Source organism: Streptomyces sp. NPDC054786 (assembly GCF_053611685.1).
Genome location: NZ_JBSHAW010000032.1, coordinates 22,535 through 78,541 on the forward strand (window position 1 = coordinate 22,535; position 56,007 = coordinate 78,541).

A 56,007-nucleotide genomic window follows, 5' to 3' on the forward strand; every position below is an offset into this window, starting at 1 on the left:
CGCTAGCGGGGTCGCGTGCGATACTTTTTCTGCGGGCGAGCCTCCGGCGACCGCCTCCCCCTCTCCGCCCCCCCCCCCCGCCAGGCGGCCCCCCACGGCCGTATCGCCGTATCGGGGCCGGCCCCCGCACGGCTATGTACGGACGTACGCAACGCTGTGTACGCTCGTACGCATGGTCTATGTGACGCTCGGCGCCGCGATCCTCTCCGAGATCCTCGCGACCACCGCGATGAAGTACAGCGACGGCTTCAGCAGGCTATGGCCGTCGCTGGCCACCGCGGTGGGCTATCTGCTCGCCTTCGCGCTGCTCGCCCAGACGCTCAAAACGATGAGCGTCGGCACCGCGTACGCGATCTGGTCCGGCGCCGGAACGGCGGTGATCGCGATGATCGGGATGGTGTTCCTGGGGGAGAGCGCCAGTGCGCTGAAGCTCTTCGGGGTGCTGCTGGTCATCGCCGGGGTCGTGGTGCTGAACCTGGACGGGGCGCACTGATGGCCCGTCGCTACGATCCGGACCGGCGGCAACGGATGATCGACGCGGCGATCGCCGTGGTCGGTGAGCGGGGGATCGCCGGGCTCAGCCACCGCGCCGTGGCCGCCGCGGCGGATGTGCCGCTCGGCTCGACCACATACCACTTCGCGTCCCTGGACGAGCTGCTGATCGCCGCGCTGCGGCAGGTCAATGGCGTGTGCCTGGCCGAGTTCGCGCACTGGGCCGACGGGATCGATCCGGCGGTGCCGCTCGCCGAGGAGGTCGCCCGGCTCATCGAGGACACCCTGGCCGGAGACCGCTCGCGGATGGAGCTGGAGTACGAGCTCTATCTGGCGGCGCTGCGGCACGAGGCGGTGCGGCCGATCGCCGCGGAGTGTCTGGAGGAGATGGTGCGGCTGCTCGGACGGCGGATCGGCGATGCCCGGACCGCGCGGGCCGTGGTGGCCTTCACCGACGGGCTGGTGCTGCAGCATCTGCTGACCGGGCAGCCCTTCGACCCCACGACGGTACGGGCCGGGCTGGCCGGGGTGCTGGGCTGAGCCACCCGGCAGCGGGCCGCCGTGCAGGATCTGTGCACGGGATGGTGCAACCGCGCGGCCCGGCCCGGTCGCTGAGACCGGTTCGCCTCGGCGGGCGCCCTCCGGTTAGGTTTCGGACATGACCGATGCTGCTGCTTCCGCTTCCCTCCCCCAGTCCCTGAACGGGCTGGGAGGTGCCCCCATCACCGGCGCCGTCGCCGCCGGGCTCGCCACCGTCACCTCCGACGGCACCGTTCTCGACACCTGGTTCCCGGCGCCCGAGCTGGTCGCTGTGACTGCCGAGGGCCCTGGCCCGGCCGGCACCGAGCACCTCGACGACGAGCGCGCCACCGAACTGCTGGGCGCCGCCGTGCTCAAGGCGATCGGTCCCGACCCGGTCCGTGATGTCGAGGTCGTCGCCGTCCGTACGGTCATCGCCTCCCTCGACGACAAGCCGCTGGATGCGCACGACGCCTACCTGCGCCTCCACCTGCTCAGCCACCGGCTGGTCAAGCCGCACGGGCAGAACCTGGAGGGCCTCTTCGGGCTGCTGGCCAACGTCGCCTGGACCTCGCTGGGCCCGGTGGCCGTCGACCAGGTGGAGACGGTGCGGCTGAACGCCCGCGCCGAGGGGCTGCATCTGATGGTCACCGGCATCGACAAGTTCCCGCGGATGACCGACTATGTCGCGCCCACCGGGGTGCGGATCGCGGACGCCGACCGGGTGCGCCTGGGAGCCCACCTCGCGGCCGGTACCACCGTCATGCACGAGGGCTTCGTCAACTTCAACGCCGGGACGCTGGGCACCTCCATGGTCGAGGGCCGGATCAGCGCGGGCGTCGTGATCGGCGACGGCTCCGACATCGGCGGTGGCGCCTCCACCATGGGCACCCTCTCGGGCGGCGGCAAGCAGATCATCTCGATCGGTGAGCGCTGCCTGCTGGGTGCCGAGTCGGGCATCGGTATCGCGCTCGGCGACGAGTGTGTCGTCGAGGCGGGGCTGTATGTGACCGCCGGTACCCGCGTCACGCTGCCCGACGGCCAGATCGTCAAGGCCCTGGAGCTGTCCGGCGCGGACAACATCCTCTTCCGTCGCAACTCCACCACCGGCACCGTCGAGGCCCGCCCGAACAAGGCGGCCTGGGGCGGCCTCAACGAGGTGCTGCACAGCCACAACTGAGCGCACGGCCACGGCCGGCCGTGCAGCACCGACCTGCGCACGGCTGAGCGTTCACGGCAGCGTCAGCGGCCCGGCGGGAGAACCGCCGGGCCGCCTCCGTTGCCGCTCCCGCACCGCCCTGCCCCCGTCCCGGGCGGACGCCGATAGGCTTTGCGCTATGCGTGATCTTGTAGCGGGGATGCGGTATCTGGGCAAGGGGCAGCGCTGGGTCGCCCGGCACGGCCGATGGTGGGGATTCGGGCTGATTCCGGCGCTGATCGCCCTGGTGCTGTATGCCGCGGTGCTCACCGTGCTCGCCCTCTGGTCCGGCGATATCGCGGCCTGGGCGACGCCGTTCGCCGACGGCTGGGGCGCGCCCTGGCAGGAGCTGCTGCGCGGGGTGTTCGTGGCGCTGCTGTTCGCCGGCGGGCTGATGCTGTCGGTGCTGACGTTCACCGCCGTCACCCTGCTGATCGGCGACCCCTTCTACGAGTCGCTGTCGGAGAAGGTCGAGGAGTCCGAGGGGCGTTGCCCGCCGTCCCCGGACCGGCCGCTGTGGCAGGAGATCTGGATCGCCCTGCGCGACAGCGTCCATGTGCTGCTGCGGGCCGCCGGATTCGGGATCCTGCTGTTCGTCCTCGGGTTCGTGCCCTTCCTAGGGCAGACCGTGATCCCCGCCGTCGGCTTCTGTGTCTCCGGCTTCTTCCTCGCCGTCGAGCTGACCTCGGTGGCCATGCAGCGCCGGGACATTCCGGTGCGTGAGCGGCTGCGGCTGCTGCGGGGCCGCAAGGCCCTCGCGGTCGGCTTCGGCACCCCGGTCGTGCTGCTGTTCCTGGTCCCGTTCGTCGCGGTGGCGCTGATGCCGGGCGCGGTGGCCGGTGCGACGCTGCTGGTACGGGACCTGGTGGCGGACGAGGAGGAGCCGCCCGCCCCGGACCGCGACGAGGGGACGGCCGGGCAGGACCGGGCCGCCGGGGCGCCGTACGGGCAGCCGGGCGCGCCCGGCGGATTCGGGCCGCCCGCACCGTTCCCCGCTAGCCAGGGACAGCCGCAGGCACCGCGGCAGTATCCGCGTCCGCAGTCCGGTCCAGGGTCGTCCGCAGTGCGTCCACCAGCCGGTTGGTGAGCTGGGCATCCGCCGCCAGCAGCGGGGCGCGGACCGGGCCGGCGGGCAGGCCGAGGTGGTTCAGCAGCGCCTTCGCGGTGACCGTGCCGGGGGTCTCGCCGCCGGTCACCGCCTCGATGAGCGGCACCAGCGCCAGCTGACGGCGGGCCGCCCCGGCGGCGTCGCCGGCGTCGAAGGCGTCCAGTACGGCGCGCACCGCGCGCGGCGCGGCATTGGCCGCGGTGCTGACGCAGCCGGAGCCGCCGAGTGCGCGGAGCGGCAGGATCTGTTCGTCGCAGCCCGCGTAGTAGGCCAGGCCCGTCGAGGCCAGCACCTTCGCCGACTTCAGCGGGTCATAGCCGCAGTCCTTGACCGCCGCGATCCGCGGATGGGCGGCCAGCCGCAGCAGCGTCCCGGCGGCCAGCGCGGTGCCGGTGCGGCCGGGGATGTCGTAGAGCATCACCGGCAGTCCGGTGGCGTCCGCGACGGTGCGCAGGTGGTGGGCGACGGCCTCCTGGGTGGGCCGCGAGTAGTAGGGCGTGACCACCAACAGGCCGTGGGCGCCTGCCCGTTCGGCGCTGCGGGCCAGTGCGACGGAGTGCCGGGTGTCGCTGGTGCCGACCCCGGCGGTGATCCGGGCCCGGTTGCCGACGGCCTCGACGACGGCCCGCAGCAGGGCCTCCTTCTCGGCGTCCGAGGTGGTCGGGGACTCCCCGGTGGTGCCGCTCAGCACCAGTGCGTCGCAACCGCCGTCGTCGACGAGATGGGTGGCGAGCCGCTGGGCGCCGTCGGTGTCGAGCTCTCCGTCGGCGGTGAACGGGGTGATCATGGCGGTCGCGGTACGGCCGAAGGGCGGTGCGGCCGCCCGGGGTGCGAAGGGGGCGGACATGGTCTCCATGCCAGGAGTCTGGGGGCGCCTCATATTTCACGTCCACTTAGTTGTGCTGGCTGATTCGTTAAGAAGTGCTACGTTCAGCGCGTGATCGGCATGCGAAGCGGCCGCCGCGCCTTCCGGTGCGACGGCCGCTCGGGCATCACAGGCCCATCACGCGCCAGTCAGGCCATTCCGCGAACGCTTCAGGTCCTGGGTCCGCTCGGCGGCGGACTCCTCCGACGACTTCGGCTTCCGCTGGTCGGTGCGCCGTTCGGCGGCACGGTCCTTGTTGCCCGACTTACGGTTCTGGGACTTCGGCATGATGACTCCCTATGTCTCGCCGAATGTTTCTTACATTCCCAGTACCGCACCCCCCGCGGCAGTTGGCCCCCCGACGTGGGCCGGACGAGTGACGGGAGTGTCACACGGGGTGACGTGAGGCGGGCTACGGCTTGATGCGCAGTACCTGCGGATCGTGGTCGCTGGCCTGGTCGGCGTACTCGGCGTTGATGTGCACGATGTCGTAGTCGGCCCGGGTCAGCGGGCGGCTGGTGAGCATGTGGTCCAGCACCTGCGAGTTGCCGTTGTAGACATAGCCGTAGCGCTCCGCGGCGGGCAGCCGGCCGACCTGGTCGGTGAGCACACCGCCGGCGGTGAGGTCCTTCAGCGCCGGTGAGAACGAGTAGTCGTTGAGGTCGCCGGCCACCACCACACCGGCCTTCGGGTCCTTGGCCAGCAGATCCTTGACGAAGGCGTTGACCAGGCGGGCCTGGCCGGTGCGCTGGGTCTCGGAGCTCCGGGCCGGGGGCTGGAAACGGCTGTCCAGGCCCTGGTCGCCGCCCTTGGAGTTGAAGTGGTTGGCGATCACGAACACCCGGCTGCCCGGTCGGCTCTTGAGCGAGAACTGCCCGACGAGGGGCTTGCGGCTGGCCTTCCATGCCGGGTCGGCGGGCGCGATCCGGCCCGGCGACGCGGACAGGGTGGCCTTGCCGTGGTCGGCGACCACCTGCACCGGAGTGGTGGAGTCGCCGCCCTTGATGTCCGTGAAGGACACCCGGCCCGGGTTGAACAGGAACGCCACGCGGATGTTGCCGCCCGGCTGCCCGCCGTCCTCGTCGTTGACCGGGTCGATCTGCCGCCACTCGTACGCCGGGCCGCCGGCCGCCTTGATGGCGTCGGTGAGCTTGGTGAGGGTCGCCCCGGCGGTGACCACGCCGTTGTCGGTGGCGCCGTTGTCGTCCTGCACCTCCTCCAGCGCGACGACATCGGGGGACGCGAGATTGTGCACCAGCGCCTTCGCCAGCCGGTCGAACTTGGCCTGCGGGGTGGTGGGGGCGAGGTTCTCGACGTTGTAGGTGGCCACCGCCAGCTCGCCGGACTTCTGCTTGCGGGTGGTCTCCGGCGCGGGGCCGTGGTCGGCGAGGGTGCCCAGCTCGGTGGCCTGGAGGGTGTAGCCGCCGAAGCTGTCGTAGTCCAGCGGGCCGGCGGTGGTGCCGGTCAGCTCGTCGCCGACATCGGCCACCGGGAACGGCCGCTCGGAGAACGGGATCAGGGAGGTCACCTTGACCCGGCCGCCGTTGGGGTCCGCGTACGAGCGGTAGAGCGTGCCGCCGCGGGACGTGCGGTGGTGGCGCGGCTCGGCGGTCACCCACAGCTCGTTGTGGGTGTTGGTCGCGCCGACGACCGGGGCGCTCGACACCGAGACGCGCATCCCCTCCAGCGACTCGTAGCGGTCCAGCGCGTACGAGCCGGGGCGCAGGGTGAGGGACTCGATGCTCTTGCCGCCCGCGGCGGGGGCGTAACGGTTCGGCACCGAGGCCGGGTTGAGCTTGAAGGCGGCCGGCAGCGGGGTGCCGGAGGAGCTGGCCTTCCAGGTCGCGCCGGTGATCTCGGTGACGGACTGCAGACCGGCGTCCTTGCCGCCCGGGTAGTACTCGCTGACCGTGCCGGAGAAGGTGAGGGCGTCGCCGACGGCGACCTTCGGCGTCTCCTTTCCGGTGAAGACGAAGACCGCCTCGCTGGTGGCCGGGTTGCGGTCCGGGTGCGGGTCCTGCACCCAGAAGCCGCGCGCCGAGCCGAACGACCGGATCGCGGTGACCGTGCCGGGCACCTCGCTGACCTGCTGTCCGGCCAGCGGGGATATTCGGGTGCTGCCCTGGATGTCGTGGATCCGGGCGCCGGCCGCGGAGGCCGACTGGGTGGCGGTCAGCAGTCCGCCGGCCAGGGCGGCACAGGCCACCGCGCTGACGGCGACCGGTCTGCGGAGCGAACGACGGGACGGCATGCATGCCTCCGAGGGGATATGGGGGGTGGCAGGTGAATGTGCGTGCGGAGCCGGACCGGCGCGCGCTACGCGCGTCGATCTGCGTCAATCTCTTGTGCACGCAGGGGAGTTGTCAAGCTTCTCCCGGTGACCGGGAGGGGGCGCGGGGGTGAACCGTCCGAGTTACGGCGAATTCCGTCTACGCTTGGTCGGCGCACTCCCCCAGCTGTCGCTGGGAGGTACCCCCAGCCGTAGTCCGTCCGAGGAGCTGAGCAGCCGATGTCCGCAGACCGCCCCACCCTGCCGCCGGTGCGGCTGCGCTCCGAAGCGGAGCTGGCCCGCGACGCGCTGAGCGCCCCCCTGCTGGCGCGGGCCGCGCAGCTCGCCCGCTGGGCCGAGCGGGGCGTCCCGGTCGGCGTCGGCGGCCAGATCCTCGACGAGCCGCTGTCCGCCGCCACCGAGCACCTCGGCCTGGCCGGCGACGAGGACGGCCCGGCCTACACCGCCGAGGCCTGGCAGCTCGCGGTGGACACCGGACTCGTGGAGATCGAGGAGGCCGTCGACGGCGAGGACGGTGCCGACCTCCCCGACGATGCCGCCGCCGGCACCGCCACCCCCGGTGAGGAGCTCGGCCTGCTCACCTCCGGCAGCCCGCAGGACATCCTGGACATCTGGCTCGGCGGCATGGAGACCGTGCTCGCCGACGCGGCCGCCCCCGACCTCGCCGACCTCGCCGACCAGCTCACCGAGGGCGGCGAACTCGACCTGGACGCGATCGACTGGAACCCGGAGGAGGAGGCCGAGCTGCTGGACGGCATCCTCGGCAACCTCTATCTGCTCACGGCCCTGAACGAGAGCCCTGACCAGGAGGTTCCGCTGCCCGCGCTGGCCGCCTCCATGATCGTCCCGGACGATATGGAGGAGCCCACCGACGACGTCCTCGAAGAGGTCTCCGAGGCGATGATGCGCCTGGACGACCAGTTCCGGGTGCTGGAGCCGATCGGCCTGGTCGCCTACCAGCCCGTCGACGAGGCCCTCATCGAGGAGTTGGACGAGGACGGCGAGGCGGTCCTGCCCACCGGCTCCGGGCCGGGGGGAACCCCCACCGCCGGGCCGCTGACGGACGAGGACGTCTCCCGCTACGGCCTGGTCCGCCTGACCCCGCTCGGCGTCTACGCCGTACGTGCCCGGATGCTGGACGCGGGCGTGCACGCCCCGGCGGTCGGCGACCTCGCCGACAAGGGCGCCGATGTCCTCCTGGACGCGCTGCCCGACTACCCCGAGGCGCTCGCCCAGGCCGAGTCCGAGCTGTGGCTCGCCGCCCGTACGCCCCTGGACGCCTCCCGGGACCTGCTCGCGGCCGCCCGCGGCGACGACGACCGCGCCCCGCGGCGCCGGCTGGCCGCCCAGCAGACCCTCTCGCTGGTCTCGCCGGACGCCGAGGCCGCGCTGCGCGAGGTGCTCGACGACCGGCAGCTCGGCGGACTGGCCCGGGTCTGGCTCGCCGAGCGCGCGCTGCCCGGCATCCCCGAGCCGTCCCAGGAGATGATCTTCTGGCTGACGGTGGACACCATCGCGGCGCAGCTGGACAGCGCCGACGAGGACGCCACCGGCGAGCTGCGCGACCTGGTGCAGGGCCTGACCGATCAGCACAGCGGGTTCTTCGACACGGCCTGGCGGGTGGACCACCCGGCCACCGCCGATGTCCTGGAGGCCATGGGCCGGCTGCACCCGGACAAGAAGGCCGCCAAGGAGGCCCGCAAGGCCGCGTTCAAGGCGCGCTCGCGGCAGTCGGGCTGAGCGGACACCGGGCAGGGCCGGGGCGGTATCACGCACGCCCGGGGCCGGTCCGGCGGTCAGGACCGGTCCGGCCCTGACCGCCGGACCGGCCCCAACTGCTTCCTGGATGTCGCGCCGCGTTCAACTGGAGTTCGAAGGCGCAGGGGAGCGTGGGCGAGGCAGGCACAGGGGAAGAAACCGGCCATCCAGGAGATGACTATGCCGCTCACCCGCAGAGACTTCGCCAAGCGTTCCGCCCTCGCCGGCGCGGGGGTCACGCTGGCCGGCAGCGTCGGGGTACTGGCCACCGCGCCCGGAGCCATCGGCGCGGAGGCGCCGGCGGCCGGCCCGGACGGCGCGGCGGACGGCCGGGGCATCGGCTACGGCCCGCTGGCCCCGGACCCGGACGGCATCCTCGCACTGCCCGCCGGGTTCTCGTACAAGATCATCACCCGGACCGGTGTCACCCGGCTCGACAGCGGTGAGTCCACCCCCTCCAACCACGACGGCACCGGCACCTTCGAGGGCCACCGCGGCACCACCCTCCTCGTCAACAACCACGAGCTCAAGGGCCCGCGCGCCGACTGGCCGCACCCGGTGCCGCTGGCCGAGGGCCTGGTCTACGACCCGGCGGCGTCCGGCGGCTGCACCGTTGTCGAGGTCGCCAAGGACGGTACGCCGGTCGGCGAGTGGGTCGGCATCGCCGGTACGTCCACCAACTGCGCGGGCGGGACCACCCCTTGGGGCACCTGGCTGACCTGCGAGGAGAACGAGGACAAGGCCGGCCAGCACGGCATGACCAAGGACCACGGCTATGCCTTCGAGGTCGACCCGCACGACCGACGGGCCGGCCGCGACCCCAAGCCCGTCAAGGCGCTGGGGCGCTACGCCCATGAAGCGGTGGTCGTCGACCCCAAGCGCGGCCACCTCTTCCTGACCGAGGACGCCGACACCCCCAACGGCCTGTTCTACCGCTGGACCCCGCCGCACGGCTTCCGGCACGGCCGCGGGCAGCTGCGCACGCTGGCCGATGACGCGGGGGTGCTGGAGGCCTTCAAGTGCTTCGACTCCGGTGGCCGGTTCGTCGACGACCTCTCGCGTGCCACCAAGGCCGGCACCGTCTACGGCGTCGACTGGGTCGAGGTCCCCGACCGCGACGCCCGCAAGGTCTCGGTGCGCAAGCAGTTCAAGGACGGCGAGGTCACCCGCGCCCGCAAGCTGGAGGGCCTGTGGTGGGCCGACGGCGGCGCGTACGTGGTGTCCTCCTTCGCCCGTGACGAGAGCCCGGTCCAGCACGACGGGCAGGTCTGGTTCTACGACCCGCGGCGGCGGACCCTGACGCTGAAGGTGCTGCTGGGCGTCAACCAGGACCCGTCGAAGGACGGTCCGCTGGACGGCCCCGACAACATCACCGTCTCGCCCTACGGCGGGCTGATCATCGCCGAGGACGGCGAGGGCGTACAGCACCTCTTCGGGGCCACCGACGACGGCCGGACCTACCCGATCGCCCGCAACGACCTCAACATCGGCACCACGGACGAGCCGAAGTTCAGCGAGTTCACCGGGCCGGTGTTCTCCCCGGACGGGCGCACGCTGTTCGCCAACATCCAGGAGCCCGGCATCATGCTGGCCATCACCGGCCCGTGGAAGCGGCAGCACCGCCGGCGGTAGCCGTACCGCGGCGGCGGGGCGGTGTCTCAGTCCGCCCCGGCCGTGAGCACGTAGTAGTCCAGCAGTCCGGTCTCGTACGCCGTCAGATAGCGGCGCGGCCACTCGTCGCGGAGGTCCGGCTGCTGGGCCATATAGCGGTCGTAGTACTCCCAGACCCCGTCGCCGACCGACCGGACCCGGACCTCGCGCAGACCCGCCGCACTCAGCGTCTCGGCGACCTCGTCGACCACGTGCGGGACGTCCAGGCCGTCGGCGTACGGGGGCAGCATGGCGGGCAGCACCCGGGCGGCCGCCCGGGTGCGGGCGAAGAAGGTCGTCAGCGCCAGCCGGCCGCCCGGGCGCAGGACCCGCGCCGCCTCCCGGGCGAAACCCGGCAGATCGCGGAAGTGCTGCGCCGCCTCGACGGAGAACAGGCAGTCGACACGGCCGTCGGGGAGCGGGATGCGCTGGGCCGTGCCCTGGAGGAACTCCAGCCGGCCGGCCGCGTCCGCCGAGGGGGCGAGCAGCGCCGCGTTCGCCGTCCGGGCACGGGCGATCTGGTCGGGGTGTGCGTCCATGCCGATGACCGTCCCCAGGCCGAATTCCTGCAGCGCCAGCGCGCACCCCAGCCCGCGCCCGCACCCGACGTCCAGGGCGGTGCGGCCCTGCGGCCGGTCGAAGGTGTCGAGCACCAGGCGGTAGAGGTCCTGCTCGCTGCGCACCCGGTCGGCCTCGGTCAGCGGCCGGTCCGCGGGGCCGGGCAGGCCCGGCCAGTAGCCGAAGTTGATGAAGCCGCCGGCGAAGGCCGGGACGGTGCTGAGGTCGAGCTCGCCGTAGATCCTCGCGACCCGGTCGGGAAGGTCCGGGAGCCCTGGGCCGTCCGGGGGGTCCGCGGGTCCGGCCGGCTGCTGTTGTTGCGTCATCGAACGCTCCTCGTGCGTGCCGTGGGGGACGCGCCGTGACGGGCGGGGCCGTGACGGGGCGGGGCCAAAGGGCGTGGCGGAAAGGGGGAAGGGCCGGGGGCGGGCGGACGGGGAAGCGGGGATGCTGAGCTCGACGGTACGGACGACACAATTTTCGATCCTGGACCGTTCCCGCACCAGGGAAGGCCCCCCGCCGGCGGCGGCGCCGCGGGACACGGCGGGCCTGGCGCGGCGCCGGGAAGCCGGTCCATGCCGCAGCGCGCGGCCCGGCCCCGCCGTCCCTGACGGTGCCGAGGGGCCGTCAGGGACACGGGCGTCAGCGGCTCACAGGGCCTGTGCGGCCGGCTTCACCATGCCGCGCACCGTACGGGCGTCGACGAACTCGCCCAGCGCGGTCATCTCCCACTCGCCGGAGAACTGGCGGATGAGCTTGGCCATCATCACGCCCGTGCGCGGCTCGGCGTGGGTGAGGTCGAAGCGGACCAGCTCCTCGCCGCTCTGGGCGTCCACCAGGCGGCAGTACGCCTTGGCGACATCGGAGAACTTCTGGCCGGAGAAGGAGTTCACGACGAAGACCAGGCCGGTCACCTCCGGGGGCACTCCGCCGAGGTGGACGGTGATCGCCTCGTCGTCGCCGGCGCCCTCCCCGGTGAGGTTGTCGCCGGAGTGCTGGATCGCGCCGCCCAGGATCATCAGCTTGCCGAAGAAGCAGTTGTCGACCTTCTTGCGGTCCGGGCCGTAGGCGATGACCGAGGCGTCCAGGTCGATGCTCTTGCTGCGGAAGGCGGGCTCCCAGCCGAGGCCCATCGTGACCGAGGTGAGCAGCGGGGTGCCGCCCTTGACCAGCGAAACGGTCTGGTTCTTCTGGAGGCTGACGCGGCCCTTGTCGAGGTTGACCTTGCCGGAGCCGGGTGCCGGGGCGGCGGGCGCGGGCGCCGGCGCCGGCGGCGGCGGCGGGGTGACCGGGGCCGGGGCCGGGGCGCCCGCGGGCGGTCCCCACTGGCCGGCGGGGGCCGGGGGAGCGGGGGGTGCCTGCGGGGCGGCGGCGGGTGCGGCGGGCTCCTCCACGCTGACGCCGAAGTCGGTGGCGATCCCCGCCAGGCCGTCGGCGTAGCCCTGGCCGACCGCGCGGACCTTCCAGGCGCCGCCCCGGCGGTAGATCTCGACGACCACCAGCGCGGTCTCGGAGCCCAGCTGCGGCGGGGTGAAGGAGGCGATGACGCTGCCGTCGTCGGCGTTACGGACCGTGCCGGTCGGCTCCGTGCCGGCGAAGGTCGCCCCGGGGGCGTCCGGACTCGCGGTGACCACGATCTTCTCGATGCCCTCGGGGACCGCGGCGGTGTCCACCGTGATGGTGTCGCCGCCGCCGGCCGCCGCGGAGTGCGTCACGCCCGGTCCGCTGGGCTGGTTGTAGAACACGAAGTCGTCGTCGGAGCGCACCTTGCCATTGGCGGCGAGCAGCAGGCCCGACACGTCCAGCCGCACGGGGGCGGTGACGTCCACCGCCACCCGCACGGCGTTGAGCGGGAGGTTCGAGCCAGGAGTCATAGCGGTCATGCCGGGCTCAACGATCGGCTCGCCTTTGCGGTTCCATTACCCGCGGCCGGATGGCCGCCCGGCCGGTCACCGGCGTTCACGGGAGTTGCCGAAGAGCAGCCGGTAGGCGACCAGCAGGACCAGGGCCCCGGCGATCGAGGCGATCCACATGGACGGTTCGCCGAAGTCCTTGGGGATCGGTCGGTGCAGGAATTTGGTGGAGAGCCAGCCGCCGAGGAAGGACCCCACGATGCCGATCAGGGTCGTGCCGACGATGCCGCCCGGGTCCCGTCCCGGCAGCAGGACCTTCGCGATGATGCCCGCGATCAGCCCGAGTACGAGCCAGCTGACGATGCCCATGATGCGTTCCTCGTTCCTGCGCGGTGATGGGGTACACAGACCAGGACGCCGGCCGGGCGACGGGGGTTCCGCGGCGTGGCAGGAGCCACCGTGCGCACGGCCGGGCGGCCCGGCCACCAGGGCACTCCCGTCAGTGCGGCCACCGGGGCGGGTCGGTGCAGAAGGCGCCGCCGAGGTAGGCGTGTTCGGGGTTCTCGGGGTCCAGTGCGCCCTGCGCGGCGATCAGCTGTGCCGCGTACGGCTCGGAGTCGTCCTGCGGTACGTAACCCAGGGCGCGGGCGGTCGACAGGTCCCACCACAGACGGGTGTTGGCGGAGGAGCCGTAGACGACGGTGTGGCCCACGTCCGGCGCGGTGAGCGCGGCGTGCAGCAGCCGCGCGCAGTCGGCCGGGCTCAGCCAGATGGACAGCATCCGCACCGAGGTCGGCTCGGGGTAGCAGGAGCCGATGCGGACCGAGACGGTCTCGATGCCGTGCAGATCCCAGTAGAGCGAGGCCAGATCCTCGCCGAATCCCTTGGACAGCCCGTAGTAGGTGTCGGGGCGGCGGGGCGTGCCGACGGGGATGGCGCCGGAGCCGTCCGCGGGGCGCGGGGTGAATCCGACGGCGTGGTTGGAGGAGGCGAAGACGACACGGCGGACGCCTGCCTCGCGCGCCGCCTCGTACAGGCGGTAGGTGCCCTCGATGTTGGCGCGCAGGATCTGCTCGAAGCCGGCCTCCAGGGAGATGCCGGCGAGATGGATGACCGCGTCGGCCCCGCGCACCGCCTCGCGCAGCGCCCGGGTGTCGGCCAATTCGGCGGTGATCGCGTCCGGTTCGCCGGCTGCGGTGTCGATGGGCCGCTGGTCGAAGAGGCGCAGCCGGTATCCGTAGGGCGGCAGCAGGTCACGCATCAGGGTGCCGAGCCCGCCGGCGGCGCCGGTGAGCAGGACGGTGCGGGGTGCGGTCATGGGCGGGTACTCCTCCGGCTGAACTGCAAGGCTGTATGCGCGGACAGCATTCAGATGTGTGGACACGGTAGGAAGCTGGATCATGGCGGGTCAAGACGCTTGACGAAGCCGGTAAAACCGCTTGCGGCGCGGCAGTTGTGGACCCTTGACCGGTCCGGGACGGCTACTCTAGCGTGGTCACGTTCATAAACATGGACGCTGATCAGAGACATGCACCAGCATGCCTGCCAGGGAGAGCCCGTGACCCCAGACCCTCCCCCAGCCACCGCTGGGAGGTACCCCCCACTCGCCGACCGCCTCGACGGACTGCTGTTCTTCCCCGTGACCGCGTACGCGCCGGACGGCGCCCTGGACCTGGCGGCCTTCCGCGCCCATGTACGCGCCGGCATCGACGCGGGCGCGGCCGCCGTCTTCGCCTGCTGCGGCACCGGCGAATTCCATGCGCTCACCCCCGGGGAGTTCACCGACTGCATCGCGGCCGCGGTCGAGGAGGCCGCGGGCCGGGTCCCGGTGGTCGCCGGTGCGGGCTACGGCACCGCGCTCGCCGCCCAGTTCGCCCGCCTCGCCCACGAGGCGGGCGCCGACGGCCTGCTCGCCATGCCGCCCTACCTCGTCGTCGCGGGCCAGGAGGGGCTGCTGCGGCACTACACCGCACTCGCCGCCGCCACCCCGCTCCCCGTCATCGTCTACCAGCGCGACAACGCCGTCTTCACACCGGCCACCGTCGCCGCCCTGGCCCGGACCGAAGGCATCATCGGCCTCAAGGACGGCGTCGGTGACCTCGATCTGATGCAGCGCATCATCAGCACCGTCCGCACCGAGGCCCCCGACGAGGACTTCCTCTACTTCAACGGCCTGCCCACCGCCGAACTCACCGGCCCCGCCTACCTGGGCCTGGGCGTCCGCCTCTACTCCTCCGCCGTCTTCGCCTTCGCCCCCGAGATCGCCGTCGCCTTCCACCAGGCGCTGAACAGCGGTGACGACTACACCGTCCAGCGTCTGACGGACGGCTTCTACCGGCCGCTGGTCGAACTGCGCAACCGGGGCCGCGGCTACGCCGTCTCGCTGGTCAAGGCGGGCGTACGGCTGCGCGGCCTGGACGTCGGCGAGGTCCGGACGCCGCTCAGCGAACCGGACCCCGCGCACGTCGAGGAGCTGTCCGGGCTGATCGAGCACGGCCTGGCCCTGGTCGCGGACGCGGCAGGGGCCGGCGCCTGATGCGCACCGCCGCGTTCCTCTACCCCTGGGACGTGGTCGGTGACCCGGACGCCGCAGGCCGCCTCGCCGGCCTCGGCATCCAGCAGGTCACCCTGGCCTCCGCCTATCACTCCACCCGCGCCCTCACCCCCCGCCACCCACGCCACCGCATCGTCACCGCCCGGCACGCCGCCGTCCTCTACCCTCCGGACCCCGCCCGCTGGTCCGGCCGCGCGCTGCGCCCCGCCACCCAGGACTGGACGGCCGGCCCGGACCCGTTCGGCGTGGCCGCTCGGGCGCTGGCGGACGCCGGTCTGGAGGTGCACACCTGGGTCGTCCTGGCGCACAACTCCCGCCTGGGCGCGGAGCACCCGGCCGCCGTGGTCCGCAACGCCTACGGCGACCCGTACCCGTGGGCGCCGTGCATCGCCCGGCCCGAGGTGCGCGAGTACCTCGTCGACCTGGCCGCCGAGGCGGCCGTACGGCCCGGCGCCCGGGGTACCGAGCTGGAGTCCTGCGGCTGGTACGGACTGGCCCATCTGCACGCCCACGACAAGACCGCCGGGGTGCCGCTGTCCGGCGCCGCGCAGTATCTGATGTCGGTGTGCTTCTGCACGGTGTGCGCGGCGGGGTACACCGGACTGGGCGTCCGTGCGCAGGAGTTGCGCGCCGCCGTGGTGCGGGCCCTGGAGCCGCAGTGGGCGGCCGGACCGTCCGGCCCGGCGGACCGCGCGGGGGAGTGGGCCGCGGTCGAGGAGCTGCTCGGCGCGGAGCTCGCGGGGGTGCTGCGCAGCTGGCGCGACCGGGCCGCCCGTACGCTGCAGCGCGCGGCCGTCCGTGCGGTACGGCACGCCGCGGCGGACGGGTTCCGGGTGCTGCTGCACGCCGACCCGGCCGCGCACCGCTGTGGCGCCAACGCCGGGGTGGATCCGGCGGACGTGCTGGCGCACGCCGACGGCGTGGTGCTGCCGTGCACCGGCGACGCCGCCGCCCGCGCGGACGTCCTCGGCCCGTTCGCCGACCGCCCGGCCGGAGCGACGGTCGCCGCCAATCTCACCGTGGTCTCCGGCATGGGCGGCAGCCCCGGCACCCTCGCCGCCGATACCGCGCACGCCGCCTCACTGGGGGCGAACGCACTGCGGCTCTACCACGCGGGCCTGGCGAGCGACCGCGATCTGACGGCCGTACGGGACGTCCTGCACGGGCGCGGGCGGCCGTCGTGACAGCCCGCTGAGCCCACCGGACCGCGGCCCGGCCACGCGCGCCGTCACGGCGGCCGGGCCCCACCGGTCCGGCCCGCCTCGCCCCCACCGCGTCCGGCCCGCCCTCACCCGGGCCGGACGAACCCGCACTCGTACGCGGCGATCACCGCCTGGGTCCGGTCCCGCACCCCGAGCTTGGCCAGCACCCCCGCCACATGCGTCTTGACCGTGGCCGGGCCCACCCCCAGCCGGTCCGCGATCTCGGCGTTCGTCAGCCCGGCCGTCATCAGCCGCAGCACCGCCCGCTCCCGCTCGGACAGCCGGGCCCGCAGCGCCCGCACCGCGTCGGCCGCGGCCCGCTCCCCGGCGTGCCGGGCGGCCAGCCGGCGCACCGCCGCAGGGAACAGCAGCGAGTCGCTGCGCGCCACCAGCCGTACGGCCTGGACCAGGTCCTCCGCGCCGGACCGCTTGAGCAGGAACCCGCTGGCGCCGGCCCGCAGCGCGTCATAGACGTAGGCGTCGTTCTCGAAGGTGGTCACCACGATGATGCGGGGCGGCTCGGGCATCGTGGCGAGCACCTGCTCGGTCGCGCGGATGCCGTCGATCTCCGGCATCCGGACATCCATCAGCACGATGTCCGGGCGCAGTTCACGGATCAGCGGCACCGCCTCGGCCCCGCTCGACGCCTCTCCGACGACCTCCATGTCCGCCTCGGCGCTGAGGATCGCGCGCAGCGCCGTCCGCACCATCCGCTCGTCGTCGGCGAGGACGACGCGCAGGGGGCGGGGGACGTCCCCGTCGTGGGCCGGGTGGTCGTCGTCCTGCCGTGTGGTCATGCCCCGCTCACCCTGTCTCCGTCCTTCGGTCCGGTGCCGTCCGCCGCCCCGCGCCTCGCGTCCTCGCCCCCGCCGGCGGCAGCCGGGCCGTCAGCCGCCATACGCCGTCATGGGCCGCGGCCGTCGCCTCGCCGCCCAGCAGCCGGGCCCGTTCGGCGATCCCCCGCAGCCCGCGGCCCCCGCCCGGCCGGGCCGCCGGGGCGGCGGAGCCGGCCGCCGGCCCGGCCACCGGATTCTCCACCACGATCGTCAACTCCCCCTCGTCGACCCGGAGCTGCAGCCGGACCGGTACCGGCCCGGCATGCCGCAGCGCATTGCTGAGGCCTTCCTGCACGATCCGGTAGGCCTCCCGCGAGACCACCGGCGCCAGCTCCCGGTACCGCCCCTCGACGGCCGCCTCGATCGTCACGCCCGCCGCCCGGGTCCGGCCGAGCAGCGCCTCCAGGCCGTCCAGGGCCGGTGCGGGCGCGGCCGGATCGGCGCCGTCCTCCTCGCGCAACAGGCCCAGTACGGTGTCCAGTTCGGCGACGGCCTCACGAGTGGTCTCCTCGATGGCGGCCAGGGCCCGGCGGGCGAACTCCGGGTCGGCGTCCAGGACCCGGCGGGCCGCGCCGGCCTGGAGGGTGACCGCGCTCAGCGCATGGCCGACGGCATCGTGCAGCTCGCGGGCCAGCCGGTTGCGGGACGCCAGATCGGCGGCCCGGCGTTCGGCGGCGGCCAGCCGGTCGGCGGGCGTCGGCCCCAGCAGCACCGGGGCGCAGCGGCCCAGCAGCGCTCCGGCCCCCCAGGCGGTGCCGGTCACCAGGGCCAGCAGCGCCAGCCCCGCGAGCGGTCCCAGCACGCCGTGGAAGGCGTCCGGCCACCCCGGCGAGGTGTGCCGCAGGGGGTCGGAGAACGGCAGCAACAGCAGCAGGACCGCGGCCGGCGGCGCGGACAGCGTCATGCCGCTGACGATCCCCCCGGCCAGCAGATGCGCCACGAACCACAGCGCCGTACGCCGCCGGGCCGCCCACGAGAGGGCCGGACCCTCGGCCAGCCGCTCCGCCGGCACCCCGCACAGCGACCGTACGGCGGCCACCTCCAGCGGCCGCAGCAGCGGGAAGAGCAGCGCGGCCAGGGCGGCCGGCGGCAGCGCACAGCCGAACGCGACGAACTGCCACGCCACTTGGTGCAGCGGATCGGCGCCGTCCGCGAAGAGCGGCAGAAAGGCCGTGGCCAGCAGGTAGAACGGCATCAACAGCGCGCCGCCCAGCACCAGATGGACCCAGCGCCCGCCGGTCAGCCGCACCGGGCGGCCTCGCGTTCGGCGAAGATGCGGGCCCCGGCCACCCTCGTCCCGACGGTCATCTGCACAGAGTAAGTGAGGCGCGTCGGCGGTGCGGAGCTGTGGACCGGTTGCCGTGGCGGTCGGCGAGGTCGGCGAGGTCGGTGAGGTCGGCGAGGTCGGTGAGGTCGGCGTCATCCGGCGGCCCCGGCAGGCCGGTGCGCCCGAGCCGAGCCGGGTGGCGGCCGGCGGCAGCAGCCACGGCGGAGGTGTCTCACAGTCGCCGGGTGGCCAGCGTCAGCCGGTCGCGGGCGTCGAACAGGGTGTCCTTGATCATCTGCTCATGGGCCGGCGTCAGCCGGGCCACCGGCACCGAGCAGCTGATCGCGTCCCGGGCCGGGGTGCGGTAGGGGATCGCGACGCCGAAGCAGCGCAGGCCCAGGGTGTTCTCCTCGCGGTCGACCGCATAGCCCTGCTCGCGCACCGCATGCAGCTCCTCGATCAGCTGCTCGCGGTCGGTGAGGGTGTGCTCGGTCAGCTGCGCGAGGGTCGGCGGCAGCATCGCGCGCACCTGGTCGTCGGTGTACGTGGCGAGCAGCGCCTTGCCCAGCGACGTCGAGTGCGCGGGCAGCCGCCGGCCGACGCGGGTGAAGGGGCGCAGATAGTGCTGCGACTGACGGGTGGCGAGGTAGACGACGTTGGTGCCGTCGAGGCGGGCGAGGTGGATGGTCTCGGTGGTGTCGTCGGAGAGCCGGTCCAGCGTCGGCCGGGCCGCGGCCACCACCTCGTCGCCGTCGATGTACGACGTGCCGACCAGCAGCGCGCGGACGCCGATACCGTAGCGGGTGCCGGTGGCGTCGGTCTCGACCCAGCCCAGGTCGACCAGGGTGCGCAGCAGCATGTAGAGGCTGGATTTCGGGTAGCCGACAGCGTCCTGGACGGAGGCCAAACTGTGCATACCGGGGCGTCCCGCGAAGTACTCGAGCAACTCCACCGTTCGCACCGCGGACTTGACCTGAGATCCACCGGTCTCGGCAGCTGACATCGCCCTTGACCCCTCTGTTCGGACAGCCATAGAGTCCCAGTTGTTCACCATCTGGGACAGCGTTCAGCATATCGAACGTGATCCGCAGTGCGGCAGGACTCGGAAAGACTCGGCAGGCATCGCCCGGGAGGAATGCACGGTGGCAGCAGCACCAGTCTGGAGTGTCGACCCCCGAACCGGGAAGCAGCGGGAACAGGTTGCGGTGGAGGCCACAGCCGACGAGGTGGATACCGTGGTCCGGGCGGCCCACGCCGCCCGCGGTGCGCTCGCCGACCGTGCCGTACGCGCCGCCCTGCTGCGCCGCGCCGCCGAGCTGCTCGACGAGGCGGGCGATGCGGTCATCGAGGCCGCCGACGCCGAGACCGCGCTCGGCCCCGGCCGGCTCACCGGCGAACTCGGCCGCACCACCTATCAGTTGCGGGCCTTCGCGGACCTCGTACAGGAGGGCGCGTTCCTCGACGTACGGATCGACCACGCCGACCCCGGCCTCACCCCGCCCCGGCCCGACCTGCGCCGCTACAAGATCCCGCTGGGCGCCGTCGCGGTCTACTCCGCCAGCAACTTCCCGCTCGCCTTCTCGGTACCGGGCGGCGACACCGCCAGCGCCCTCGCGGCCGGCTGCCCCGTCGTCGTCAAGGCACACCCGGACCACCCGGCCACCTCCGAGCTGTGCGTCGCGCTGCTGCGCCGCGCCGCCGCCGAGGTCGGCCTGCCGGAGGGCGTGCTGAACCTGGTGCACGGCTTCCAGGCCGGTATCGACCTGGTGCGCCACCCGCTGATCACCGCGGCCGGGTTCACCGGCTCGGTGCGCGGCGGCCGCGCGCTGTACGACGCGGCCGCGGCCCGCCCGCACCCCATCCCCTTCCACGGCGAGCTGGGCAGCCTCAACCCCGTCGTGATCACCGAGGCCGCGGCCGGGGAGCGCGCCGAGCAGATCGGCGCCGGGCTGGCCGGTGCGATGACGCTCGGCGTCGGCCAGTTCTGCGTCAAGCCGGGCCTGGTCCTGGCGCCCGGGGGAGAAGTGGGCGACCGGCTGCTGAAGTCGCTGACCGCCGCGGTCAGCGACACCGAGGCCGGGGTGCTGCTCGACCACCGGATGCGGGAGGCGTTCCTCGACGGGGTCCGCACCCGCGCCGCACTCCCCGACGTCGAGGCGCCGGTGACCCCCGGCGCCGGCGGCCGGCACACCGTCAGCGCCGGCTTCCTTGCCGTCCCCGCCGCCCGCCTCGCCACCGACGGGCCGCACGACCTCCTCCTGGAGGAGTGCTTCGGCCCGGTCACCGTCGTCGCCCGCTACACCGACGAGTCCGAGATCGGCGCCGTTCTCGCCCGGCTGCCCGGCAACCTCTCCGCCACCCTGCAGCTCAGCGACGCGGAGGGCGCCGGCACCGACGACGAGGGCCGCGGCGCCCGGCTGCTGGCCGAGGTCACCCCGCTTGCCGGCCGGGTGGTCGTCAACGGCTGGCCGACCGGTGTCGCGGTCGCCCCCGCCCAGCACCACGGCGGGCCCTACCCGGCCACGACGTCCACCTCCACCTCCGTCGGCGGCACCGCCGTCGAGCGCTGGCTGCGCCCGGTCGCCTACCAGGACACCCCGCCCGCGCTGCTGCCGCCCGAGCTGCGCGAGGACAACCCGCTCGGACTGCCGCGCCGGGTCGACGACCGTCCCGAGGGCGCGTAGCGACGGTGCGCCCTGCCACCGGCGACGCCGCGCTCCAGGTCCGTGCCGCGACCGCCGCGGACCTGGCGGCGATCGCCGCCCTGGACACCGGCGCCCGGGCCGCCGCCCACCGCGCCAGGTTCCCGGACACGCCCTTCGACGCCCCGGCCGAGCACGCCCGCCGGCACGACGCCTGGTCGCGCGTCCTGGACCGGGACGACACCCCCGCGCTGTGCGCCGCACGGCACGGCACGGTCGTCGGCGCGGCCTCCTACCGCCACCACGACGGCCAGCGCCGGCCGGCCGTCACGCTCCACCAGCTCCATGTCGACCCCGGCCACTGGGGCACCGGCATCGGCCGCGCCCTGCACACCGCCTGTCTGCGGGCCTGGCGCACGGCCGGCTGCCCCCGGGCCGTCCTCGACGTGCGCTGGCACAACCACCGCGCCCGCGCCTTCTACGCAGGCCTCGGCTGGCGCCCCGACCCGGACCGCCGGCCCGCCCCGGACGCCACCCACCTCACCCTGACGCTGGACCTGGCGACGGCTCCGGTGCCGCCGCTGCCGGCTCCCTGACGGCGATGACCTGCAGCCGCTCCGCCGTCCGCCCGTCCAGCGTGCCCACCGCACCCGCCCGCTCCTTCCGCACCGAGAAGCCCGCCTCCCGCAGCAGCCCGCGCAGCCGCTCCGGCGGATGGTGCCGGAACACCCCGCCGTCGGGCGTCTCGAAGACCCCGTACGTCCCGTAGCGCTCCGCGAAGCGCGCATACCGCTCCCGGTTGAGCGCATCGTCCTGCAGCGGCACATCGCTCAGGTACAGCACCCCACCGGGCCGCACCAGCCGCCCCAGCTCCCCGGCGATCGCCGTCTGGTCCGCGTCCCCGGGCACGCAGGTGAGCACCGCGAACAGCAGCGCCGCGTCGAAGGCGCCGTCCTCGAACGGCAGCGGGAACCCCGGGCACCGCCTGAGCTCCAGCTCCGGATGCTCCCGCCGCCCCCGTGCGATCAGCGCCGCCGAGACATCCACCCCGCACACCGCGTGGTACCCGAACCCGGCCAGCTCGGCGGTCAGCCGCCCGTAGCCGCAGCCGTAGTCCAGCACCCGCGCGCTGTGCGGAACGTAGACGTCCAGCAGCGCCGGATCGAGCGGATGGGTGAAGGTCTTGGCGGACCCGGTCGTCTCCCAGAAGCCGAGGAATCCCTGTGGCGAGGTCATGCCCGGACGCTACCCGCGGAATAGCCCGCCGCCCCGCGAGGTTGCCCCGGGACACATGCACGACGAGGAAAGTCAGCTCATGCGCGTCGAAATCTGGTCCGACATCGCCTGCCCCTGGTGCTACATCGGCAAGGCCCGCTTCGAGGCCGGGCTCGCCGCTTTCGCGCACCGCGACGGTGTCGAGGTGGTGCACCGCTCCTTCGAGCTGGACCCGAAGGCACCGGCCGCCACCGACGTCCCGGTGCTCGACATGCTCGCCACGAAGTACGGCGTGAGCCGCGAGCAGGCCGAGGCGATGGAGGCCCGGGTGGCCGAGGCGGCCGCGGGGGAGGGGCTGGACTACCGCTCCGACCGTATCCACGGCAACACCTTCGACCTGCACCGGCTGCTGCACGCCGCCCGCGCCCACGGCGTCCAGGACGCCCTGCTCGACGCCTTCTACCGCGCCAACTTCGCCGAGGCCAGGACGCTCGGCGACCCCGCCGTGCTCCGCGAGATCGCCGTCGGCGCGGGGCTGCCCGCCGACGAGGCCGACCGGGTGCTCGCCGACCCCGGGGCGTATGCACCGGAGGTACGCGCCGAGGAGCGCGAGGCGGCGGAGCTGGGCGCCACCGGCGTGCCGTTCTTCGTCATCGACCGCCGCTACGGCATCTCCGGCGGACAGCCGGCCGAGGTCTTCCGGCAGGCCCTGGAGCGCGCCCACGCCGACGGCACGGTGCAGGTCCCGGCGGCCGGCGAGGCCGGGGTGTGCGGCGACGACGGCTGCGCCGTGCCCGGGAAGTGACCGCGGGCCGGCCCGCCCGCACCCCGTGCGACCTGCGCGGACCGGGAACGCCTGCGGGCCGGCCGAGCGGAGTGGCCATGGACGCGGCGCGGATCGCCGAGCACAGTGGGGGCATGCAGCGACGTGAGCCACTCGGCGGGGCCGAATTCGCGCCCGAGACGACCTATCTGAACTCCGCCTCCAGCGGACTCCTCCCCCGGCGCAGCGCCGCCGCCCTGCGCGCGGCGCTCGATGAATCCGCCTCCTACGGCACGATGGGCCGCGACTACTTCGGCGCCGCCACGGCCTCCCGTGCCGCCTTCGCCCGGCTGCTGGACGTCCCCGCCGAGCGGGTCGCCCTCGGCAGCTCGGTCGCGGTGCAGTCCGCTTTCGTCGCCGCCTCGCTCCCGGCGGGTGCCGAAGTGCTGGCTCCCGAGGGCGACTTCAGCTCCCTGGTCAATCCGCTCGCGGCCCACCCGGGAATCAAGCTGCGCACCGTGCCGCTGGAGGCGCTCGCCGACGCGGTGCGCCCCGGCACCGCGCTGGTCGCCTTCAGCGCCGTGCAGTCGCTGGACGGCCGGATCGCCGACATGGCGGCGGTGCGGGAGGCCGCGCGGGCCCACGGGGCGCGCACCTACCTCGACATCACCCAGGCCGCCGGCTGGCTGCCGCTGCGCGCCGCGGACTTCGACTTCGTCGTCGCCGGCGCCTTCAAATGGCTGCTGTGCCCGCGCGGGACGACCTTCATGGCGTTCGGCGGGGAGTACGGGCGGGGCGAGGAGTGGCCCGCCGCCCTCCATGCGGGCTGGGTCGCCGGCGAGGACATCGGCGAGTCCAACTACGGGCTGATCCGGCCGACCGCGACCGCCCGGCGCTTCGACGAACCGCACGCCTACTTCTCCTACGTCGCCGCCGAACAGTCCCTCGGCCTCATCGAGGAGCTGGGCGTGGCCGCCGTCCACGCCCACAACACCGCGCTCGCCGACCACTACCGCGCGGGGCTGGCCGAGCGCGGTCTGACGCCCCGCCCCGCGCCCGGCTCGGCGATCGTCTCCACCCCCGGACTCGCGGACGCGGAGCGCCGGCTGACGGACGCGGGGGTACGGATCTCGGTGCGCGGCGGGCTGCTCCGCGCGGCCTTCCACCTCTACAACTCGACGGACGACGCGGACCGGTTGCTGGCCCTGCTGGGGTAGGACGGCCGGGGAATGCGGGGCGGGCGCGGGGCGTTGAGCAGCTGATGTAATGGGCAATGATCTTGTTCCGAGCAGCAGTTGAGAGGCCCTCAGTGACCACCGCGTTCGATCCCGTCGACCTCGCCGGCACCCCGCTCGCCAACCGCATCGTCATGGCTCCGATGACCCGCAACCGGGCCACGGAGGGCGGCGGGGTGCCGACCGACTCGATGGTCACGTACTACACCCAGCGCGCCTCGGCCGGGCTGATCGTCACCGAGGCCAGCCAGACCTGCGTCGTGGGCCAGGGCTACCCCTTCACCCCCGGACTGCACACGCCCGAGCAGATCGCCGGCTGGCGCCGGGTGACCGAGGCGGTGCACGGTGCCGGCGGCCGGATCTTCGCGCAGCTGTGGCACGGCGGCCGGATCGGCCACCCGGTGCTGCTGCCGGACGGGTTGATACCGGTCGGCCCGTCCCCCGTGGCCGCCGACTGCCAGGTCTTCACCGAGGACGGCATGAAGGACTGCGTCACCCCGCACGAGCTCACCGATGCCGAAATCCGCACGACCGTCGCGGAGTTCGCGGCCGCCGCCCGCAACGCCGTCGAGGCGGGCTTCGACGGGGTGGAGATCCATGGCGCCAACGGCTATCTCGTGCACCAGTTCCTGGCCCCCCACAGCAATCTGCGCACCGACGGCTGGGGCGGCTCGACCGAGGGCCGGATCCGCTTCGCGGTCGAGGTCACCCGGGCGGTGGCCGAGGCGGTCGGCGCACACCGCACCGGTCTGCGGCTCTCCCCGGGCAACCCCTTCAACGGCATGGAGGAGCCCGCCCCCGAGCCGCTCTACACCGCGCTGCTGCAGGCCGTCGAGCCCCTGGGGCTGGCCTATCTGCATCTGTGCGACGTCCCCGACCACGAGCTGATCGCCCGGCTGCGCAAGCACTTCACCGGCACCTTCGTCCTCAACCCGGCCGATGACGGGCGCCCCACCGGCCCCGAGGACCTGCCGCTGATCGAGGACGGAACGGCCGATCTGCTGGCCTTCGGGCGGCAGTTCCTCGCCAACCCCGATCTGCCCCGGCGGCTCGCGTGCGGCGGCCCGTTCAACACCCCGGACCGGGCGAGCTTCTACGGCGGCGACGACACCGGCTACCTCGACTACCCGGCGCTGGACGCCTGAGGAACCACCGGCCGGACGGGCGGGGGCGGCGCACCCCGCCCGCACCCGGCGGCCGCCGGTCACACACAAGCGCGGCCGCCGCACAGACCCTGCTGTGCGGCAGCCGCGCCACCCGTACCTCGCCGTGTCTACCTCACCGGCGTGAAGTCCCGGGCTCCGATGTACTCGGGGCGCCGGACCGGCGCCGCGAAGGGCTCCACCGCTTCGTTGTCCACGCTGTTGAAGACGATGAAGACATTGCTGCGCGGGTACGGCGTGATGTTGTCACCCGAACCGTGCATGGCGTTGCAGTCGAACCAGGTCGCCGAGCCGGCCTTGCCGGTGAAGAGCCGGATGCCGTGCTTGTCCGCCATCTTCGTCAGCACCTCGTCCGACGGGATGCCCGCGTCCTGCATCTGCAGGGACCGCTTGTAGTTGTCCTTCGGCGTCGCGCCTTCACAGCCCACGAAGTGACGGTGCGAGCTGGGCATGATCATCAAGCCGCCGTTGGTGTCGTAGTTCTCCGTCAGCGCGATGGAGACCGACACGGTGCGCATGTTCGACAGTCCGTCCTCGGCGTGCCACGTCTCGAAGTCCGAGTGCCAGTAGAAACCGGTGGCACCGAAGCCGGGCTTCACATTGATCCGGGACTGGTGGACGTAGACGTCCGAGCCGAGGATCTGCCGGGCACGGCCGACCACACGCGGGTCGGACACCAGCTTGGCGAACACCTCGCTGATCTTGTGCACCTCGAACACGGTCCGTACGTCCTGTGTTTTCGGCTCGACGATGGAGCGCGGGTCGGCGCGCATCGTCGGGTCGAGGACGAGACGGTCCAGTTCAGCGCGGTACACCGCGACTTCTTCCGCCGTGAGCAGTTCCCCGATGGCGAAAAAGCCGTCGCGTTCGAAGTCGCTCAGCTCGGACGGCGCGAACGGGCCGGCCGTTCCGGGCTGCGACCACACCACCGGGTCCTTCCGCGGGGTGATGACCTCTGCGGTCCCACGGGTCGGGTACAGGTCGGCGGTGCGCTCGGGTGCGGTGGTCATGGTGTTGCCTTCCTCTCCTCTCGTACGGGCTCTGGCTTCCTTGCGTGTGGGCGTGCCTTCCTCATCTGCCGGACGGGGCAGGCGGGTGCTGACGCCTCGCCTCAGACCGTCTCGGTCTCGGGCTCGGTGAGCAGCGGGTAGACCCCGTTCTCGTCGTGGTCCTCGCGGCCGGTGACCGGCGGGTTGAAGACGCAGACGCAGCGGAAGTCCTTCTTGATCCGCATGGTGTGCTTCTCGTGCCCATCGAGCAGGTACATCGTGCCCGGCGTGATGGTGTGCTTCTCGCCGGTCTCGTCGTTGGTGAGCTCGGCCTCGCCCTCTACGCACAGTACGGCTTCGATGTGGTTCGCGTACCACATCGACGTCTCTGTTCCGGCGTACAGGGTGGTCTCGTGCAGCGAGAAGCCGACGCGCTCCTTGGCGAGCACGATGCGCTTGCTCTCCCAGGTACCGGACTTGGCCTTGACGTGGCGGTCGGTGCCTTCGATGTCCTTGAAGGATCGGACGATCACGGTGACTCGGTGCCTTTCTGTGGAACGGTAAGGAGCTCTGGAGTGGTCAGGCGCAGTCGCGGACCGCGCGGGCGAGGACGCGAAGGCCCTCGTCCAGCTCCTCGGGTGTGGTCGTCAGTGCGGGCAGCAGCTTGACGACCTCGCTTTCCGGGCCGGAGGTCTCGATCAGCAGACCCAGCTCGTAGGCGCGCTTGGCGATCTTGTTGGCAAGAGGCTTGTCGATGCACTCCAGGCCCCACACCAGACCGCGGCCGCGGTACTCGGCGATGGCTTCGGGGTGCTCCTCGACGATGGCCTTCAGGTGTGATTCGACGATCTCACCGCGGGCGAGAGTCTGCTTCTCCATCTGGCCGTCGGCCCAGTAGGTGTCCAGCGCGGCGGCGGCGGTGACGAAGGCCGGGTTGTTGCCGCGGAAGGTGCCGTTGTGCTCGCCCGGCTCCCAGATGTCCAGCTCAGGCTTGAACAGGGTCAGCGCGAGCGGCAGGCCGTAGCCGCTGATGGACTTCGAGACGGTGACGATGTCCGGCACGATGCCCGCCTCCTCGAAGGAGAAGAAGGCACCCGTACGGCCGCAACCCATCTGGATGTCGTCGACGATGAGCAGCATGTCCCAGCGCTCGCAGAGGTCGGAGAGGGCGCGCAGCCACTCCGGACGGGCGACATTGATGCCGCCCTCGCCCTGGACCGTCTCGACGATCACGGCGGCGGGGGTGTTGAGGCCGGAGCCCTGGTCCTCCAGCAGCCGCTCGAACCACAGGAAGTCCGGGTAGGTGCCCTCGAGGTAGTTGTCGAACGGCATCGGGGTGCCGTGCACCAGCGGGATACCGGCGCCGGCCCGCTTCATGGAGTTACCGGTGACGGCGAGCGCGCCCAGCGACATGCCGTGGAAGGCGTTGGTGAAGGACACGATCGACTCGCGGCCCTTGACCTTACGGGCCAGTTTGAGCGCGGCCTCGACCGAGTTGGCGCCCGTCGGGCCCGGGAACATGACCTTGTAGGGCAGGTCACGCGGCCGCAGGATGATGTTCTGGAACGACTCCAGGAACGCCCGCTTGGCCGTGGTGGACATGTCCAGGCCGTGGGTGACGCCGTCCCGCTCGATGTAGTCGATCAGGGCGCGTTTGAGCGTCGGGTTGTTGTGGCCGTAGTTGAGCGACCCGGCCCCGGCGAAGAAGTCGAGGTAGGTGTGGCCGTCCTCGTCGGTCATGCGGCTGCCCTGCGCACGGTCGAAGACGGTGGGCCAGCTACGGCAGTAGCTGCGCACCTCCGACTCCACGGTCTCGAAGACGCTCAGATCGGGCTGGGTGATGGTCACAGCATGCTCCTGGGAGATGAGTGGCGAAAAAGGATCAGGAAGTCTGTAGGGGGCTGGACGGTGCCGGCGGTGTCACGGGTGTGGTGCCGGGCCCCGTCCGGCCGCAGCGGCGCATTGGCCGCGCGGTCCCGGGCGTCACTGCTCCGGGCGGGATGGTGGCTCGAACGGGCCGATGAGGTGCAGCACCTCCGGCTCGTGGCCCTGCTCGGGGAACACCCCTGCGTCGAAGAGCACCTCGCGCTTGAGGGGCACGGAGTGCCGCTCGGCGAAGGACGCGAACAGGCGGTTGGATGCGGCGTTGTCGGGGGTGATGGTGGTCTCGACGAAGCGCATGCCCAGCTCGTCCACGGCGCGGGCCGAGAGCCCGTCCAGGAGTGCGGCCGCCAGCCCCTGGCCACGGTGCGCGTCGTCGACGGCGACCTGCCAGACGACGAGGGTGTCCGGGCGCTCGGGGCGGATGTATCCGGTGACGAAGGCGGCCGGCTCGCCCTCCGTGTCGCGGGCGACGACGGAGGTGGCGGCGAAGTCGCGACACCACAGGAGGTAGCTGTAGGAGGAGTTGAGGTCCAGTGCCTTGGAGTCGCGGGCGATACGCCAGATCGCGGCTCCGTCCTCCACGCGTGGGGTGTCGAGCTTGAAGCCCTCCGGAAATTCTCTGATATCGCTACGGGCACCTGCATGGTCTGCTTGTGCGGCGGTCATAGAAATTAAATTTACCCAGGGAAAAAGGAAATTGCATCGTGGGCAGGGGTTACGGAAACGGCGAAGATGTGTTATCGCGCGGGGGCGCCCGTACGCGCGATCCCACCGCGGGATGCCCCGATTTGACCTGGATGTTCGGGGCGAAACGGGCACGTTGTGTAGTCGGTCACAGCTCCGTAACGCCTATGAGATCCGTCCGAATTATGGAACTTGCTACTAGCAAAATCTTGGCGTTTGAGGTGCGGAAAAGCGGGCAGAAGAATACGGGAAGCTGTACCCGGGGGAAATTGGGAATTCGTCTCCGGAAGGCTGGGCGTAAGACCCATCGAAACCTGCGCGGCAAGCCCATGGCAAGACCCGCAAGAACATGCGCGAGATGATGTCCGGAAGCGTGCGGAGAACGCATGCGGAACCGTGCGCAGAACGTATCGAAGCTCTACGGAGAGCGACCGGAGCGAAAAGCGCGGCAGGGCCGCGGCTTTTCCCGGAAACGGCGGGGGAATGTGACCGTCCAGCGCAGGCGACCGCAGCGTCCGCACGCTGTGTGACGCCGCCTAAAGTGCCTGTATGACGTCCATGAGTGAAGGTGCGGTGCTGCACCTCAAGGGGAGGGTCCTCGTCGGGCCGGACGACGTGCGCGACGAGCTGTGGGTCGTCGGCGGCCGGGTCACCTTCGACCGGCCGGCCGTGGCACGGGATGCCACCACCGTGACGGGCTGGGCGCTGCCCGGCCTGGTCGACGCCCACTGCCATGTGGGCCTGGACGCACACGGCCCGGTGGACGACCCCACCAGCGAGAAACAGGCGCTCACCGACCGTGACGCCGGCACCCTGCTGATCCGCGACGCCGGCTCCCCCTCCGACACCCGCTGGGTCGACGACCGCGAGGATCTGCCGCGGATCATCCGCGCCGGCCGTCACATCGCCCGCACCAAGCGCTACATCCGCAACTATGCGCACGAGATCGAGCCCGAGGACCTGGTCGCCTTTGTCGCCCAGGAGGCCCGCCGCGGCGACGGCTGGGTCAAGCTCGTCGGCGACTGGATCGACCGCTCCACGGGCGATCTGGAGGCCTGCTGGCCCCGGGGCGCGGTCGAGGCGGCCATCGCCGAGGCCCACCGGCTGGGCGCCCGGGTGACGGCCCACTGCTTCGCCGAGGACACCCTCGCCCCGCTCGTCGAGGCCGGAATCGACTGCGTCGAGCACGCCACCGGACTCACCGAGGACACCATCCCGCTGTTCGCGGAGCGTGGCGTCGCCATCGTTCCCACGCTCGTCAACATCGCCACCTTCCCGCGGCTCGCGGACGGCGGTGCGGAGAAGTTCCCGCGCTGGGCTGACCACATGCGGCGCCTGCACGCGCGCCGCTACGACACCGTACGAGCGGCCTACGACGCGGGCGTGCCCGTCTTCGCCGGCACGGACGCCGGCGGCTCGCTCGCCCACGGCCTGGTCGCCGAGGAGGTCGTCGAGCTGACCCGGGCCGGCCTGCCCGCCGTGGCGGCCCTCTCCGCCACCACCTGGGGCGCCAGGGACTGGCTCGGCCGCCCCGGTCTCACCGAGGGCGCCCCGGCGGACCTGGTGGTCTACGAGAGCGATCCGCGCGAGGACGTCCGGGTGCTGGCCGCGCCGCGGCGGGTGGTGCTGCGCGGGCAGGTCGTGGGGTAGCCGGCAGCCGGTTGGCACCGGGCACCCGAAGTGGTGGCCCGGTGCAACCGGGGCGGTCCCACCCAGGTCACCCGGATGGTGGGGCAGCTGTTGCGTGGGTGGTACCCCGTGCCGCAGGAATCGAATGAATACGCGGAAACCACCCATTGGGATGAACTGACGTCACGTGCCTGCCCGTTCACCCTCCGTGCGGACACGATGTGCGGGTCGAAGGTCGTCGGCCCGCGTGATGTCCCCCATTGGCGCGGCCGGCGGCTCCATTTCTCCTGTGAGGGTTCCACACACGTGTCCACCAGTCCCACCTGCTCTTCCGGCATGCCCCGACGCCTCGCCGCGACCTTCGTCGCCACCGCACTCACGGCCGGCTCCGCCCTCCTGCTCGGCGCCGTCCCCGCGCATGCCACCGGAGACCACGGCTCGGCCCGTGGCACCGCCGACGCGGTCGTGCTGCGCACCGGCCTGAACGTCGGGCTGCTCCACAAGACGCTCGACGTCCCGCTGAACGCCGTCCTGAACGAGGTGCACGCCCCGGCCTCGGCCGACAGGACCGCGCTCACCGTCAACCTCGACGGCATCAACCACGGCAAGCCGTTCAGCGTGCTGCGCGCCGATGCCGCCACCGCACGGGCCACCAGCGACCGCCGCAAGACCGAGGGCTACGCCAACCTCGTGAAGGCGAAGGTGCATCTGCCCGGTCTGGCGCTGCTGTCCCTGATCGAGGTCCAGCAGGTCACCGCCAAGGCAGTGTGCGAGGCGGGCAAGCGGCCCCGGGCCGAGTCGAATGTGCTGGGCAGCGTCCTCGTCCTGGGCAAGCGGGTCACGCTCACGGCGGGCGGCACGACGGACGTCAAGGTGCCGGGCGTGGGCGAGGTGCGGCTCGACCTGTCCAGGAAGAACGTCATGTCCAAGAGCGCCGCGGCCACCGCGCTCGACCTGAAGGTCTCCCTCAACCCGTTGAAGCTCAACGTCGCCGAGGTGCACGGCCGGGTCACGCTGGCCCGCGCCGGCTGCACCGCACCGGGCGTCAAGGAGCCCGAGCACAACGGCACCGGCGGCACCGGCGGCGGCACCGAGCCGGCCGGCGGCAAGGGCACCGAGGTGACCGGAACGGGCTCGCGGCCCGCCACCCAGAACCTCGCGGAGACCGGCGGCAGTTCGGCCACCCCGTATCTCGCCGGGGGCGCGGCCCTGCTGGTCGCCGCGGGCGCCGGATCGATCGGCTACGCCCGCCGGCGCCGCAACGCCGCGCAGGGCGGCCGCGGCTGACGGACCCCGTACACCGCGCCGGTGCTGTGGGGGCGTCGCGCGCGGAGTACGGCCCGAGGTGCGCCGTACCGGGCCGGAGACGGCCGGTACGGCGCACCTCACCCTCGCCGGGGGCCTATGAAGCATGGTGTGTGCGGGACCCCGGCGAGGTCTGCCCGTAGGGGCCTCCGCTACCGGGTGCGTTCGGCTCCTCCCGGCCGTGGTCCCTGTCGGCGGAGGCCGGCGGGCGGTACGGGCCCGGTCAGTCGGCGCTGCCGTGCGGACACGTCGACGTGGCCGGCGGCGAGGCGTGCGGGCGTGCCGGGCGCAGCGGCTGGAAGTAGTGGGTCAGTGTCCAGGCGCCGATGCGGCCGCCGGCGTCGCATCCGTCGATGTCGGCGGTGCGGAAGTGGATTCCGCCCCAGACCCGGGCGTTGATCATGTCCTCGTTGAGCCGGCCGGCGTCATCGTAGTGCCGTGTGGTGCCGGTGGCCTCGGAGGAAAAGGTGAGGTCGAGGTGGGGGGTGCCGAGGATCCCGGTCAGAGTCCGGGTCACGGCGCCGGTGACCGCGGTGTGGCCGCTGAGGTAGTCGGGGTGCGGAGGGGTGACGAGCAGCGGCTGCCACTGCGGGTCGGCTTCGGTCGCGGGGTTGCCGTCGGTGTCGGCCAGCTGGACAGCGGTGATCGGCCGCCAGAAGCCGTAGTGGAGTTTGGCGTCCCACGCGGTGACCACGGCGTCGGTTGCCGATGCGTTCGCCGCGGCGACCAGCCGGGCTGTCTCGGCGATGCGCAGGTGGTGCCGGGCGGAGTGGTCCCGGAACGCCGATTGGAGCTGGACCGTCAGATTGCCCCCGAAGAACTGCGCGGTCTCGGTCTGCTGCGGGGTGCGGGGCGATCCGGTCCTCGCCCCCATGGTCTTCACCTCGTTGAGGTCCTGGGCGTAGCGGGCCGAGGACAGGGCGGGCGGCCCGCCGGGACGGAACTGGGCCGGGGAGGTCAGCAGCATGGGGCGCAGTCTGCCGAGCCAGGGGTCGATGAAGGGCAGACGGGCGGGCGGGGTGGGCCGCCAGACGCCGGGCGCGGGCGAGGCGGTGAACTCCACCGTGGCGAAGCGGCCGTCTCCTTCGCGCAGTTCGACGAGGTGGTCGGCGGCGCGTTCCCCGAAGGCCACGCCCTGCCGCTTCGCCGTGCCGTCGGGGATCCTGGCGAGGGAGGCGGCGTACGCGGTATCGAGCGGGGCCTGGGAGGCGGGGAAGTAGGTCAGCAGTACGCGGTGCGCGGCGGTCACGGCCGCCGCCTCGGGCGAGGCCGTGGAGGGCCCGCGCGCTCGCGATTTGTACGGGGCGTAGCGGCCCTGGATGCCGACCACGGCGTTGTAGACGGCAGCCGAGACGAACCCGTGCCAGATGACCGCCTGCCCGGAGGGGCGGGTGGCGCCGAGGTTGGCGCTGATGGTGTCGGAGGCGATGGCGTTCCAGTCGCGCACCGCCTGGGGGTCCGCCGCAGGCGGCGCGTGACCGTCGGCGGTGGCGGTGGCGGTGGGGCCGGCCAGGGCCGTGAGGACGAGGAGGAGTGAGGCGAGGGCGCCGACGACGGCCCGTCGGCCCGAACGAGAAGTATCCATAACTGACTTAACAGCTAAAAGGGTGAACGGTTACCCCGATTCGCCAACGGGAAGGGGTGCGCCGGCGTACCCAATCTGCCGGCCGGCCCCGCCCGTTGCTCCCCGGAGATCCCCGGGCACCCCTACCCGAGCACCTCGCCCAGCGCCGTCACGAACCGGTCCGTCGTGACCCGGTCCCGCACCGCGAGGCGCAGCCAGCCGGGGCCCAGGCCGGGGAAGGTGTCACCACGGCGGACCGCGAAGCCGCGGGCCCGCAGTGCGGCCCGTACCGCGTCCGCGTCCGGCAGCCGGATCAGCACGAACGGGCCCGCCGCCGGGCCGGCCGCCCGGATCTGCCCGAACTCGCCCAGCCGGGTCAGCAGATGGGCCCGGTCCACGGCGATCTGCCCGGCCGCCGCGGCCGCCTCCGCCAGCGCCTGCGGCGTACAGCACGCCTCGGCGGCGGCCAGCGCGGGACTGGAGACCGGCCACAGTGGCTGCGCCCGCTCCAGGGCGGCGACGGTGTCCGGGGCGGCCAGCACATAGCCGATCCGCAGCCCGGCCAGCCCCCAGGTCTTGGTGAGGCTGCGCAGCACGACCAGCCCCGGCAGGTCCGTGCGCCCGGCCAGCGCCTCCCGCTCCCCGGGCACCGCGTCCATGAATGCCTCGTCCACCACCAGTGTCCGGCCCGGCCGCGCCAAGCGGGCCAGCTCGTCTGCCGGGTGCAGGACCGAGGTGGGGTTGGTGGGGTTGCCGACGACGACCAGATCGGCGTCCTCGGGCACCGCGGCCGGATCCAGCCGGAAGCCGTCCCGTGCGTCGAGCAGCACCCGCGCGACGTCGTGCCCGGCGTCCCGCAGCGCCGCCTCGGGCTCGGTGAACTGCGGATGCACCACGACCGGCCGGCGGGCCCGCACGGCGCGCGCGATCAGCACGAACGCCTCCGCGGCCCCCGACGTCAGCACCACCCGTTCCACGGGCAGACCGTGCCGCGCCGCGACCGCCCGGCGCGCCGCGCGGCCGTCGGGGTACGCGGCGAGACCGTCCAGCGACGCGGCGATCCGCGCCTTGAGCCAGGCCGGGGGAGTACCGGTGCGGACATTCACCGCCAGATCCGTCAATCCGCCCTCCGCGCCCCGCACTTCGGCATCGCCGTGGTGCCGCAGATCGGGCTCGTGCGGCGGTGCGTCCCGGCCGGGGTCACGGAGCGGCGCGGACCCGGTGTGCGCCGGCATGCTCACCGCTCCCCGGCGTCCGTGGCCGGGAGAGCGGTCCGCCCCGCCGCGCCGTCCGTCTCCCGGGCGTCCTCCGCCGCCGCCCGGCAGCCGCACGACGCGTCGCTCAGCAACGCATCACCCGCCACCGTCGCGCGGTAGCGCTCCATGACGACCTCGGCCACCTCGGCCTCCGGGCCGATCACCTCCGCGCCGATCACCTCCGTGCCGGGGTGGGCCGCGGCCCAGCCCTCGGCCTGCATATGCAGTCGCTCCAACAGGCCGCCGGGGAAGAAGAAGTAGGGCAGGACCACGATCCGGCCCGGCCGGCGGGCCGTCGCCGCTGCCGCCAGTGCCCGGCACCGGTCCAGGCCCGTCGGCACATCGGGCGCCGCCTGCGAGACGAACGCGGTCTCCACGCCCGCGAAGCCGCGACCCTCCCACAGCAGCCGCGCGGCCCGTGCCACCTCGGCGTTGGCGTACGGATCGGCCGCGCCGCGCCCCACCAGCAGCACCGTGGTGCGGGCCCGGTCCTCGGGCCTGCGGGCGCCGCCGCCCAGCGCCTCGTCCAGCCGTCGTTCCAGCACTTCGAGGACCTTGGGATGGGGCCCCAGCTCGGCGCCGCAGGCGTAGCCGAGCCCCGGGTGGCGCTCCGCCGCCCGTTCCAGCGCCGAGGGCAGCGCCTCCGGCACCGGCCCGGTCGGGGCCAGCAGCAGCGGTATCACGGCGAGCCGGGTCGCGCCCCGCTCGACGAGCCCGTCGACGGCGTCGCCGAGCGGCAGGGGAGCGGCCGGATGGCCGAAGAACCCGCCGGCGACGGGCACGTGGGGATGGCGCTCGCCGAGCACACGCACCAGCGCGCGCAGAGCCTCGGCCCCGCCTTCGTCACGGGTGCCGTGACCGGCGATGAGCAGTGCGGGAGGAGTGGTCACTGGATCTCCTTGGTACCGGGGGTTGCGCTGTCGGGCGCCGGGTCGCCGACGACCGCCGTCCGCCGATCCGGGCCACGGCGGGGCGGGTTGGGGAAGGTCATTGACGATAACCGCCCCGGCGGAGGGCACGGCGGCCGCTCCCTCCCTACCAGCGGTAAAGGCACCGCTGTCCGTTACTGCCGGCCTGGCGAGCGCACAGGTCGCCCGGGCCGGCGGCGGTGACTTCCGCTTGCCGACGGCCAACGTGGCACCCGGCCCAGCGGCCAGCAGCGCGGCCGCCTCGGCCACGCTCGGCGTTCCGGCGGCGGCCGCCGCGGCCGCGGACGGCGCCGGTACCCGTACCGCCGCCAGGGCCGCCGCCGGGAACGACCGCAACGGCACCCCCAGCTCTCGCGCCGCCCCGGACAGCCCCGGCTCGGCAGCCTTGGCCGCCACCGTCGCCAGCGCGACGACCTGCCGGGCCGCGTACCCCGCTGCCGTACAGGTGGCCGTGATCAGCTCCAGCACCTCGGACACCGGGACGCCACGGCGCGCCCCCACGCCGGCGACCAGCGGCACGGCCGGCGCACCGGCCTCGCCGGCCGCCCGGCCCCTCATACCGCGACGGCTCCCCGGCCGAAGGCGACCGGTCCGTGCCGGCCCGCCAGGACAGCGGTGAGCCCGGCGGGCCCGGCCGTGAGCGGCTCCCCCGGCCACCGGACGCCGAGCGCCGCCAGTTCGGCGCGGGCCGCCCCGGGGTCGGGGTACGAAGCGGTGAGTGAGACCAGCGGCAGCTCCGGGAGCCCGCCGCCGGACGGGTGCGGGGTCTTGCCCCAGTCGAGCAGGAACGGGGCCGGGCCCGTGCCCGTCCCCGGCGGGGTCAGCTGCCAGGCGAGGCGGCCGCCGTCCGGGGTGCGCCGGGACATGGCGAACGGGGTGCCGGGGTCGTAGCCGCGCGCCCGCGCCGCCGCGACCCGGCCGGCGATGCCGGTGACCCGGACCGCCCAGGTGACCAGCCGCGGCCCGGTCAGCGCATCGATGCCGAACCACCGCGGCCCGTCCGGGGCGGGCTGCTCCGGATCGGGCCCGACGATCTCGAAGTACGCCCCGTCGCCCAGCCCCAGCAGATGGTTGCGGGTGCCCCGGCCCGGGTGGCTGCCGCCTGGCACCGGCCGTACGCCGGTCAGTTCGGCGACCTCGGCGACCGTGCGGTCCAGATCGGGTGTGGCGTAGACGAGATGGTCGAGGACGGCCGGGGCCGCCGGATCCTGGCTGCCGCTCCCGTGCGTCACCGGGCGGCGCTCCCGGCCGGAGCGCTCCGCGCCGCGCTCGCCACCAGACGCCCGGCCAGCGACGGTTCGGCGGCCCAGTGCACATGCAGATACGAGGCGTGCACCCCGCCGGACACAAAGCCCTCCACCCGCCGCTCGGGGTGCGTCAGCCCCCACGCCGGGTCCGCGCCCGCGCCCGGTTCCAGCACCGTGCGGTGGAACTCATGGCCGCGCACCCGGGTCCCGGCCGCCGCCAGCGCGTTGTCCCGCAGCGCCACCGCCTCGCGGTAGCCGAGGGTGAGCCGTTCGGTCATCCGGGCCTCGGCGGGCAGCACCCCGCACATCGGCTTCCCGTCCAGCGACCGGGAGAGGTAGAGCAGCCCGGCGCATTCGGCCGAGACCGGTGCCCCGGACGCGGCCAGCGCTGCCACCGCCGCGCGCAGCGGCGCGTTCGCCGACAGATCCGGCGCATACATCTCCGGGAAGCCGCCGCCGATCACCAGACCCTGGGCGCCGGGCGGCAGTTGCTCGTCCCGCAGCGGGTCGAAGGGGGCCACCTCGGCGCCCGCCGCGGTCAGCAGCTCGGCGTGCTCGGCGTACGAAAAGGTGAACGCGGCGCCGCCCGCGACGGCGATCAGCGGCTTGTCCGAGGGGGTGGCCCCGGCGGTGGTCCCCGCGGCCGGCGCCGCCTCCGCCGCCGGATCCCAGGGCGCGTCCGGCAGCTCGGGCACCGTACGCGCCAGCGCCAGCAGCGCCGGCAGATCGCAGCCCGCGCGGACCCGCGCGGCCAGCTCGCTCACCGACTCCACCGCCTCGGCCCGCCGTTCGGCGACCGGCACCAGCCCCAGATGACGCGACGGCGTACCGGCCCGCCCGTCACGGCGCAGCGCGCCCAGCACCGGCACCCCGGAGGAGTCCATCGCCTCGCGCAGCAGCTCCTCGTGACGGTCCGAGCCGACCTTGTTGAGGATCACCCCGGCGAGCCGTACCTCCGGGTCCCAGGAGGCGAAGCCGTGCACCAGCGCGGCCACCGACCGGGACTGCGAGGACGCGTCCACCACCAGCACCACCGGCGCCCGCAGCAGCTTGGCCACGTGCGCCGTCGAGGACAGTTCGCCCATCCCGGACGCCCCGTCGAACAGTCCCATCACGCCCTCGACGAGCGCGAGATCGGCGCCGGCCGCGCCGTGCAGGAACAGCGGCGCGATCCGGTCGGGCCCGCACAGATAGGCGTCCAGATTGCGGCCGGGACGGCCGGTGGCCAGCGAGTGATAGCCCGGATCGATGTAGTCGGGTCCCACCTTGTGCGGCGACACCACGAGCCCGGACTCGGCGAACGCCGCCATCAGTCCGGTGGCCACCGTCGTCTTCCCCGCGCCCGAGGACGGTGCGGCGATCACCAGCCGGGGGATCGAACCGCCGCTCATCCCGCGCTCACCGCCGTCACCATTCGATGCCCCGCTGGCCCTTCTGGCCCTCGTCCATCGGGTGCTTGACCTTGGTCATGTCCGTCACCAGATCGGCGAACTCCAGCAGCGGTTCGGGGGCGCCCCGCCCGGTGATGACGACATGCTGTGTACCGGGGCGGTCGCGCAGCGCCGACACCACCTCCTCGGTGTCGATCCAGCCCCACTTCAGCGGGTACGCGAACTCGTCCAGCACCAGCAGCTTGTACGTCTCCGCGGCCAGGTCCCGCTTGACCTGCTCCCAGCCCTCGCGCGCCGCGTCCTCACTGGAGGCGATGTCGCGCTGCACCCAGGACCAGCCCTCGCCCATCTTGTGCCAGGCGACGGTGCCGCCCTCGCCGGAGTCACCGAGCACCTTCAGCGCCCGCTCCTCGCCGACCTTCCACTTCGCGGACTTCACGAACTGGAACACCCCGACCGGCCAGCCCTGGTTCCAGGCGCGCAGCGCCAGCCCGAAGGCGGCGGTGGACTTGCCCTTGCCCTGGCCGGTGTGGACGAACACCAGCGGGCGGTTGCGGCGCTGGCGGGTGGTGAGCCCGTCGTTCGGTACGACGGACGGCTGTCCCTGCGGCATTACGCGGCCTTCCTGTTGCCTTGCACGGTCCGTACGAGCGCGGAGACGCTGTCCGCGCGCAGCTCGTCGAGGGTGATGGCGGTGCCCTGCAGCTCACGGGCCAGCTCGCCCGCGAGACCCAGCCGCACCGGACCCGCCTCGCAGTCCACGACCACCGAGGCGGTGCCCTCACCCGCCAGCAGCCGGGCCGCGCGGGTGGCCCGTACGACGGGCTCCGGGCCGCCGGTCGCCCGTCCGTCGGTGACGACCACCAGCAGCGGCCGCCGCGAGGCATCCCGCATCCGCTCCACCCGCAGCACCTCATGGGCCCTCAGCAGCCCCTCCGACAGCGGCGTACGGCCGCCCGTCGGCAGCTGCTCCAGCCGCGCCGCGCCCGCCTCGACCGAGGACGTCGGGGGCAGCGCCAGCTCGGCGCCGGTGCCACGGAAGGTGATCATGCCGATCTTGTCGCGCCGCTGATAGGCGTCCAGCAGCAGCGAGAGCACCGCGCCCTTGACCGCGCTCATCCGCTTCCGCGCCGCCATCGACCCGGACGCGTCCACGACGAACAGGACCAGATTGCCCTCCCGCCCCTCGCGTACCGCCTCGCGCAGATCGTCCCGGCGCACCACCAGACCCCGCCCGTGGCGGCCGCGCGCCCGCTGGTGCGGAGCCGCGGCCTGCACCGTCGCCGCCAGATGCAGCTTGCCCAGGGTGCCGTGCGGGCGCCGCGCCCCGGTCGTCCGGCCGTGTGCGGTCCGCGCCCGCGACCGGCGGCCGTCCGCGCCCTCGCCCAGGCCCGGCACATCCAGCCGCCGGGTACGGAACGGCTCGGTGGCGCCGACCGCGGCCTTCTCGCCGCCCGCGGCAGGGGTGCCCTCCTGGGCCTGCTCCGGGGCCGCGGGCTGTTCCCGGGGCTGCTCGGGGGCCTCGGGAGCCGGGGGCGCCTCCCCCTCCTGCTGGTGCGGGAGTTCGGGGCTCTGCGTCAGGGGCGGCTCCTGCGGCCCGCCGTCCGCGCCGTCCTGCGGTGGCTGTCCGCCGCCGTCCGGCCCGCCCCCGTCGGGGCCGCCGTCCGGCCCGTCCGGGTCCGGATCGTCCTCGCCGTCCGTGCCCTCGTCCGCCCCGCCGAACTCCTCCAGCGTCTGGTCGAGCTTGTCCTCGTCCAGGCCGGGCGCGTCGAAGGGATTACGGCGCCGGCGGTGCGGCAGCGCCAGCAGCGCCGCCTGACGTACGTCCTCCTCCAGGACAGCGGTCCGCCCCGCCCACGCGGCCAGCGCCGTGGCGGTGCGCGCCATCACGATGTCCGCGCGCATTCCGTCCACCTCGAACGCCGCGCAGGTCGCCGCGATCTGCCGCAGCGGCGCATCGCCCAGCGTCACGTCCGGCAGCAACTCCCGTGCCGCGGTGATGCGGTGGCGCAGCTCGTCCTCCTCGGCCGCCCAGCGTGCCGCGAAGCCGGCCGGGTCGGCGTCGTACGCCAGCCGGCGCCGGACCACCGCCACCCGCTGGTCGGGCTCGCGTGAGGCGGCGACCTCGACCGTGAGTCCGAAGCGGTCCAGCAGCTGCGGCCGCAGCTCGCCCTCCTCGGGGTTCATGGTGCCGACGAGCAGGAAGCGGGCCGCATGCCGCACGGACACGCCCTCGCGCTCCACGTACGAGGCGCCCATGGCGGCCGCGTCCAGCAGCAGGTCCACCAGGTGGTCGTGGAGGAGGTTGACCTCGTCGACGTAGAGGATGCCGCGGTGCGCATCCGCCAGCAGGCCCGGCTCGAAGGCCTTCACGCCCTCCGACAGCGCCCGCTCGATGTCCAGCGCGCCGACGAGCCGGTCCTCCGAGGCGCCGACGGGCAGTTCGACCATCCGCGTCGGGCGGTCCTCGACGGCACCCGCCTCGTGCGGCCCGTCCGGGCAGCCGGGGTCGGGCGCGTCCGGGGCACAGGCGAAGCGGCAGCCGCTGATCACGTCCACGTGCGGCATCAGCGCCGACAGCGCACGCACGGCGGTGCTCTTGGCGGTGCCCTTCTCCCCGCGGACCAGCACACCGCCCACTGCGGGGCTCACCGCGTTCAGCAGCAGCGCCAGCCGCAGATCGTCCATCCCGACCACCGCGGTGAAGGGGTACTGCTGGGTCGTGTTGTGAGCGGTTGTCATGCTGTGTCGTCCTCCACGTCGTCGGCCGGCCGGATCTTCTGCGTCTGTCGCGGTCCTCCACTGCGTACCCTCATGGCGCCCCCGGAGGCACGAACGGCAGCCCTTCCGGTACGCCCTCCTCGATCAGCCGCAGCAGGGCGCCGGTGTCCGCGTGCTCCTCGATCAGATCGCCCAGCCGGTCCAGCTGCTCCTCGCGCAGGGTGGCGAAGCTGGTGCCGGGGGCCGGTACGAAGGCCCGGCCCGCGTCCACCGCGACCCGCCGCAGGAAGGCCCGCCGGAAGCCGTCGCTCTCCAGCGAGCCGTGCCAGTGCGTGCCCCATACGGAGCCGGTTCGGCACCCGTCCAGGAACTCCTCGTCCCCGCCGGTCACTTCGGCGACCCCGTGGTGGATCTCGTAGCCCGCCACCGGCTCGCCCAGCGCCTCGCCGACCGGCCGCGCCAGGGTCTTCTCCGCCGCGAACCGCACGCGTACGGGCAGCAGCCCCAGCCCGTCGACCGCGCCCGCCTTCGACTCGACGTCGTCCTCGATGCGCTCGCCCAGCATCTGGAAGCCGCCGCAGATGCCCAGCACCGGGCGGCCCTCGGCGGCCCGCCGGGCGACCGCGTCCGCCAGCCCGCGCTCGCGCAGCCACTGCAGCGCCCGGACCGTGCCGCGGGTCCCCGGCAGCACCACCAGGTCCGCATCGGCCAGCTCCTCGGCCCGGTCCACGAACCGCACCACCACGCCCGGCTCCGCGGCGAGCGCGTCCACGTCCGTGAAGTTCGACATCAGCGGCACGGCGGCGACCGCCACCCGCAGCACCTGGGCGCCGTGCGGCGGCGCCACCACGCTCTCGCGCACCGCACCGCGCAGGGACACCCGCAGACCGTCCTCCTCGTCGATGCCCAGACCGTGCGAGAAGGGCAGTACGCCCAGCGTCTGCCGCCCGGTGAGACCGCGCAGCATCTCCAACCCCGGCTCCAGCAGCGTGACATCGCCCCGGAACTTGTTGACGAGATACCCCGCGACCAGCGCCTGGTCCTCCTTGGACAGCAGCGCGGTGGTGCCGAAGAAGGAGGCGAACACCCCGCCGCGGTCGATGTCGCCGACCACCACCACCGGGATCCGGGCGGCCCGCGCAAGGCCCATGTTCACGATGTCGGTCCGCCGCAGATTGATCTCGGCGGGGCTGCCGGCGCCCTCGCAGATCACCGCGTCGTGGGTACGCCGCAGCTCCTGGAGGCAGTCGGTGACCGTGCCGAGCAACTGCTCCTGGCGCCCCGCGTGGTAGCCCCGGGCGCTGAGCTCGCCCACCGGCTTCCCCAGCAGCACCACCTGGCTGCTGCGGTCGCTGCCGGGCTTGAGCAGTACGGGGTTCATCAGCGCGGTCGGCTCCACCCGCGCCGCGGCGGCCTGCATCGCCTGGGCCCGTCCGATCTCAGCGCCCTCGCGCGTGACGAACGAATTCAGCGACATGTTCTGCGCCTTGAACGGCGCCACCCGCACGCCCTGGCGGGCCAGCCAGCGGCAGATGCCCGCCGTCACCACGCTCTTGCCGGCGTCGGACGTCGTACCGGCCACCAACAGGCCACCGCCGACGGCTCCACCGGATGCCTTCAACCGCCCGTTCACCGGGTCCTCCTCATGCGCCGGGACCCCGGCTGTCGTGAGCCGTACGCGCCACCGCACGTGCGGCCCTGCGCGTCACTGCGCCTGCGGCCGGGCGGGTGGGGCGCAACAGGGCCCGCCGTAGCGCGCCGGCCGCCGGCCGCGCCGCCACCGTCGTCACCAGCGCCAGCACGCTCACCCGGCGCGAGAGCCGCACGGCCCGGTCGATGTCGGGCACCGCGACCGGCGGCGCCCCGTCGTTGAGCACCGGACGGTGTTCCACCCGCCCGCCGTACGCCAGCGTGCCGCCCAGCCGGACACCCAGCGCGCCCGCGAACGAGGCCTCCACGGGGCCCGCGTTGGGGCTCGGGTGCGCGCCGCCGTCCGCCCGCCAGGCCCGCAGCGCACCGCGCCGGTCGGGGCCCGCGAGCACGGTGAGCGCGGCGGTCAGCCGGGAGCCGGGCCAGCCGGCGAGGTCGTCGAGCCGGGCCGAGGCCCAGCCGAAGCGGCGGTGGCGCGGCGACTTGTGCCCCACCATCGCGTCCAGGGTGTTCACCGCCCGGAACGCCACCAGGCCGGGCACCCCGCCCAGCGCGCCCCAGACCAGGGCGCCCACCACGGCATCCGAGGTGTTCTCGGCGACCGACTCCACCACCGCGCGGGCCATCTGGGGCCCGTCCAGCGCCTGTGGATCGCGCCCGCACAGATGCGGCAGCCGCTCCCGCGCCACGTCCAGGTCGCCCGCCGTCAGCGCACCGCCGACGGCGCGGGCCTCGCGGCCGAGCGAGGTGCCGCCCAGCACGGCCCAGACCGTCGCCGCGGTCAGCGCGATCCGGGCTCCGCCGCGCAGCGGAGCCGGGGCGGCGGCCCGTACCGCGCGCTGCAGCAGCGCGGCACCGGCGGCGGCACCGCCCGCACACAGCACGGCGTGAGCCGCCCCGTATCCGCGGTGATCGCGCCACAGTCGGCGCTCGACGGCGCCCGCGGCCCGGCCGAAGGCGGCCACCGGATGGCCGCGCCGCGGGTCCGCCGCGATCAGGTCACCGAGGAAGCCGAGGGCCGCGCCGCACGCATATCCCGCGTGTTCGCCGCGCATCGGATCAGACCGCCGCCCTGGCGTGCCGAAGGGGCCCTGCGGCAGCGGGCAGTGGAGATCTCGAAGGGCGGCCGGGCATGGCGGTATGTCCTCACTCAGGGTCCGCGCCCTGGCTCGACGTGACGGCGACAAGAGTCTCCTGGCTCCCGGATCGGCGAGTCCTCCGGCCTTCCAGTCCCTGCGTACGTCATCGGACGTACGCGAGGCGGACCGTGGCCTTCGCTGGAGGAACGCTCCCCGGTGACAGTGGCGGGACCGCGCCGGATTCTCACCGGACTTCCTCATCTGTCGCCGAATGGCTCCGGCAGTCCACCACGCCCCGCGAATGCCCGTCAACTCACCCTTGACCTGCGACGCTGCCCTGTGGCACGCCCTGTGGTGCACGCCACAGCGTGGCAGTCGTGTCACAGACGGTTGCCTGCGCCCCTGATCTCACGTCACTATCTGGTGCACGGCGGCGATGGGGCCGCCGGAAGGGGGCCGGGGGATGACGCAGCGCGCTGACCGCCACGAGATCCGCATCAGGATCACGGGCACGAACAATCCTGAACAGGACATCGAGGACCTCAAGGCGTGGCTGGAGCGCGAGCCGTGGCTGGACCGGCGCCGGCACGACTGGGAGCTGCGGCCACGGCCGGCGGACGAGAGCGACGACGGCCCCCGCGACATGGCCCTCGGTGTCGACGATCTGATCCTGGTCATCGTCGGCGCCGTCGCCGCCGAAGTCACCAAAAGTCTCAGCATCGCCCTGCAGGAGTGGCTGCGACGGCGCCGGGAGGAACGCGACACCGGCGAACGGCCCGCCGTCGCGGTCGGGGGCGGCGACGGGGACCTGCACGCGCTCGGCGACGCGGGGCCGGGCGCCGTGGCCCCCGAACGCCCCGATCCCGGCAGCCCGGCGGACGAGAGCGGCAGCACCGCAGGGGACTGAGCCGGATGTCCGAATACGACGCACGGGGCAAGGTCAACCGGGCGCTGCTGATCTGTGTCGACGACTACCGCACGCTGCGCCCGCTGCCCGCGGTGAAGGACAACGCCCGGAAACTGGAGCAGGCCCTGCTCGCCCCCGGCACCGATCTGTTCACCAAGGGCGAGGTCATCACCTGCCGGCCCCAGGAGCCCTGGGAGGTGGAACAGGCGCTGGACGCGGTCACCCAGGAGGCGCGCGGCCTGCTGCTGGTGTACTTCTCCGGCCACGGCCGGGTGGGCCGCGACGGCGGCAATCTGCAACTCATGGTCGGCGCCTCGGAACGGCGCCACAAGACCGTCTCCTGGCAGGACACGGTGCTGTCCTATGTGGACAACGCGCGGGCCGACCGGATCGTGGTCGTCCTGGAGTGCTGTTACGCCGGCAACGCGAGCGAAGCCTTCTACGCCTGCCGCAAACCCACCTCGCTGCTGATGGCCGCGCAGCCCAACCGCCGTATCTTCAGCGGCGAGGAACCCACCGGAGGCAGCGTCTTCAACCGTGCCCTGGTGCAGATCCTGGAACGGGGCATCCCCGGCAAGCGGTTCGTCACCTTCGAAGACCTCGTCCGGGAACTGCGCGAACAACTGGCCGGTGAGCTGACCCCGATGGGCGACGTCTGGGAGCCGCGCTCGGCGAAGCAGAACACCGTCGACGACGTCGTCCTGTCCTTCGCCACCCCCGAGACCCGCCCCCCGACCCCGCTGCGGATCCGCTTACGCCGCTGGCTGAAGTCGTACTTCCGGCACTGGTTCAGATTTCTGCTGATCCTGGCGATCATCTTCGTACCGGCCACCACGGGCGTCGTCCTGCTCAATCTCCCGAACGGCGAAGCGCCCTGCCCGCCCGCCCTCGAACTGCGGCTGCTCACCGCCCCCGAGGCCGAACCCGCGCTGCGCCAGGCGGCCTTCGACTACGAGATGTCCGAGGCCAACACCCGGCCCCTCAGCGGCGAGGGCGACCTCCCCGACGGCTGCCGGCGCGCCCAGATCACCGTCTACTCCGCCGCCAAGGACCAGGTCGACCAGGGCTTCGCGGCCGCCGACCGCTGGCAGGGCGAGGCCCGCGGCACCGGCAAGGACCGTCCGGGCGACCAGGGCATCGACCCACTCCACCGGCCCGGACCACAGCCCGACATCTGGATCCCGGAATCCACCGCCGACTACTACGAGGCCCGCCGCGGTATGCCCGCCACGGGATCCCCGGCGACCCTGCACTACTCCGCCCCGGTCGCCTACACCCCCCTGGTCGTCGGCATCCCGGCGCGCCGTCGGCTGGACGACGTCGAACCGGCCGCCGCCACCTGGCAGGAGCTGCTCACCGGAACCGACAGCACCCACCACGACCTCAAACTCCTGCGGCCGAGCCCCGTGCTGTCCGGCACCGGTCTGCTGCACACCATCGGCCTCTACCTCGCCCACGACGGCTCGGGCACCGCCGCGCCGGGCGCGCCCGACCTCACCCTGGCCCGGCACGCCGAGGAGCGGCTCTCCGCCCCGGGCAGCCAGTACGCGGGCAGCACCGAACTGCTGTGCTCGCTGCGCCCCGACACGGACGCCGCCGGCTCCGTCGACCGTACGAAGTCCGCGCCCCTGGTGTCGGAGAAGTCCCTCGCCGACTACAACCTCGGCCGCGCCATCGGCAGTTGCCCGGCCCTGGACTCCCCGCTCCCGCTGCGCAACCGGTACGTCGCCTACTACCCGGAGAACGTCCCCGCGCTCGACCACCCCCTGGTCCGCGTCGACTGGCACGGCGCCACGGACGCCACCCCACGGCAGGCCGCCGTGGCGCGCTTTGCGCAGTGGCTGCGTGCCCCGGACGGCGGCGGGCGCACCCTGACCGCGCAGGGCTACCGCGGGGTGCCGGACGGCGGCCCGGGGCGGGACTCACCCCTGCTCGACAGCCACGCGGACGTCAGTCCGCTCGCCTCCACGGTCCCCTTCACCGCCGCCCCGGACCAGGTGTCCCGGGTCCTGGACGGCTACGACAAGGCACAGCGCTCCAGCCAGGTGCTGATCCTCATGGACACCTCCACCTCCATGGCCGAGAGCGGCAAGCTCCCGGTCGCCCTGAGCGCGGCCGCCCGCGCCATGGAGCTGGCCGGCGCACGGCATACCTACGGCCTGTGGACCTTCCCGGACCGCGCACACCCCCAGGACCGTGCCGCGGTACGTGAACTCGTCCCGCTAGGCAGCGCCGACCCCGCCCCGGGCAAGGCCGCGCTGGGCCGGATCGCGGGCAGCCCGAACGGCGAACTGGTCGACCACGGTGCCGCCATGGAGGAGGCACTGACCCGTGCCGTGCGGAAGATGAAGACCTCCTCGGCCACCAACAAGGCCATCGTGCTCATCCTCGATCAGGACGACGGCGCGGGTCCCGGGCGGGCGGCGAGCGTGGAACGCACCCTGAGCGCACTGGTCAAGGAGGGACCCCATGTGCCCATCCTGGCGCTGGTGATGGGCAAATCGGGGTGTGACACCTTCGCCCTCCAGCAACTGGCCGGCGCCTCCCGGGGCCAGTGCGTGCCCAGCGGCCCGCAGGCCGTCGACACGCTGGCCGGGCGGATCGCCTCCATCGGCACGGCCACGAAGGGGGACCGATGACCGCCCCGCGCCCCAGGGCGGCCGCCGCGCTGGTCTGTCTGGCCCTGCTGCCGGCGGTGGGCAGCTGTACGCCGCAGGAGCAGACCCTCCCGGAGCGGGGCGCGATCGTCCTTGCCACCGGCAGCGACCTCAGCAGCTCCGGCATCCGCCAGGATCTGATCCACGCCTGGGAGAAGGAGCACGGCCGCACGGTCCGGATCGTCAGACTCCCGGACACCGCCGACGGCCAGCGCAGCCAGCTGCTGGCGGCGGGCCAGTCCGGCAACGGCGGCTATGACGTGCTCAACCTCGATGTCGCCTGGACCGCGGAGTTCGCCGAGGCGGGCGTGATCCGTCCCTGGGCCACCCGTCTGGACGGCGACTTCCTCGACAGCGTGGCCAAGACGGTGGAGTACGACGGCAAGGTGTGGGGGGTGCCCTTCAACACCGATGCCGGGCTGCTCTATTACCGCAAGGATCTCCTCAAGGAGTACCACCATGCCGTCCCGTCCGACTGGGACGAGTTGAAGAAGACGGCGCAGGAGGTGGCGAGCGCCTACAACCGCAAGGCCGCCGAGGGCACCGGGAGCCACCGGACGAAGCCGCCGACGATGTACGGCATGGTCGCCCAGCTGCGGCCCTACGAAGGGCTGACGGTCAACACCCTGGAGTCGGCCTGGGCCAACGGCGGCGACCCCGACGCCACCAGCTTCACCAAGGGCGAGCAGATCGGTGCGCTCCAGCAGGGCGTCACCGACCTCAAGAGCCGGCTCGACTCGATCATGCCGCACGAGGCCACCACGATGGACGAGACGGAGAGCCGCCGCTGGTTCGCCGACGGCCGCGCCCTGTTCATGCGCAACTGGCCGGTCGAGTACGCCTCGGTCGCCGAGAAGCTCACGCCCGGCGAGCAGTTCGACGTCACCCAGCTGCCGGCCCGCCGCAGCGACGGCAAACGGATGTCCGTACTGGGCGGGCAGAACCTCGCGATCTCGGCCGGCAGCAAGCGCCCGGCCGGGGCCCGGTCCCTGATCGAGGCGCTGACCGGCCCGGGCAGTGAACGCTGTCTGCTGGAGCGGGGGTTCGCGGCGACCCGCGACTCGGCGTACCGGGAGACGGCCGAGGCGCCGCGCTGCCCGCTGCCGCCCGCCGACGCGGAGCGCGGTGAGCACGGCGCCGCGGGGCAGCCGGAGCCGCGGCCCGACACCCGCACCCTGCACGAGGCGCTGCTGGCGGCCGAACCGCGCCCGCGCAGCGCCCACTACCAGACCTTCAGCAAGGTCGTACAGCTCGGGGTGTCCGCCTTCCTCAACGGCCGCGGCGGCACGGCCATCGCCGACCGGCTGGCCCGGGAGGCCGATGACGCGCTCGGCGGGCGGGGCGTCTCACCGACGAGGGGCCCGGCGGACGACGGCTGATGCCGTGGTCCGCGGGGCCCCTCGTCCTGCCCGTTGCCGCTGCCGTCCCCGGTGGGGTCAGGCGGCGACGATCAGATAGATGCCATAGGCCACCGCCGCCGCGCACAGGGCGAAGGCGGTCACCGCGCCGGCCCGCGCACCGGTACCCGGTACGGCGACCGCGACTGCCCCGCCTTCCGGCTGCGGCTTGCGGGCCGTACCGACGATGCCGACGGTGAACAGGCCCACGATCCCGACCGTCACCGCGAGGGTGACGCCGAAGACCTGGCCGAGAGCTGCCCAATCGATGCTCATGGTGATCCTTAGGTGATGACAGCTAGCGGGAGACCGTCGTGGCCTTGGTGCGCCGGGCGGGGGTGGTGGGTGTGGTGGTGTCGGTGCCGGATGCCGGGACCGGCACCTCGGCGGTTTCCGGGACCTCGGCGGTTTCCGGGGCGTCGGTGGCTTCCGGGATGTCGGCCACCGGCGCCGGCTGGCCTGCCGGGGGAGGGGAGACGGTGCGCAGCGCGGCGGTCACCACGCCCACCGGCTCCGCGGCCGAGCCTTCGTTGACATTGGTGTGGTCGATCGGCTTGCGCCGGGAGGCGGCCCAGATCGCGCCGCAGATGCCCAGCGCGAGGACGGCCACCGCCGTCACGCCCCAGCTGCCCTGACCGGCGAGGAACGCGGCGCCCGCCGCGACCAGACCCGCGGCCGGCAGCGTCAGGCCCCAGGCGAGGACCATCCGGCCGGCCGTGGACCAGCGCACCACGCCGCCCTTGCGGCCCAGGCCCGAGCCCATCACGGAGCCGGAGCAGACCTGGGTGGTGGAGAGCGCGAAGCCCAGGTGGGAGGAGGCCAGGATGGTGGCCGCGGCGCCGGTCTGGGCGGCGAAGCCCTGCGGCGGCTGGATGTCGGTGATGCCCTTGCCCATCGTGCGGATGATCCGCCAGCCGCCCAGGTACGTACCGAGCGCAATGGCGAGACCGGCCGAGGCGATGACCCACAGCGGCGGGTCGGCGTGCGGGGCGACCACTCCGCCGGTGATCAGCGCGAGCGTGATCACACCCATCGTCTTCTGGGCGTCATTGGTGCCATGGGCGAGGGAGACCAGGGCGGCGGAGGCGATCTGGCCCGCGCGGTAGCCCTTGGCGGTGTCCGCCTCGTCGCGGTTGCGGGTCAGCCGGTAGGTGAGCCGGGTCGCCGCCATCGCGGCCAGGCCCGCGACGATCGGGGCGGCCACCGCCGGGATCAGAACCTTCATCACGACGGCGTCGCCGTGCACCCCGTTGGTGCCGACGGACACCAGGGTCGCGCCGATCAGACCGCCGAACAGAGCGTGGGAGGAGCTGGAGGGGAGCCCCGCGAGCCAGGTCAGCAGGTTCCAGACGATTGCGCCGACCAGGCCGGCGAAGATCACTTCAGGTCTGATGCCGGCGCTCTCGTCGATGATTCCGCCCGAGATGGTCTTGGCCACCTCCACGGAGAGAAACGCACCGACGAGGTTGAGCCCTGCCGACATCGCCACCGCGGTCTTGGGTCGCAATGCCCCGGTGGAGATGGTGGTGGCCATTGCATTGGCCGTGTCGTGGAAGCCGTTCGTAAAGTCGAACACCAAGGCCGTGACGATCACGATCCCGATGAGAAGCGTGATGTGTTCCATTCACCCAGGCAATCAGTTCGAAGGTCAGTGTCGCTGGGACCGTACGGAGAGTGGGTGAACGGAAAGTGAACTGGGACGGGCGCGGTGGTGACACCCCCGCACTGTTCACGCGGAGGTGTCTCCGGCGTCACTTCCGCCTCACCTGTTGGCGAACTTGATGAGCTGCGCGGCGAGTCGTTCCGGCGGTTTTGCCGGCGCGGCAACTCCTCGACGACGTTAACGGAGGAGCAACGCGCGAAGGCCCACCCCCGGCCAATTCTCAGCAGTGGCGCAAATATCCCTATATGGCGGATATCGTCCGTACGGGCCCCCGGCGTACTGTGCCCCGGCCTGCTCGTACGGTGTCGCGCACCGCATCCGCATTTCGCCGCACCGCGCCGGAGGACCCATGAAGGACCACGCCGACCGCCTCGCCGAAGCCTGGGGCGAACTGGTCGCCACCGCCCGCAGGACCGTGGCCGAGGGACTGGTCGTCGGCACCTCGGGCAATGTCTCACGCCGTATCAGGGACCTGGTCCTGGTCACCCCCAGCGGCGTCCCCTACGACCGGCTCGGGCCAGGCGACACCACCGCGGTCGACCTCGAAGGGCGCCAGATCCTCGGGAAGCTCCGGCCGACCAGCGAGGTCCCGATGCACCTGGCGGTCTACCGCAGCACCACGGCCACCGCCGTCGTCCACACCCACGCCCCGTACGCCACCGCCGTCTCCACCCTCGTCACCGAACTCCCCCCGGTCCACTACATGACCGCGGCGCTCGGCGGCCCCGTACGCGTCGCCCCCTACGCCCTGTACGGCAGCGACGAGCTCGCCGCGCACATGCTCGACGCACTCCGCGACCGCACCGGCTGCCTGCTGCAGAACCACGGCACCCTCACCCACGGCGACAGCCTCGACCAGGCGCTGGACCGCACCGCCCAGCTGGAGTGGATGTGCCGGGTCTGGCTGACCGCGAGTTCCGTGCCGGGCCACACGCCGAGCCTGTTGTCGGCCGGGCAGCTCGACGCGGCCGCCGCCCGGCTGCAGGGCTACGGACAGCAGGGCTGAGCGCCCGTCGTGGCGGGCGGCCCGGCACCCGGCGGGCGGCCCGCCACTCACCCGACCGACTGCGCCAGGTGGCCGCCTCCGGCACCGCTGCGCACACTGATGGGGTGCGCCTGGTTACCGCGGCGGCCGTGGCCGCCACCACCGTGATCGGTGCCGGGGCGGCCGCCGTGGCGGTCGGCCGGTACGCCAGCGACATTGCCCTGAAACCGTCGCCCGACGACCCCTTCCCGGGCGACCCCCGTCTCACCGTGCACTCCGCCACCGAGGACCGCATCGCCCTCACCCGCAGTCTGGCGTCCCTGCGGCCCGGCACCTACGGGCTCACCGGCTCCGGCTGCCATGCGGTGGTGGGCGACGTCATCCACGGGATCCCGCACCCCGCCGACGCGGTGGTGCGGCGCCTGGTGCGGGTCACCCACGGCATCCTCAAGCCGGGCAACCGGATGCGGCTCACCCCGCAGGTGCACCTCGGCAACCCCCGTGACGCCCTCGGCCTGGACTGCGCCGACGTCGACATCCCCGGCGAACTCGGCGCCCTCCCGGCGTGGTTCCTCCCGGGCGTACGCGACACCTGGGTCATCACCAGCCACGGACTGGGCACCACCCGCGAACACCCCATGGTGGTGATGCCGTTCCTGCACCGCCATCGGTTGCCCGTCCTCGACCTGGCCTATCGCAACGACATCGGCGCCCCGCGCACCGCCGACGGCATCAACCACCTCGGCGACACCGAGTGGCGTGACCTCGACGCCGCGATCCGCTACGCGGTCCGCTACGGCGCCCAGGACGTCGTCCTCCACGGCTGGTCCACCGGCGCGACCATGGCGCTGCGCGCCGCCGCCCACTCCGCGCTGCGCGCCCGCATCAGCGGTCTGATCCTGGACTCCCCGGTCCTCGACCGCAGCGCCACGATCCGTGCGCTGGCCGCCGCCCGGCGGGTCCCGCGAGCCCTGCTGCCGCTGGTCGTACGCGCCGCCGAGGGCTCCACGGGGATGCCCGTCGACCGGCCCGCCGCCGCCGTCGACCCGGACGGGCTGAACGTCCCGATCCTGCTCTTCCACGGGCCGGACGACATCATCGCCCCCTGGTCGGCCTCCCGCTCCCTCGCCGCCCGGCGACCCGACCTGATCACCTTTCAGCCGGTCCCGCACGCACCGCACGCCGCGATGTGGAACGCCGATCCGCCGAGCTACGAAGAGGCACTGCGGCGCTTCCTCACCCCGCTCATGTGACCCCCGCTCCGGGCAGGCCCGGCCCGGAGCGGAGCCGGGCACCGGTCCCTGCCGGGCCGCCGCCGCCCCCTGCCGGGAGCCGCCGCCCCGATGACGCCAGGGCGTACGGGAAGACAACTCCCCCCATCAGGGACGGGTCGCCGGGATGACATGCCCCCGGCAGATCGCAAGCAGGGTTCCGATTGGGCTTTCGGGCCGACAGCGGCAACACTGCTCCTGTGACGTCCCGTACCCCGCGCGACTCCCGGCTCCGACTCGTACCCCGTCAACCGGTTGCGGCCGCCCGCCGGGCGGTGACAACCCGGACCAAGCGCCCGGCGCCCCGCCCGCCCGAGGGCACGCCGCCGCCCGCGGAACTGGCCCGGCAGGCCCGCGCCGTGCTGGCCGGCGCGGCCCGCCTGGCCCGCTGGGCCGACGGCGCCGCGCTGCGCGCCGGCCCGGACGGAGCGCTGCCGAAGGCCGTGGCGGAACGCGCCGCCGAGGCGCTGGGCCTGACGCCGCAGCAGGTCCGCACCGACTGGGACCGGGCCCGGCTCGCCGGCCTCGTCGAGCTCCATGGCGGCCTCGCCCGCCCCGGCTGGCGGCTGCGCGCCTGGGACCGCGACGACACCGCCGTGCTGCGCGGCTGGGTCGCCCTCTTCGACGCCTGGTCGCTGGCCCGCCCCGCGCCGGCCGCGGCCGGCCCCGCGATAGTCGCCGAAGTCGTCGAGGCGCTGCCGCAGTTGCTGTCCCTGCTGCATCTGTCGGCCGGGCCCGTCCGGCTGCCGGTGCTGCTCGACATGCTGGACCAGCGCGTCGCCGAGCTGCGTACGGAACGCTGCGAGGTCCCGTACGGCCAGGACCCGGCCCCGGGCAGCGACGACGATGCCGCGGTGGCGGCCGACGACGCCGCGGGGGCGTCGCTGGCCGAGCTGCTGCGCTGGGCGCTGGACGCCCTGCTGACCGTCGGCGCGCTGGTGCCTGCGAACGGTGCGTACGACGGCGTCCACGAGGTTCCCCACGACGCGTCCGAGGCGCAGCTGACGCCGCTCGGCAACTGGTCGGTGTGGGTCAAGCTGGAGCAGATCTGTGTCGCCGCGCAGAGCCCGGCCGGCCATATCGAACAGTCCGCCGAGGCGATGCTCCGCGGCTGTGCCCGGCTCACCCCCGGACCGGCCCGTGCCGAATACCGCGCCTGGCTCGCCGCCCGCTCCGTCGGCTCGGCCGTCGAGGAGCTGCTGACCGTGGCCCGCGGTGAGGACGCCTTGCTGCGCGGTCTCGCCTTCGAGGCGCTGCGGGCGGTCGGCGCCCCGGCCGAGCCCGCCGTACGCGCCGCGGCCGACGAGCCGGGGCTGCGGCCGTACGCCCTGCTGTGGCTGGTCGAGCACGAGGGCGGCGACCCGGAGACCGCCCCCGATGTGCTCACCCGTGAGGAGTCGACCTGGCTGTGGGTGGACACCGCGGCGGCCGTCGCCGACCACGGCGAGACCCAACTGCTGGTGCGGCACCTGGACTCGGCGGTCCAGGGCTCGGTGCCGCGCCTCCTGCAGGAGGTGCGCGCCATCGGGCACCCCCGCACCGTCCAGGTGCTGGTGGCGCTGGCCGCGGCGCACCCCGACCCGGCGCTCGCCAAGGCCGTACGGCGCGCGGCGTTCCAGGTCCACACGGGCGGCGTCTGAGCGCCGCGGCGGGCGGCCGGTGACACTACTCCCCGCGGCGCGGCCCGAGGCGTCCCGGTGAGACCTGCCTCACAGTCTCGCGGCGGGGCCCGACCAGGCGTCCGGCCCGCCCGCCGCAGCTCGGTGCGCCGCGACGCGGGCCGGTGCGAACGGGCGGCCGCACGGCGCACCCCGCGGGGGCCGCGCCTCCGGCCGTCGCCCGGAAAAGTATTTGCACGCGGCCGTTAGACTGCCTCCCATGGCAGTTCTCCCTCGGGTTCATTAGACGGCGCAGCCCGCTCTCGGACCGTCCGTCCATTCCGCCGTCTTCCTGCCCTGGAGCCTTTTCCGTGATCACCGCCTCCGGCCTTGAGCTGCGCGCCGGCGCCCGCATCCTCATCGAGTCCGCTTCCTTCCGTATCGCCAAGGGCGACCGCATCGGCCTGGTCGGCCGTAACGGCGCCGGCAAGACGACCCTCACCAAGGTGCTGGCGGGCGAGGGCATCCCCGCCTCCGGCACGGTCACCCGCGGCGGCGAGGTCGGCTATCTGCCGCAGGACCCGCGCACCGGCGACCTCGACGTGCTGGCCCGCGACCGCGTCCTGTCCGCCCGCGACCTCGACACCGTGCTGCGCAAGATGCGCGAGAACGAGGACCGGATGGCCAACGGCAAGGGCGCCACCCGCGACAAGGCGATGAAGAAGTACGAGCGCCTGGAGACCGAGTTCCTGACCAAGGGCGGGTACGCCGCCGAGGCGGAGGCCGCGACCATCGCCGCCAGCCTCGGACTGCCCGACCGCATCCTCGGCCAGCCGCTGCACACCCTCTCCGGCGGTCAGCGGCGCCGCGTCGAGCTGGCCCGGATCCTGTTCTCGGACTCCGACACCCTGCTGCTCGACGAGCCGACCAACCACCTCGACGCCGACTCCATCGTCTGGCTGCGCGACTACCTCAAGACCTACCGCGGCGGCTTCATCGTCATCTCCCACGACGTCGACCTGGTCGAGACCGTGGTCAACAAGGTGTTCTACCTCGACGCCAACCGCTCCCAGATCGACATCTACAACATGGGCTGGAAGCTCTACCAGCAACAGCGCGAGGCCGACGAGAAGCGCCGCAAGCGCGAGCGCGCGAACGCCGAGAAGAAGGCCGCGGCGCTCAACACCCAGGCCGACAAGATGCGGGCCAAGGCCACCAAGACCGTCGCCGCCCAGAACATGGCCAAGCGCGCCGACAAGCTGCTCGCCGGCCTGGAGGCGGTGCGCGCCTCCGACAAGGTCGCCAAGCTGCGCTTCCCGGACCCGGCGCCGTGCGGCAAGACCCCGCTCACCGCCGAGGGCCTGTCGAAGTCCTACGGCTCCCTGGAGATCTTCACCGACGTCGATCTGGCCATCGACAAGGGCTCCCGGGTCGTCATCCTCGGTCTGAACGGTGCCGGCAAGACCACCCTGCTGAGGCTGCTGGCCGGTGTCGAGACACCGGACACCGGCGAGGTCCGCCCCGGGCACGGCCTCAAGCTCGGCTACTACGCCCAGGAGCACGAGACCCTGGACCCGGACCGCACCGTCCTGGAGAACATGCGCTCGGCCGCCCCGGACATGGACCTGGTCGCCATCCGTAAGACGCTGGGCTCCTTCCTCTTCTCCGGGGACGACGTCGACAAGCCCGCCGGGGTGCTCTCCGGAGGCGAGAAGACCCGGCTCGCCCTGGCGACGCTGGTGGTCTCCTCCGCCAATGTGCTGCTGCTCGACGAGCCCACCAACAACCTCGACCCGGCCAGCCGCGAGGAGATCCTCGGCGCGCTGCACACCTTCACGGGCGCCGTGGTCCTGGTCTCCCACGACGAGGGAGCGGTGGACGCGCTGGAGCCGGAGCGCATCATCCTGCTGCCCGACGGCGTCGAGGACCTGTGGGGCCAGGACTACGCGGACCTGGTCGCGCTGGCCTGATCACGGCGGATGGATCATGCCGTATGGATCATTCGGCCGATGTGTGATCCATCATCTGAGTGA

The 56,007-nt window shown here is 73.3% G+C and carries 49 protein-coding genes, 1 pseudogene and 1 riboswitch; of the genes and pseudogenes, 22 read left to right on the plus strand and 28 right to left on the minus strand.

What is annotated here, in order from left to right:
- The first annotated feature begins 172 nt into the window (after positions 1-172).
- The 4 genes from ACWGI6_RS25695 (at position 173) to ACWGI6_RS25710 (ending at position 3,296) form a co-directional block, all read left to right on the plus strand.
- Complete coding sequence (locus tag ACWGI6_RS25695; RefSeq protein ID WP_393909098.1) at positions 173-493, plus strand: DMT family transporter; 321 nt, start codon at positions 173-175, stop codon at positions 491-493.
- Positions 493-1,032, plus strand: a complete 540-nt coding sequence (locus ACWGI6_RS25700; RefSeq protein ID WP_453269693.1) for a TetR/AcrR family transcriptional regulator — start codon at positions 493-495, stop codon at positions 1,030-1,032. Before ACWGI6_RS25695 ends, ACWGI6_RS25700 begins: the two co-directional genes overlap by 1 nt.
- A gap of 118 nt (positions 1,033-1,150) precedes the next feature.
- A complete protein-coding gene (gene dapD / locus ACWGI6_RS25705; protein WP_453269694.1) occupies positions 1,151-2,191 on the plus strand; it encodes a 2,3,4,5-tetrahydropyridine-2,6-dicarboxylate N-succinyltransferase in 1,041 nt (346 codons plus the stop codon).
- Between the two features lie 157 nt (positions 2,192-2,348).
- A complete protein-coding gene (locus tag ACWGI6_RS25710) occupies positions 2,349-3,296 on the plus strand; it encodes an EI24 domain-containing protein (RefSeq protein ID WP_453269695.1) in 948 nt (315 codons plus the stop codon).
- Here ACWGI6_RS25710 and dapA read toward each other — a convergent pair.
- The 3 genes from dapA to ACWGI6_RS25725 all read right to left on the minus strand — a co-directional run bounded on the left by dapA (position 3,205) and on the right by ACWGI6_RS25725 (position 6,433).
- Positions 3,205-4,173, minus strand: coding sequence for a 4-hydroxy-tetrahydrodipicolinate synthase (gene dapA / locus ACWGI6_RS25715; protein ID WP_453269696.1), 969 nt, complete (start codon positions 4,171-4,173; stop codon positions 3,205-3,207). The genes ACWGI6_RS25710 and dapA overlap by 92 nt on opposite strands.
- 147 nt (positions 4,174-4,320) lie before the next feature.
- Positions 4,321-4,470 (minus strand): hypothetical protein, encoded by a 150-nt coding sequence (locus tag ACWGI6_RS25720; protein WP_018091848.1) that lies wholly within the window; start codon positions 4,468-4,470, stop codon positions 4,321-4,323.
- 124 nt (positions 4,471-4,594) lie between these two features.
- On the minus strand, positions 4,595-6,433 hold the full coding sequence (locus tag ACWGI6_RS25725) for an endonuclease/exonuclease/phosphatase family protein (protein WP_453269697.1): 1,839 nt from the start codon (positions 6,431-6,433) through the stop codon (positions 4,595-4,597).
- Between the two features lie 258 nt (positions 6,434-6,691).
- Here ACWGI6_RS25725 and ACWGI6_RS25730 point away from each other — a divergent pair, with 258 nt between their 5' ends.
- Together ACWGI6_RS25730 and ACWGI6_RS25735 are read left to right on the plus strand one after the other, a co-directional pair.
- Positions 6,692-8,212 carry a hypothetical protein gene (locus ACWGI6_RS25730; protein WP_453269698.1) on the plus strand — a complete coding sequence of 507 codons (1,521 nt, stop codon included), beginning with the start codon at positions 6,692-6,694 and terminating at the stop codon, positions 8,210-8,212.
- Positions 8,213-8,410: 198 nt separating this feature from the next.
- Positions 8,411-9,862 carry an alkaline phosphatase PhoX gene (locus ACWGI6_RS25735; RefSeq protein ID WP_453269699.1) on the plus strand — a complete coding sequence of 484 codons (1,452 nt, stop codon included), beginning with the start codon at positions 8,411-8,413 and terminating at the stop codon, positions 9,860-9,862.
- Positions 9,863-9,888: 26 nt separating this feature from the next.
- Here the strand turns inward: ACWGI6_RS25735 and ACWGI6_RS25740 are convergent, their stop codons facing one another.
- The 4 genes from ACWGI6_RS25740 to ACWGI6_RS25755 all read right to left on the minus strand — a co-directional run bounded on the left by ACWGI6_RS25740 (position 9,889) and on the right by ACWGI6_RS25755 (position 13,609).
- On the minus strand, positions 9,889-10,764 hold the full coding sequence (locus ACWGI6_RS25740) for a class I SAM-dependent methyltransferase (RefSeq protein WP_453269700.1): 876 nt from the start codon (positions 10,762-10,764) through the stop codon (positions 9,889-9,891).
- 324 nt (positions 10,765-11,088) lie between these two features.
- On the minus strand, positions 11,089-12,312 hold the full coding sequence (locus tag ACWGI6_RS25745) for a TerD family protein (RefSeq protein ID WP_453269757.1): 1,224 nt from the start codon (positions 12,310-12,312) through the stop codon (positions 11,089-11,091).
- A gap of 75 nt (positions 12,313-12,387) precedes the next feature.
- Complete coding sequence (locus ACWGI6_RS25750) at positions 12,388-12,660, minus strand: GlsB/YeaQ/YmgE family stress response membrane protein (protein WP_393909107.1); 273 nt, start codon at positions 12,658-12,660, stop codon at positions 12,388-12,390.
- A gap of 130 nt (positions 12,661-12,790) precedes the next feature.
- A complete protein-coding gene (locus ACWGI6_RS25755) occupies positions 12,791-13,609 on the minus strand; it encodes an NAD-dependent epimerase/dehydratase family protein (protein ID WP_453269701.1) in 819 nt (272 codons plus the stop codon).
- A 240-nt stretch (positions 13,610-13,849) separates the two neighbouring features.
- Here ACWGI6_RS25755 and ACWGI6_RS25760 point away from each other — a divergent pair, with 240 nt between their 5' ends.
- Complete coding sequence (locus tag ACWGI6_RS25760) at positions 13,850-14,827, plus strand: 5-dehydro-4-deoxyglucarate dehydratase (RefSeq protein WP_453269702.1); 978 nt, start codon at positions 13,850-13,852, stop codon at positions 14,825-14,827.
- Positions 14,827-16,029, plus strand: a complete 1,203-nt coding sequence (locus ACWGI6_RS25765; RefSeq protein ID WP_453269703.1) for a hypothetical protein — start codon at positions 14,827-14,829, stop codon at positions 16,027-16,029. Before ACWGI6_RS25760 ends, ACWGI6_RS25765 begins: the two co-directional genes overlap by 1 nt.
- Positions 16,030-16,133: 104 nt before the next feature.
- Here ACWGI6_RS25765 and ACWGI6_RS25770 read toward each other — a convergent pair whose 3' ends face one another.
- The 4 genes from ACWGI6_RS25770 to ACWGI6_RS25785 form a co-directional block, all read right to left on the minus strand.
- Positions 16,134-16,844, minus strand: a complete 711-nt coding sequence (locus tag ACWGI6_RS25770; protein WP_453269704.1) for a response regulator transcription factor — start codon at positions 16,842-16,844, stop codon at positions 16,134-16,136.
- Positions 16,845-16,851: 7 nt separating this feature from the next.
- Positions 16,852-18,078: a sensor histidine kinase gene (locus tag ACWGI6_RS25775; RefSeq protein ID WP_453269758.1), complete on the minus strand. Its 1,227-nt coding sequence runs from the start codon at positions 18,076-18,078 to the stop codon at positions 16,852-16,854.
- A gap of 109 nt (positions 18,079-18,187) precedes the next feature.
- Entirely contained in the window at positions 18,188-18,370 is a 183-nt protein-coding gene (locus tag ACWGI6_RS25780) for a hypothetical protein (protein ID WP_453269705.1), read from the minus strand.
- A gap of 12 nt (positions 18,371-18,382) precedes the next feature.
- A complete protein-coding gene (locus tag ACWGI6_RS25785) occupies positions 18,383-19,153 on the minus strand; it encodes an IclR family transcriptional regulator (RefSeq protein ID WP_393909112.1) in 771 nt (256 codons plus the stop codon).
- Positions 19,154-19,292: 139 nt separating this feature from the next.
- Between ACWGI6_RS25785 and ACWGI6_RS25790 the strand changes: the two genes are divergently transcribed.
- Both ACWGI6_RS25790 and ACWGI6_RS25795 read left to right on the plus strand, forming a co-directional pair.
- On the plus strand, positions 19,293-20,834 hold the full coding sequence (locus ACWGI6_RS25790) for an aldehyde dehydrogenase (NADP(+)) (protein WP_453269706.1): 1,542 nt from the start codon (positions 19,293-19,295) through the stop codon (positions 20,832-20,834).
- Between the two features lie 5 nt (positions 20,835-20,839).
- Entirely contained in the window at positions 20,840-21,388 is a 549-nt protein-coding gene (locus tag ACWGI6_RS25795; protein WP_453269707.1) for a GNAT family N-acetyltransferase, read from the plus strand.
- On the opposite strand, the gene ACWGI6_RS25800 is transcribed toward ACWGI6_RS25795, so the two are convergent.
- A complete protein-coding gene (locus ACWGI6_RS25800) occupies positions 21,333-22,028 on the minus strand; it encodes a class I SAM-dependent methyltransferase (protein WP_453269708.1) in 696 nt (231 codons plus the stop codon). The genes ACWGI6_RS25795 and ACWGI6_RS25800 overlap by 56 nt on opposite strands.
- A gap of 79 nt (positions 22,029-22,107) precedes the next feature.
- On the opposite strand from ACWGI6_RS25800, the gene ACWGI6_RS25805 reads away from it, so the two are divergent.
- From ACWGI6_RS25805 to ACWGI6_RS25815, 3 genes are all read left to right on the plus strand, one after another.
- Positions 22,108-22,812 carry a DsbA family oxidoreductase gene (locus ACWGI6_RS25805; RefSeq protein WP_453269709.1) on the plus strand — a complete coding sequence of 235 codons (705 nt, stop codon included), beginning with the start codon at positions 22,108-22,110 and terminating at the stop codon, positions 22,810-22,812.
- A gap of 113 nt (positions 22,813-22,925) precedes the next feature.
- Positions 22,926-23,987 carry an aminotransferase class V-fold PLP-dependent enzyme gene (locus ACWGI6_RS25810; protein ID WP_453269710.1) on the plus strand — a complete coding sequence of 354 codons (1,062 nt, stop codon included), beginning with the start codon at positions 22,926-22,928 and terminating at the stop codon, positions 23,985-23,987.
- A gap of 92 nt (positions 23,988-24,079) precedes the next feature.
- Positions 24,080-25,150: an alkene reductase gene (locus tag ACWGI6_RS25815; RefSeq protein ID WP_453269711.1), complete on the plus strand. Its 1,071-nt coding sequence runs from the start codon at positions 24,080-24,082 to the stop codon at positions 25,148-25,150.
- Positions 25,151-25,278: 128 nt separating this feature from the next.
- Here the strand turns inward: ACWGI6_RS25815 and thpD are convergent, their stop codons facing one another.
- From thpD to ectA, 4 genes are all read right to left on the minus strand, one after another.
- Entirely contained in the window at positions 25,279-26,178 is a 900-nt protein-coding gene (gene thpD, locus ACWGI6_RS25820) for an ectoine hydroxylase (protein ID WP_453269712.1), read from the minus strand.
- A gap of 101 nt (positions 26,179-26,279) precedes the next feature.
- Positions 26,280-26,690, minus strand: coding sequence for an ectoine synthase (locus tag ACWGI6_RS25825; protein ID WP_393909120.1), 411 nt, complete (start codon positions 26,688-26,690; stop codon positions 26,280-26,282).
- A gap of 46 nt (positions 26,691-26,736) precedes the next feature.
- Positions 26,737-28,005, minus strand: a complete 1,269-nt coding sequence (ectB, locus tag ACWGI6_RS25830; protein WP_453269713.1) for a diaminobutyrate--2-oxoglutarate transaminase — start codon at positions 28,003-28,005, stop codon at positions 26,737-26,739.
- A gap of 135 nt (positions 28,006-28,140) precedes the next feature.
- Positions 28,141-28,707: a diaminobutyrate acetyltransferase gene (gene ectA / locus ACWGI6_RS25835; protein ID WP_453269714.1), complete on the minus strand. Its 567-nt coding sequence runs from the start codon at positions 28,705-28,707 to the stop codon at positions 28,141-28,143.
- A gap of 576 nt (positions 28,708-29,283) precedes the next feature.
- Here ectA and ACWGI6_RS25840 point away from each other — a divergent pair.
- Together ACWGI6_RS25840 and ACWGI6_RS25845 are read left to right on the plus strand one after the other, a co-directional pair.
- Positions 29,284-30,375: an amidohydrolase family protein gene (locus ACWGI6_RS25840; RefSeq protein WP_453269759.1), complete on the plus strand. Its 1,092-nt coding sequence runs from the start codon at positions 29,284-29,286 to the stop codon at positions 30,373-30,375.
- 315 nt (positions 30,376-30,690) lie between these two features.
- Positions 30,691-31,641: an SCO1860 family LAETG-anchored protein gene (locus ACWGI6_RS25845; RefSeq protein WP_453269715.1), complete on the plus strand. Its 951-nt coding sequence runs from the start codon at positions 30,691-30,693 to the stop codon at positions 31,639-31,641.
- 241 nt (positions 31,642-31,882) lie between these two features.
- Here ACWGI6_RS25845 and ACWGI6_RS25850 read toward each other — a convergent pair whose 3' ends face one another.
- The 10 genes and pseudogenes from ACWGI6_RS25850 to ACWGI6_RS25895 form a co-directional block, all read right to left on the minus strand.
- Complete coding sequence (locus ACWGI6_RS25850; RefSeq protein ID WP_453269716.1) at positions 31,883-33,244, minus strand: vanadium-dependent haloperoxidase; 1,362 nt, start codon at positions 33,242-33,244, stop codon at positions 31,883-31,885.
- 122 nt (positions 33,245-33,366) lie between these two features.
- Positions 33,367-34,458 carry an Rv2231c family pyridoxal phosphate-dependent protein CobC gene (gene cobC / locus ACWGI6_RS25855; protein ID WP_453269717.1) on the minus strand — a complete coding sequence of 364 codons (1,092 nt, stop codon included), beginning with the start codon at positions 34,456-34,458 and terminating at the stop codon, positions 33,367-33,369.
- A gap of 2 nt (positions 34,459-34,460) precedes the next feature.
- Entirely contained in the window at positions 34,461-35,369 is a 909-nt protein-coding gene (locus ACWGI6_RS25860) for a sirohydrochlorin chelatase (protein WP_453269760.1), read from the minus strand.
- Between the two features lie 198 nt (positions 35,370-35,567).
- A pseudogene (locus ACWGI6_RS25865) lies at positions 35,568-35,966 on the minus strand (cobalamin biosynthesis protein); the annotation flags it as partial.
- Entirely contained in the window at positions 35,963-36,640 is a 678-nt protein-coding gene (locus ACWGI6_RS25870; protein WP_453269718.1) for a VOC family protein, read from the minus strand. The pseudogene ACWGI6_RS25865 and the gene ACWGI6_RS25870, both read right to left, overlap by 4 nt.
- Complete coding sequence (locus tag ACWGI6_RS25875; RefSeq protein ID WP_453269719.1) at positions 36,637-38,046, minus strand: cobyrinate a,c-diamide synthase; 1,410 nt, start codon at positions 38,044-38,046, stop codon at positions 36,637-36,639. Before ACWGI6_RS25875 ends, ACWGI6_RS25870 begins: the two co-directional genes overlap by 4 nt.
- Before the next feature lie 16 nt (positions 38,047-38,062).
- The gene (gene cobO, locus ACWGI6_RS25880; protein ID WP_453269720.1) at positions 38,063-38,659 is read right to left on the minus strand and encodes a cob(I)yrinic acid a,c-diamide adenosyltransferase; all 597 of its coding nucleotides are present in this window, start codon (positions 38,657-38,659) and stop codon (positions 38,063-38,065) included.
- Positions 38,659-40,788, minus strand: a complete 2,130-nt coding sequence (locus ACWGI6_RS25885; protein WP_453269721.1) for a putative cobaltochelatase — start codon at positions 40,786-40,788, stop codon at positions 38,659-38,661. The genes cobO and ACWGI6_RS25885 overlap by 1 nt, the downstream gene beginning before the upstream one ends.
- 70 nt (positions 40,789-40,858) lie before the next feature.
- Entirely contained in the window at positions 40,859-42,400 is a 1,542-nt protein-coding gene (locus tag ACWGI6_RS25890; protein ID WP_453269722.1) for a cobyric acid synthase, read from the minus strand.
- A gap of 10 nt (positions 42,401-42,410) precedes the next feature.
- Positions 42,411-43,472, minus strand: coding sequence for a cobalamin biosynthesis protein (locus tag ACWGI6_RS25895; RefSeq protein ID WP_453269723.1), 1,062 nt, complete (start codon positions 43,470-43,472; stop codon positions 42,411-42,413).
- A 132-nt stretch (positions 43,473-43,604) separates the two neighbouring features.
- Positions 43,605-43,755: riboswitch (cobalamin riboswitch) on the minus strand.
- 204 nt (positions 43,756-43,959) lie between these two features.
- Here ACWGI6_RS25895 and ACWGI6_RS25900 point away from each other — a divergent pair.
- Genes ACWGI6_RS25900 through ACWGI6_RS25910 form a run of 3 tightly spaced genes read left to right on the plus strand, consistent with a single transcriptional unit; the run spans position 43,960 to position 48,439 of the window.
- Positions 43,960-44,403 (plus strand): hypothetical protein, encoded by a 444-nt coding sequence (locus ACWGI6_RS25900; RefSeq protein ID WP_453269724.1) that lies wholly within the window; start codon positions 43,960-43,962, stop codon positions 44,401-44,403.
- A 5-nt stretch (positions 44,404-44,408) separates the two neighbouring features.
- Entirely contained in the window at positions 44,409-47,042 is a 2,634-nt protein-coding gene (locus ACWGI6_RS25905; protein ID WP_453269725.1) for a caspase family protein, read from the plus strand.
- Positions 47,039-48,439, plus strand: coding sequence for an extracellular solute-binding protein (locus ACWGI6_RS25910; RefSeq protein WP_453269726.1), 1,401 nt, complete (start codon positions 47,039-47,041; stop codon positions 48,437-48,439). The genes ACWGI6_RS25905 and ACWGI6_RS25910 overlap by 4 nt, the downstream gene beginning before the upstream one ends.
- Positions 48,440-48,496: 57 nt before the next feature.
- Here the strand turns inward: ACWGI6_RS25910 and ACWGI6_RS25915 are convergent, their stop codons facing one another.
- Both ACWGI6_RS25915 and ACWGI6_RS25920 read right to left on the minus strand, forming a co-directional pair.
- Positions 48,497-48,733 carry a hypothetical protein gene (locus tag ACWGI6_RS25915; RefSeq protein ID WP_453269727.1) on the minus strand — a complete coding sequence of 79 codons (237 nt, stop codon included), beginning with the start codon at positions 48,731-48,733 and terminating at the stop codon, positions 48,497-48,499.
- Positions 48,734-48,755: 22 nt separating this feature from the next.
- On the minus strand, positions 48,756-50,081 hold the full coding sequence (locus tag ACWGI6_RS25920) for an anion permease (RefSeq protein ID WP_453269728.1): 1,326 nt from the start codon (positions 50,079-50,081) through the stop codon (positions 48,756-48,758).
- Between the two features lie 388 nt (positions 50,082-50,469).
- Between ACWGI6_RS25920 and ACWGI6_RS25925 the strand changes: the two genes are divergently transcribed.
- The 4 genes from ACWGI6_RS25925 to ACWGI6_RS25940 all read left to right on the plus strand — a co-directional run bounded on the left by ACWGI6_RS25925 (position 50,470) and on the right by ACWGI6_RS25940 (position 55,944).
- Positions 50,470-51,126, plus strand: coding sequence for a class II aldolase/adducin family protein (locus ACWGI6_RS25925; protein ID WP_453269729.1), 657 nt, complete (start codon positions 50,470-50,472; stop codon positions 51,124-51,126).
- A 104-nt stretch (positions 51,127-51,230) separates the two neighbouring features.
- Positions 51,231-52,358: an alpha/beta hydrolase gene (locus ACWGI6_RS25930; RefSeq protein WP_453269730.1), complete on the plus strand. Its 1,128-nt coding sequence runs from the start codon at positions 51,231-51,233 to the stop codon at positions 52,356-52,358.
- A 218-nt stretch (positions 52,359-52,576) separates the two neighbouring features.
- Positions 52,577-54,016 (plus strand): hypothetical protein, encoded by a 1,440-nt coding sequence (locus ACWGI6_RS25935; protein WP_453269731.1) that lies wholly within the window; start codon positions 52,577-52,579, stop codon positions 54,014-54,016.
- Positions 54,017-54,345: 329 nt separating this feature from the next.
- Complete coding sequence (locus ACWGI6_RS25940) at positions 54,346-55,944, plus strand: ABC-F family ATP-binding cassette domain-containing protein (RefSeq protein ID WP_453269732.1); 1,599 nt, start codon at positions 54,346-54,348, stop codon at positions 55,942-55,944.
- Positions 55,945-56,007: the final 63 nt, after the last annotated feature.

Bases quoted from the DNA above. Each gene is read 5' to 3' on its own strand.
- ACWGI6_RS25695 (WP_393909098.1), top strand. From the start codon at position 173: ATGGTCTATGTGACGCTCGGCGCCGCGATCCTCTCCGAGATCCTCGCG.
- ACWGI6_RS25700 (WP_453269693.1), top strand. From the start codon at position 493: ATGGCCCGTCGCTACGATCCGGACCGGCGGCAACGGATGATCGACGCG.
- dapD (WP_453269694.1), top strand. From the start codon at position 1,151: ATGACCGATGCTGCTGCTTCCGCTTCCCTCCCCCAGTCCCTGAACGGG.
- ACWGI6_RS25710 (WP_453269695.1), top strand. From the start codon at position 2,349: ATGCGTGATCTTGTAGCGGGGATGCGGTATCTGGGCAAGGGGCAGCGC.
- dapA (WP_453269696.1), bottom strand. From the start codon at position 4,173: ATGGAGACCATGTCCGCCCCCTTCGCACCCCGGGCGGCCGCACCGCCC.
- ACWGI6_RS25720 (WP_018091848.1), bottom strand. From the start codon at position 4,470: ATGCCGAAGTCCCAGAACCGTAAGTCGGGCAACAAGGACCGTGCCGCC.
- ACWGI6_RS25725 (WP_453269697.1), bottom strand. From the start codon at position 6,433: ATGCCGTCCCGTCGTTCGCTCCGCAGACCGGTCGCCGTCAGCGCGGTG.
- ACWGI6_RS25730 (WP_453269698.1), top strand. From the start codon at position 6,692: ATGTCCGCAGACCGCCCCACCCTGCCGCCGGTGCGGCTGCGCTCCGAA.
- ACWGI6_RS25735 (WP_453269699.1), top strand. From the start codon at position 8,411: ATGCCGCTCACCCGCAGAGACTTCGCCAAGCGTTCCGCCCTCGCCGGC.
- ACWGI6_RS25740 (WP_453269700.1), bottom strand. From the start codon at position 10,764: ATGACGCAACAACAGCAGCCGGCCGGACCCGCGGACCCCCCGGACGGC.
- ACWGI6_RS25745 (WP_453269757.1), bottom strand. From the start codon at position 12,312: ATGACTCCTGGCTCGAACCTCCCGCTCAACGCCGTGCGGGTGGCGGTG.
- ACWGI6_RS25750 (WP_393909107.1), bottom strand. From the start codon at position 12,660: ATGGGCATCGTCAGCTGGCTCGTACTCGGGCTGATCGCGGGCATCATC.
- ACWGI6_RS25755 (WP_453269701.1), bottom strand. From the start codon at position 13,609: ATGACCGCACCCCGCACCGTCCTGCTCACCGGCGCCGCCGGCGGGCTC.
- ACWGI6_RS25765 (WP_453269703.1), top strand. From the start codon at position 14,827: ATGCGCACCGCCGCGTTCCTCTACCCCTGGGACGTGGTCGGTGACCCG.
- ACWGI6_RS25770 (WP_453269704.1), bottom strand. From the start codon at position 16,844: ATGACCACACGGCAGGACGACGACCACCCGGCCCACGACGGGGACGTC.
- ACWGI6_RS25775 (WP_453269758.1), bottom strand. From the start codon at position 18,078: ATGCCGTTCTACCTGCTGGCCACGGCCTTTCTGCCGCTCTTCGCGGAC.
- ACWGI6_RS25785 (WP_393909112.1), bottom strand. From the start codon at position 19,153: ATGTCAGCTGCCGAGACCGGTGGATCTCAGGTCAAGTCCGCGGTGCGA.
- ACWGI6_RS25800 (WP_453269708.1), bottom strand. From the start codon at position 22,028: ATGACCTCGCCACAGGGATTCCTCGGCTTCTGGGAGACGACCGGGTCC.
- ACWGI6_RS25805 (WP_453269709.1), top strand. From the start codon at position 22,108: ATGCGCGTCGAAATCTGGTCCGACATCGCCTGCCCCTGGTGCTACATC.
- ACWGI6_RS25810 (WP_453269710.1), top strand. From the start codon at position 22,926: ATGCAGCGACGTGAGCCACTCGGCGGGGCCGAATTCGCGCCCGAGACG.
- thpD (WP_453269712.1), bottom strand. From the start codon at position 26,178: ATGACCACCGCACCCGAGCGCACCGCCGACCTGTACCCGACCCGTGGG.
- ectA (WP_453269714.1), bottom strand. From the start codon at position 28,707: ATGACCGCCGCACAAGCAGACCATGCAGGTGCCCGTAGCGATATCAGA.
- ACWGI6_RS25840 (WP_453269759.1), top strand. From the start codon at position 29,284: ATGAGTGAAGGTGCGGTGCTGCACCTCAAGGGGAGGGTCCTCGTCGGG.
- ACWGI6_RS25845 (WP_453269715.1), top strand. From the start codon at position 30,691: ATGCCCCGACGCCTCGCCGCGACCTTCGTCGCCACCGCACTCACGGCC.
- ACWGI6_RS25850 (WP_453269716.1), bottom strand. From the start codon at position 33,244: ATGGATACTTCTCGTTCGGGCCGACGGGCCGTCGTCGGCGCCCTCGCC.
- cobC (WP_453269717.1), bottom strand. From the start codon at position 34,458: ATGCCGGCGCACACCGGGTCCGCGCCGCTCCGTGACCCCGGCCGGGAC.
- ACWGI6_RS25875 (WP_453269719.1), bottom strand. From the start codon at position 38,046: ATGAGCGGCGGTTCGATCCCCCGGCTGGTGATCGCCGCACCGTCCTCG.
- cobO (WP_453269720.1), bottom strand. From the start codon at position 38,659: ATGCCGCAGGGACAGCCGTCCGTCGTACCGAACGACGGGCTCACCACC.
- ACWGI6_RS25885 (WP_453269721.1), bottom strand. From the start codon at position 40,788: ATGACAACCGCTCACAACACGACCCAGCAGTACCCCTTCACCGCGGTG.
- ACWGI6_RS25895 (WP_453269723.1), bottom strand. From the start codon at position 43,472: ATGCGCGGCGAACACGCGGGATATGCGTGCGGCGCGGCCCTCGGCTTC.
- ACWGI6_RS25900 (WP_453269724.1), top strand. From the start codon at position 43,960: ATGACGCAGCGCGCTGACCGCCACGAGATCCGCATCAGGATCACGGGC.
- ACWGI6_RS25905 (WP_453269725.1), top strand. From the start codon at position 44,409: ATGTCCGAATACGACGCACGGGGCAAGGTCAACCGGGCGCTGCTGATC.
- ACWGI6_RS25910 (WP_453269726.1), top strand. From the start codon at position 47,039: ATGACCGCCCCGCGCCCCAGGGCGGCCGCCGCGCTGGTCTGTCTGGCC.
- ACWGI6_RS25915 (WP_453269727.1), bottom strand. From the start codon at position 48,733: ATGAGCATCGATTGGGCAGCTCTCGGCCAGGTCTTCGGCGTCACCCTC.
- ACWGI6_RS25920 (WP_453269728.1), bottom strand. From the start codon at position 50,081: ATGGAACACATCACGCTTCTCATCGGGATCGTGATCGTCACGGCCTTG.
- ACWGI6_RS25925 (WP_453269729.1), top strand. From the start codon at position 50,470: ATGAAGGACCACGCCGACCGCCTCGCCGAAGCCTGGGGCGAACTGGTC.